This is a genomic window from Sphingomonas desiccabilis (genome assembly GCF_004135605.1).
Classification (GTDB): Bacteria; Pseudomonadota; Alphaproteobacteria; order Sphingomonadales; family Sphingomonadaceae; genus Sphingomonas; species Sphingomonas desiccabilis.
On sequence record NZ_SDPT01000001.1, the window covers coordinates 1,468,194 to 1,525,864 of the forward strand.

The following is a 57,671-nucleotide window of genomic DNA, read 5'->3' on the forward strand; positions in this document are numbered from 1 at the left end:
CACGAAATCATAGGCGTCGCCGCGATAGTAGGAACGGGTGAACTCCGCCGCGCGGCCGTCGCGCAGGAAGCCGTGGCGCTCGATCAGCAGCCCGGGCGCTCCGGCATCCACCCCGAGCATCCGCGCCTGCTCCGCGCCGAAGGGAACGGCGCGCAGCCGCTGGAGGGCGCGCACGGGCCGGTTGCCGGCGGCGTCCAGCGCGACATAGAGGGAGTCGCCCACCGCCTCGACCGCCGGCAGGCAATATCCCGCGATGGTGGAGTATTCCAACGCCATCGGCACCTCGTCGGCGAACCGCAGGCGGTTGAAGCGGAGCACCGGCGCGCCGGGCGAGAGGCCGAGCGCCATCGCCTCCTCTGGATTGACGATGCCGGCGGCGCGCGAGATCCAGCTGCTGCTGGCGGTGCGGCCGCGCGCGGCCATGTCTTCCGAAAAGGAGGAGAGCTTCGAAAAGCTCTTTTCCACGCGGCCGGCGACAAAGGTGCCGGCGCCGCGACGGCGGGTGAGCAGCCCTTCTTCGACCAGCCCCTCGATCGCCTTGCGGACGGTGATGCGGGACACGTTGTATTCGGTCGCGAGGTCGCGTTCCGGCGGGATGGCGTCGCCCTGGGCGAGCAGTTGCTTGCTGATGCCGTCGCGGATCAATTGCTGGAGCTGAAGGTACAACGGCGACGGATTGTCGTCCCGAAAACGTCCAACCTGATCCGAAAAGGCCATTCTCACGCTCCCCCCGGCGGCACCCGTTCGCGCCGCGACGGCAGAGAGCTATCGTAAGCGGAAGCCATGGGCAACCGGGCCCGGTCCTGCAATGGTATTGCCCTGGGAACAGTCCGCAGGGCCTCTGCCTCGAGCCGCCCGCCCGGCCGGCAGAACAGCACTGTTGCGCCTCAGGACTTATATTGGTTACACAGTTACAAGACCAGGGCGCGGAACGTTCGATCACCAGGGGGAGAATCCAATGGCAGCATGTATCGCCCGGGATGGGCGGCGGGTCCTTACGGCGCTTCTGCTTCTCGGCGCCGCAGCGCCGGCCCTGGCGGGTCCGCTGCCACTCGTGCCGGCGCCGGCATCGGTCGTTGCCGGCAGCGCCAGCTTCACCGTTCGCGACGGCACTGCCATCGCCACGGCCCACGGCGACGCCGCAGCCGAGGCCGCGGCCCGGATCCTGATCACCCATGTCCGCACCGAACGCGGCCTGGCGCTTTCGCAGACAAGCGGCGCCGCCCCGATCACGCTCGTACGCGACGCCGCGATCGCAGGAGACGAGGCGTATCGGCTGACGGTGACCGCCACCGGCATCCGCATCGCTGCGTCGGGCGACCGCGGCCTTCTCTATGGCGCGATGACGCTCGCGCAGCTGCTTAGCCCCGACCGCGCGTTCGGCAAGCCGGTGAAGGTCGACGCCGTCACCATCGAGGACGCGCCCCGCTTTGCCTGGCGCGGGTTGATGATCGACACCACGCGGCACTTCATCACGCTGGAGGCCATCCGCACCATCGTCGACCAGATGGCGTCGGTGAAGCTCAACACGCTGCACCTCCACCTGACGGACGACCAGGGATGGCGCTTCGAGGTGAAGCGCTATCCCAAGCTGACCGACGTCGGCGCGTGGCGCACCCCGCCCTCCTCCGGCGGCACGCCCGGGGCAAGGGTCGGAGGCTTCTATACCCAGGACGAACTCAAGCAGCTGGTCGCCTATGCGGCAGAGCGCGGCATCACCATCGTGCCGGAAGTCGACCTTCCGGGCCATGCGCAGGCGCTGGTTGCGGCCTACCCCGAGCTCGGCGTGCTCGGCGACCGGCCCGAAGTGTCGCCGGACTGGGGCATCAATCCCTATCTGCTGAACCCCGGTCCCAAGGGCGTCGAGTTCGTGAAGAACGTGCTGGACGAGCTGACGGCGGTCTTCCCGGGCACCTACATCCACCTAGGCGGGGACGAGGCGGTCAAGGACCAGTGGGAACGCTCGCCCGAGGTGCAGGCGCAGATCAAGGCGTTGGGCCTGAAGAACGAGAACCAGTTGCAGAGCTGGCTGATCGAGCAGTTCGGGAATTATCTAGCGAGCAAGGGCCGGCGACTGATCGGCTGGGACGAGATCCTGGAAGGCGGCGTGCCAGCCTCGGCCTCGGTGATGTCGTGGCGCGGCGAGAAGGGCGCGATCGAGGCGGCGAACCTCGGCCATGACGTGGTGCTCTCGCCGGCGCCCACCCTCTATCTCGACAGCCTGCAGAGCGATCGGGGCGACGAGCCGCCGGGTCGCATCATCATCCAGTCGCTCGAGAGCGTGTACCGCTACGATCCGATGCCGGCCGGGATTGCCGGCGACAAGGCGAAGCATGTGCTGGGCGCGCAGGCCAATGCCTGGAGCGAGTATCTGGTGACCCCCTATCAGGTGCAGCACGCGATGTTTCCGCGCGCGGCGGCACTGGCCGAGATCAACTGGTCGCCCAAGGACAAGCGCGACTTCGGCGGCTTCCTGGAGCGCGTCGGGCCGCAGATCGAGCGCTGGAAGCGTTCGGGCCTGGAGGTAGCCGACAGCGCCTTTGCCGTCGACTTCAAGGTGCAGGGCAGCCGCGGCGACGCGCTGCGGGCGAACAAGGCGCTGATCGCGCTGAGCACGCAGGCGCCCCATGGAACGATCCGCTACACGCTCGACGGCAAGGAGCCGACCGCTCGATCGAAGGCGTACAAGGGGCCGCTGAGCCTGGTGCCCGGCGTCACCGTCCGGGCCGCAGCATTCGACCGCGCCGGCAATGCGCTGGCGGCGGTTCGCAGCTTCGACACCGGCCGGGCGGCACTGCTCACCCGCACCGCCTCGGAGCTCACCGGGTGCCCGAGCGGGGCGCTGTGGCTGCGACTGCCGCTCACCGCCGATGCGACGGCCAACGGCCCGGCCTACAACGTCAACGTCTTCGACACGTGCAGCGTCTATCCGGCGGCGCCGGTCGACGTCGCGAGCGGCTTCACGATCGAAGTCGCGCGGCTGCCGCGCAACTTCGGCCTGGCGCATGACACGGGCAAGGTCCGCCGCCACTACAACGTCACCCCGCACGGCGAGCTGATCGTGACGGCGGGCTGCCCGGTGAGCGGCGACGACAAGGCGGCCAAGCCGACGCCGCTCGGCACCTTCCCGCTGCCCGACCCCGCCACCGCGCCTGCGCGCTTCCGCGTCACGGGCACGCTTCCCAAGCTGGAGGGCGATCGCGACCTCTGCTTCCAGTTCACCTCCCCGATTTCCGATCCCCTTTATGCCGTCGAACGGGCGACGCTTACGGAGACCGCACGATGAAGCGTTGGTTCGCCCTGCCCCTGTTGTTCGCGGCATTGCCGGCCTGGGGCGCGCCGCGCACCAGCGTCTCGCTGGATGGTGCGTGGCAGGTCCGCATCGACCCGACCGACGCGACTTCCGCCGGACAGCACCCGCGCGAGGCGAAGTGGTTCCGCGCGCAGGTGCCCGGCAGCGTCCAGCAGGACCTGATCGCGGCCAAGCGCGTACCGGACCCGTTCCAGGGGCTGAACGAGGACAAGATCCAGTGGGCGGGGCTCACCAACTGGCAGTTCCGCCGCATCATCGACGTGACGCCGGAAATGCTTCGGCGCGATCACCTGGACCTGGTGTTCGACGGGCTGGATACCTTTGCGACGGTCTCGGTGAACGGGCAGCAGCTGCTCACCACCGCCAACGCGCACCGTCAGTGGCGCGTCGACGCCAAGCCGGCGCTGAAGGTCGGGCGCAACGAACTGCTGGTGTCGATCGCCTCGCCGGTGCGCACGCTGCAGCCGATGGTGCTCAAGGAGGCGAACCCGCTTCCGGGCGAATATGACTCCGCCTATGGCGACGAGCCCAAGGGCAAGCAGACCTCGCCCTACATCCGAAAGCCCAAGTACCACTATAGCTGGGACTGGGGCCCCCGCATCATCAACATCGGCCTATGGCGTCCGGTGCGGCTGGAAGCGTGGGACGATGTGCGGATCGAGACGCTCCAGGTCGACCAGGAAGCGATCAACGATGCCGAGGCGCAGCTGACGGCGCGCTATACGCTGGTGGCGGATACCGCCGGCAGCGTGACGCTGCGCACCAGCGTCGTGGGTCCGAACGGGCAGACGCAGCCGGTCGAGCGGACGGTGCAGGTCGCGGCCGGCGAAAACCGGATTACGGTGCCGCTCACCATCGCCAATCCGCAGCGCTGGCAGCCGGTCGGCTATGGCGCCCAGCCCATGTACCGCGTGCAGGCGGCGCTGGTCGAAGGAGGCGCCGAGACGGATCGAACCGAGCGGCGCATCGGCCTGCGCACGGTCGAGCTGCTGACCAAGGACGGCGGCTTCGGCTTCCAGGTCAACGGCATTCCGATCTTCGCCAAGGGCGCGAACGTGATCCCGTTCGACAACTTCCCAAGCCGGGTGCCGGCCGCACAGATGCGCCACATCCTGCAGGGCGCGGTCGACGCCAACATGAACATGCTGCGCATCTGGGGCGGCGGCTATTATCTCGACCACGCCTTCTACGCGATGGCGGACGAGATGGGCATCATGGTCTGGCAGGACTTCATGTTCGGCGGGTCGGTGACGCCCCCGGATGCCGAGTTCCGCGAGAACGTCCGTGTCGAGGCCGAGCAGCAGGTCGCGCGGCTCCAGGCGCACCCCTCCGTCATCGCCTGGTCGGGCGGCAACGAGGTGCTGTCGGGTTGGGAAAACTGGTCCGACCGCAAGGCGTTCAAGAAGCGCATCGGCGCCGACGAGCAGGAGCGGATCGGCGCGGGCATGGCCGTGCTGTTCAACCAGGTGCTGCGCGACGCAGTGCTCACCCGCTCGCCGGGCACGCCCTATTGGCCGGGTTCGCCCTCGACTAACTATGAGGGTCCGGTCGATACCGACGCGGCGGGCGACCGCCACTTCTGGGATGTGTGGTCCGGCTCCAAGCCGGTCGAGAACTACCTCGACAGCTGCACGCGCTTCATGTCCGAATATGGCTTCCAGGCGATGCCGGACGTGGCGACGATCCGCGAATTCGCCGGCAACGGCCCGCTCGCGCTCGACAGCCCGGTGCTGAAGGGCCACCAGAAGTTCCTGGCCGGCAAAGGTAACGAGCGGCTGAAGATGTACCTCGACCAGCGGCTGCGCCCGGCCAAGGACTTCGCCGACACGGTGTACCTGACCCAGGTCAACCAGGCGCAGGCGATCGACATGGCCGCGCGCCACCATCGTGCCTGCCGCCCGACCAACATGGGCTCGCTCTACTGGCAGATGAACGACACCTGGCCCGCGATCTCCTGGGCGAGCATCGACTATCATGGCCGGTGGAAGCTGCTGAACTACGCCGCACGCCGCTTCTTCGCACCGCAGGCGATCGTTGCGGAGAACCGCGGCGGCAAGACGCGGATCGCACTGGTCTCCGACGCAGTGCAGCCGATGGCGGCAGAGTGGCGCGTGCGCAGCTTCGACATGGCCGGGCAGCCGCTGGGCGACAAGGGCGGCACCACCACCCTCGCGCCGCTGTCCTCCGCCGACGTCGCGAGCTTCACCGACGCGGAACTGTTCGGCAGTGCCGCGCCCAACGCCAGCTTTGCGGTCGCCGAGCTGGTGATCGACGGCAAGACCGCGTCGCGGCAGGTGTTCGAGCGCATGCTGCCCAAGGACATGGCCTATCCGGCGCCGGGCCTGACCGCCCGCTGGGAGGGCAAGCGCGTGACGATCACCGCCAAGAACCTTGCCCGCGCGGTGATGCTCGACTTCGGCGCGGTGGCCGCGCAGCCGAGCGATGACGGATTCGACCTGCTGCCGGGCGAGAGCGTGACGATCGACGTCGCTTCGGACGCCTCCGCAAGCGCGCTCGCGCGCGCCCTTACCCTTCGTACCCTGAGCACCCAGCCATGATCTTCCTCCCCCTGCTTCTCGCCGGCGTCGAGGCGCCGGCCGATCCGGTCGTGGCGACGGTGTCGCAGATGTCGATCGAGGAGAAGGCGGCGCAGCTCCAGAGCAGCGCGCCCGCCGATCCCAAGGCCGATCTGCCCGCCTATGACTGGTGGAACGAGGGGTTGCACGGGCTGGCGCGCAACGGCGTCGCCACCGTGTTCCCACAGGCGATCGGCATGGCCGCGACCTGGGACGTGCAACTGCTGCACGACATCGGCGACGTGGTCTCGACCGAGGCGCGCGCGATGTACAATCGCAAGCCCGTCGACGCCGATCGGCTGATCTACGAGGGGCTGACGATCTGGTCGCCCAACATCAACATCTTCCGCGATCCGCGCTGGGGCCGCGGGCAGGAAACGTACGGCGAGGACCCCCATCTGACGGGCGAGCTCGGCGTCGCCTTCATCCAGGGTCTTCAGGGACCCGACCCTGCGCACCCCAAGGTGATCGGCACGCCCAAGCACTTCGCCGTGCACAGCGGCCCGGAGGGCGGGCGCGACAGCTTCAACGTGAACGTGAGCCCGCAGGACCTGGAGTCCACCTATCTGCCGGCGTTCCGCAGTGCGATTGTCGATGGCAACGCGCAGTCGCTGATGTGCGCGTACAACTCAATCCATGGGACGCCTGCCTGTGCGCTGCCGTCGCTGATGAACGAGCGCCTGCGCAACGACTGGGGCTTCAAGGGCTTCACCGTCACCGATTGCGACGCGGCGGCGAACATCCACCTGTTCCACCACTATCGCCTGGACGCGGCATCCGCTTCGGCGGCGGCGATCAAGGGCGGCACCGACCTGAATTGCGGAACGACCTTCGGCGCATTGCCGGAAGCGGTGGCGAAGGGCCTGGTGACCGAGGCGGAAGTCGACACTGCGCTGATCCGCTCGCTGGAGGCCCGGCGCGCACTCGGCATCGCGTTCGGCGCGAGCAGCCCTTGGTCGAAGATCAAGCCCGACCAGCTTGGCGCGCCTGCGCACCACAAGCTGGCGCTGGAGGCTGCGCGCAAGTCGATCGTGCTGTTGAAGAACGATGCCGATCGCCTGCCGCTCAAGGCCGGCAGCCGCATCGCGGTCATCGGCACCAACGCCGACGACCTGGGCGTGCTGCAGGCGAACTACCACGGCACGGCCGGTGCGCCGGTGACGCCGCTCGATGGCATCCGCAAGCAGTTCGGCGCGGCTAACGTCCGCTATGCGCAAGGCTCGGTGCTCGCCGACGGTGCGCCGGTGGTGATCCCCGAGACGGCACTGCGCGCCGATGGCAAGCCGGGCCTGCGCGGCGAGTATTTCGCGAGCCGGACGGTGACGGGCACGCCGGTGGCAGTCCGGCAGGACCGGCGCGTCGACTTCGACTACAACCGCGCGGCGCCCCTGCCCCAGCTGTCGCCCGAAGGCTTTGCGGTGCGCTGGACCGGGCAGCTGGTGCCGCCCGGACCGGGCAAGTACCGGCTGGCGATCGATACGCCGGTCTGCTGGAAATACTGCAAGTCGCATGACTCGGTGCGGCTGTGGGTCGACGGCAAGCCGTTGATGACCGGCGAGATCACCAAGGGCCGCGTCGAGGTGCCGTTCGCGAGCGACGGCCGTCCCGTCGACATCCGCCTGGAACTCGATCACCAGGGTGAGGACGAGGGCATTCGCCTGCTGTGGCTGCCCCCGGCCGAGCCGTTGCTCGCCGAAGCGGTGGAGACGACGAAGGACGCGGACGTGATCGTCGCCGTGCTCGGTCTTTCGGCAGACCTGGAGGGCGAAGCGCTGCAGGTGAGCGTCCCCGGCTTCGTCGGCGGCGACCGCACCGACATCGCGCTTCCGCTCGCCCAGCAAAAGCTGCTGGAGGCGCTGCGCGAGACCGGCAAGCCGGTCGTGCTGGTGCTGACGAGCGGCAGCGCGGTGTCGGTCGACCCCGACATGGCCGACGCGATCCTCACCGCCTGGTATCCGGGCGAGTCCGGCGGCACCGCGATCGCGGAGACGCTGGCGGGGCTCAACAATCCGTCGGGTCGCCTGCCGGTCACCTTCTACCGCCAGACCAGCGACCTGCCGGCGTTCACCGACTATGGCATGAAGGAGCGCACCTACCGCTTCTTCACGGGCAAGCCGCTGTGGGGCTTCGGCCACGGGTTGAGCTACACGCGCTTCGGCTATGGCGCGCCGGTGGCGAAGGCGGGCGACACCAACGCCAACGTCTCCGTCAGCGTGCAGGTGCGCAACGACGGCAAGCGGGCCGGTGACGAGGTGGTGCAGGCCTATCTGGTGCCGCCGGCAGCCGGCAAAGGCAGCGGGCTCACCACCCCGGTGCTCCAGCGCCAGCTGGTCGCCTTCCAGCGCGTCTCGCTGAAGGCGGGCAAGACGGAGACGGTGCGGTTCGAGCTCGATCCGCGCAGCCTCAGCACGGTTGCCCGCGACGGCACGCGTACCGTCCAGCCGGGCGCCTATCGCCTCTATGTCGGCGGGGGCCAGCCGGGCGACGGCGTCGGCGCCTGGACCGACTTCACCGTGACGGGCGACGCCCGGGAGCTTGCGAAATGATCGATCGTCGTACCGTTCTGGGCGCAGGCGTCGCGCTCGCCGCCACGCCCGCCCTTGCGCGCGCCGCGCCGACGCTCGCCAGCAAGCGGCCGGCGCTTGCCGAGCGCCGCTTCACCAGCAAGGCGGTGGAGCGCGAGATCGCGCGGGTGTCGGCGAAAATCAGCGATCCCAAGCTGCGCTGGATGTTCGGCAACTGCTATCCCAACACGCTCGACACGACCGTGAAGATGGGCACCGTCGACGGCAAGCCGGACAGCTTCGTCATCACCGGCGACATCGACGCGCTGTGGCTGCGGGACTCCGCCGCACAGGTGAAGCCGTACCTGCATCTGGTGAAGCAGGATCCCAAGCTGCGCACGCTGTTCCAGGGGCTGATCCACCGCCAGGCGCGCTGCATCCTGATCGATCCCTACGCCAACGCCTTCCTGGAGGACCCGAACGGCAAGACCGAGCTCAGCTGGGCGCTGACCGACCAGACCGAGATGAAGCCGGGCGTCGCCGAGCGGAAATGGGAGATCGACTCGCTGTGCTACGCCATGCGGCTGGCACACGGCTATTGGCAGGCGACCCGCGACACGACGCCCTTCGACGCGCAGTGGGCGGAAGCCGCACGGCTGAGCATCCGCACCTTCCGCGAGCAGCAGCGCAAGGACGATCGCGGCCCCTATCGCTTCCAGCGGGTCAGCAACCGCACCACCGAGACGATGATGCTCGACGGCTGGGGTCCGCCGTCCAGGTCGGTGGGCCTGATCCACTGCGGTTTCCGCCCCTCGGACGACGCCTGCGTCTATCCCTTCCTGATCCCGGCCAACTGGTTCGCGGTGACGGCGCTGCGCGAACTGGCAGTGGTCGCGAACGAGGCGCGGCGCGACACGGCGCTCGCGCAGGACGCGACGTCGCTTGCGGCCGAGGTCGAGGCGGCGCTCCACGAAAATGGCAAGATGCGGCTGCGCGACGGACGTGAGGTCTGGGCGTTCGAGGTCGACGGCTATGGCAACGCGATCTTCATGGACGACGCCAACGTGCCGTCGCTCTCCAGCCTCGCCTATCTCGGCTGCATGCCGGCGAGCGATCCGCTGTTCCGCCGCACCGCCGAGGCCGCATGGAGCGACGTGAACCCCTATTGGTCGCGCGGGCGCGCTGCCGAGGGGATCGGTGGACCGCATGTGGGCCTCGGCCAGATCTGGCCGATGTCGCTGATCCAGCGCGCGTTCGTCGCCCAGGACGATGCGACCATCCGCAGTTGCCTCAAGATGTTGCGCGACACCGACGGTGGCACCGGCTTCATCCACGAGGCCTTCGACCAAGACGATCCGACGAAGTTCACGCGCGACTGGTTCGCCTGGGCAAACGGGCTGTTTGGCGAGTTGCTCGTTACCCTGGCCGACCGTCGCCCGAACCTGCTTGCCGAGGCGTTCTGACATGACCGCGATCACCCGCCGTACCCTGCTCGCCACTTCCGGCATCGCCGCCGCCGCTGCCGGCCTGCCCGGCTCCGCCTTCGCGCGCCGGGTCGAGCAGACGCCGCCGAACCTGTTCATCGGAACGGGTGGCGATGGCCACACCTATCCGGGACCCACGATGCCGTTCGGGATGGTTCAGGTCGGACCTGATACCGACAACACGCGGTGGGAGGGATGCTCGGGCTATCATCGCACCGACACCTCGATCATGGGCTTCTCGCACACCCATCTCTCCGGCACTGGCATCGGCGACCTGATGGACGTGCTGGTGGTGCCGACCCGCGGCCCCGTGGAACTCGTCCCCGGCCCGCGCGAGGACCCGGACAAGGGCTATCGCCAGCGCTTCTCCGAAGAACATGCCCAGCCCGGCTACTACCGCGTTCGGCTGGAAAGCGGCGTGGTGTCCGAGCTGACCGCCACCGAGCGGACCGGCTGGCAGCGCCATCGCTTCCCACAGGGCCCGGGGCATGTGCTGCTCGACTTCTGGCACATGCCGCCCGTGCAACCGCCGACCTATCGGCTGGTGCGAGACGCCACGCTGACCATTGGCGACGACGACACCATCACCGGCAGCCGATCGGTGTACCGCTGGGCGAAGGGTCGCAAGATCCACTTCGCGCTGAAGCTGTCGCGGACGCCGGACCGGGTGACCTTCTATGTCGATGACAAGGCGCAGCCGGAGGGCACGCGCACCGTGTCGGGCGACAAGCTCAAGCTGGTGCTCCACTATGACGATGCCGGTGCCGCGCCGATCCTGACCAAGTGCGGCCTGTCGGGCGTGGACGTGGCGGGCGCACGCGCGAACCTGGAGGCCGAGGGCCGCGGCTGGAACTTCGACGCGCATCGCCGCGCGGCTACCAAGGCGTGGGACAAGGCGCTCGGCACGGTGCGCGTGTCCGGCGGCACCCCGGAACAGCGCACGATCCTCTCGAGCGCCATCTATCATGCGCAGCTCGCGCCGACGCTCTTCTCGGACGTCGACGGCCGCTACATGGGGCTGGACCAGAAGGTCCACCAGCTTGCCGCCAGGGAGCGCGCCTACAGCACCTATTCGCTGTGGGACACCTATCGCACGCTGCACCCGCTGCTCACCCTGATCGCGCCCGAACAGGCGGTCGCGTTCACCCACGACCTGCTGCGCCAGAGCATCGAGAGCCCCTTCGGGCCGCCGGTGTGGCCGCTCCAGGGCGTCGAGACCGGCACGATGATCGGCTGGCACGCGGTCGCGGTGCTGGCGGAGGCGCGCGCCAAGGGCATCCCGGCCGACTATGCCGCCGCCTGGCCGGCGATCCGCAAGCGCGCGTTCGACCCGACCACACCGGACGTCGCGAGCACCCGCGCACGCGGGGACTATGCGAAGCTCGGCTATCTGCCTGCCGACCGCGTGGACGAGTCCGTCAGCCGCACCCAGGAATATGCCTATGACGACTGGGCGATGGCGCATCTGGCCGAGGCGGCGGGCGCGCACGAGGACGCCGCGGCCCTGCGCAAGCGCAGCCTGAACTATCGCAACGTGCTCGATCCGAAGATCCGCTTCGCGCGGGCACGGCTGGCGAACGGCAGCTGGATCACGCCCTACGATCCGATCCAGATCGGCCACAAGGTCGAGGAGTATCGCGACTATACCGAGGCGAACGGCTGGCAGGCGACCTTCCTGAACCAGCACGACATCTACGGGCAGATCGCGCACTTCGGCGGCGATGCGGCGTTCGAGGCGAAGCTCGACGCGCTGTTCTCGGCGCCCTCGACGCTGCCGGACAATGCGCCGCCCGACATCTCGGGGCTGGTCGGCCAGTATGCGCACGGCAACGAGCCGAGCCATCACGTCGCGTACCTCTATGCCTATACGGGCGCGCCCTGGAAGACCCAGGCGATGGTCCGGCGGCTGCTGACCGAGATGTACAAGGCGGATCCGGACGGCGTGATCGGCAACGACGACTGCGGGCAGATGAGCGCCTGGTTCGTGATGAGCGCGCTCGGCTTCTATCCGGTCGATCCGGTCGAGGCGGCCTATGTGCTGGGGTCGCCGCTGTTCGAACGCGCCGAGGTGAAGCTGGGCGGTGCCGCCAAGCTCGTGGTCGAAGCGCCGGGCAACCGCGCGGACACGCCCTATGTGGCGGCGGTACACTGGGACGGCCGGCCGTGGACACGCAGCTGGATCGGGCACCGCGAGCTGGCGAAGGGCGGCACCCTGCGCTTCACCATGAGCGCCACGCCCAACCGCGAGTTCGGACGCGCGCTTGCCGATCGCCCGCCTTCGTACGGCAGCACGCCGGCCTGATCCCGTTCCTTCGGAGTATCCCATGACCGAGTTGTCCCGGCGCACGCTGATCGCCACCAGCCTGGTGGCGAGCGCCCTTCCCGCCGGTAACGCGCACGCGGCAACCCGCGCGCGGGCACCCAAGCCCTGGGGCGCCGTCCCCTCGCCGCGCCAGTGGCGCTGGCACGGGCGGGAGGCCTATGCCTTTGTCCATTTCTCGATCAACACCTACACGGACAAGGAATGGGGGTTCGGCGACGAGAGCCCGAAGCTGTTCAACCCGACCGACTTCGATGCGGACCAGATCGTCGCCGCGGCCAAGGCCGGCGGGCTGCGCGGGCTGATCCTGACGGCCAAGCACCACGACGGCTTCTGCCTGTGGCCGACGACCCTCACCGAGCACTGCATCCGCAACAGCCCCTACAAGGACGGCAAGGGCGACATCGTGCGCGAGATGGCCGACGCCTGCCGCCGTGCCAAGCTGCCGTTCGGCCTCTACCTGTCGCCGTGGGACCGGAATCATGCGGAATACGGCCGGCCGGAGTACATCACCTATTACCGCGCACAGCTGACCGAGCTGTGCACCCGCTATGGCGAGCTGTTCGAGGTGTGGTTCGACGGCGCCAACGGCGGCGACGGCTATTATGGCGGCGCGCGGGAGGCGCGGAAGATTGATGCGCCGCGTTACTACAACTGGCCCTCGATCATCGCGCTGGTCCATAAGCTGCAGCCCAACGCCTGCACCTTCGATCCATTGGGCGCCGACATCCGTTGGGTGGGCAATGAGGATGGCGTCGCGGGCGATCCCTGCTGGCCGACCATGCCGAACGAACCGTACGACCAGAAGGACGGCAACAGCGGCGTGCGCGGCGCCGAGCTGTGGTGGCCGGCGGAGACCGACGTTTCGATCCGGCCCGGCTGGTTCTATCACGCGGACGAAGACGCCAAGGTGAAGAGTCCGGAGCGGCTGGTGCGGCTGTACGACGAATCCGTAGGGCGTGGGACCAATCTGAACCTCAACATCCCGCCCGATCGACGTGGGCGCATCGCCGACCAGGACATGAAGATCCTGACGTCGTTCGGCGACGCGATCCGCGCGACCTTCGCCCGGGATCTCGCCACGGGGGCGGTGGCGAGCGCCAGTCACAGCCGCGGACGCGGGTTCGAGCCGGCGCGGGTGCTCGATGGGGATCGCGAAAGCTATTGGTCCACGCCCGACGGCGTCACCACGCCCAGCCTGACGCTGGACCTGCCGCCGGGCCACAGCTTCGACGTGATCCGGCTGCGCGAATATCTGCCCTTGGGAGTGCGGGTGACGCGCTTCGCGATCGACGCGGAAGTGGATGGTCGCTGGCAGGCCTTGGGCGAGCACGCGTGCATCTCCGCCCAGCGGATCGTCCGCCTGGAAAAGCCGATCACCGCACGGCGCGTTCGGCTGCGCATCCTGGAGGCGCCGGTGAGCCCGGCGATCAGCGAGTTCGCGCTGTTCCGCTCGGTCGCACCCGTGGACGTGCCGGCGATCATCTCTTCCGACCCCACCGTGCTCGACACGGCAGGCTGGAAGATCGTCGAGGCAAGCGCGCCCGGGGCGGAGAAGCTGCTCGACAATGACGCCGGCACCATCTGGGCACAGCCGGCACCGGCTGCCGGAAAGCCCGCCGGGGTGACGGTGGCGTTGCCCGAGGCGGTACTGCTCGCGGGCTTCAGCCTGACCCCGTCGCGCCAGGTGATGACCAATGCAGCGCCGCCGAAGGGCTATGTCGCGGAGACCAGCGTCGACGGGAGGAACTGGCAGGCCGCGGCCACCGGCGAGTTCAGCAACATCGCCTATGCACTCTCCACCCAGCGCATCACCTTCGACGCGCCGCGCAACGCTCGCTTCTTGCGGTTGCGCTTCGCGGAGACGGCACTGCCCACACCGCGCCTGGCCGTGGCCGGGATCGGCGGGTTCACCGCGCAGCGGTAGCGCTTCCATCGATGGGTCGCCGAAGGCCGCGGACATCGCGTTCGCGGCCTTTTGCGCGTGCCCGGCTCGCCTGCGAGCGCGGCAGCTCCACCGCCGTTCAAGGAGAAAACCTTTAACGTTTTTGGTATTGTATTGATCTGGCTCCTGTGACAGGTTTGTTTCAGATCAGCGGTACCAAAGATGGTAGCGCTCATATGGGCCGGTCCACGCCACACGGCGGGCCGGGGCATCGGGGAGGCCATATCGTGATCGTTTCGCGCCGAGATACGCTTGCTATCGGCCTCGCCGGCATCGCGTCCGCATCGGTCGCGCGGGCAGCCCCCGCCAGCCGCGCGCTGATCGTCTCCACCTGGGATTTCGGCGCCGCGGCAAACGCCGCCGCCTTCGCCCGCTTCAAGGCGGGCGGCACGCTGATCGACGCGGTCGAAGCCGGGGCACAGGTGCCCGAGGCCGATGTGACCAACCATTCCGTAGGCTTTGGCGGCTATCCGGATCGCGATGGCCATGTGACGCTCGACGCGATCATCATGGACGACCAGGGCCATGTCGGCGCGGTTGCGGCGCTGGAGGACGTGCTCCACCCGATCTCCGTCGCGCGCCGCGTCATGGAAAAGACTCCGCACACGATGCTGGTGGGCGAAGGTGCCCGCCAGTTCGCGGTTGCCGAAGGTTTCGAACGCACCAAGCTGCTGACGCCGGAGGCCGAGGCGGCGTGGCGGGACTGGCTGAAGACCGCCAAGTACCAGCCGGTCGCCAATATCGAGAACCAGCGCGGCTCCGCACTCGACCACGACACGATCGGCATCCTCGCCTGCGGCCCGGACGGTCGGCTGGCGGGCGCGTGCACGACCTCGGGCATGGCGTTCAAGCTGCGGGGGCGCGTCGGCGACTCCCCGCAGGCGGGCTGCGGGCTGATGGTCGAGCCGGGGGTCGGCGCGGCGACCGCGACCGGCGTCGGCGAAGAAGTCACCCGCATCGCCGGCGCCGCCCGGATCACCAGTTCGATGCGTATGGGCATGGACCCTCAGGCCGCCTGCCGAGAGGCCGTGCAGCATATCGCCAAGCTTCGCGGCGAGGCCGTCCGGGACGCGCAGGTCGCGTTCCTGGCGATCGACGCCAAGGGCCGGGTTGGTGCCTTCGCGCACCTGCCCGGCTTCACCTACGCGGTCACCGACACGACCGGCAGGACCAGCATCCACGCCGCACAAAGCCTCAAAGGGCCGGCGGGCGCAAAGAACTAAAGGGACGATTGATGAAGACGATGACGCGTTTGTTGCTGGCGTCCACCTGCATCGCCGGCGTTGCCGCGATGCCGGCGATGGCCCAGGAGGCCAATGTCACCGGCGGTCCGATTGCGACGGACTCCGCCCTGGAAGCTCCCCAGGCGAATGAAGATGCCCCGGCCGACGCCGGCGGCGCCATCGTCGTCACCGGATCGCGCATCAGCCGCCCGAACGCCACCGCAGCAGCACCGATCACTTCGGTCACTTCCGAGTCCATCCGCGCGCAGGCGGCGGTGAACATCGAAGAAGTGCTCAACCGCATCCCGCAGGTCGCCCCCGACAGCCAGCAGAACTACGCGGACTCCGACGGCCGCCAGCGCATCAAGCTGCGCAACCTGGGCTTCGAGCGCACGCTCGTCCTGGTCGACGGCAAGCGCCTGGGCACGGTGAACGGCCTGGACGCCAACATGATCCCGACCTCGCTGATCAAGCGCGTCGACGTGCTGACCGGGGGCGCTTCGGCGGTCTATGGTTCGGACGCGATCGCGGGCGTCGTGAACTTCGTCCTCGACGACGATTTCGAGGGCGTGCAGATCAACGGCAACTACAACTTCTACGCGCACCACAACAAGTCGGGCCTCGCGACCGATGTCGCCAACGGCTACAATTTCGCGCAGCCGGCACGCGGCAATGCGTTCGACGGCGGCCGCACCGACCTTTCGATCACGGCCGGCAAGAAGCTGTTCGACGACCGCTTCCACATCTCGGGCTACGTGAACTATCGGCAGGCCGACCTGGTCGCGATGAACGACCGCGAGTTTGCGGCTTGCGAACTCACGCAGCCGGTCAAGGACGGCGCGCTGGGCTGCGCCACCTCCGCCTATACGCCCCTGGGCTATATCTCGCCGGGCAGCGGCCCGAACGCGGGCAACACCTACGTCAACGCTCCGAACGGTTCGGGTGCGCTGCTGCCCTATTCGGAAGAATATGCCGCCAACCTGTACGACGGCACGGCGCTCCAGCGTTCCAACGAACGGTGGAATGCCGGCGGCTTCGCCTCGTTCGAGATCTCGCCCGCAGCCGAAGTCTATGCGAGCGCGATGTGGTTCCGCGACAAGTCGAGCAACCCCTTCCCTGCGCGCATCCTGGCGCCGTCGAACTACGGGTCCGACGCGACGGGCGCCTCCCTCAAATACACGGTCCGCTGCGACAACCCGTACATGTCGGCGGAACAGGCGCAGGTGATCTGCGGCACCGCCGCGGGCACCTCGGCCACGACCCCGGTCGATCTGCGCTACCGCGCCAATGGCGTGGCCCCGATCAACGACAGCTATGTGAACAAGGGTCTTCGCATCACCGGCGGCGTCCGCGGCGAGATCGCCCAGGGCTGGAGCTATGACGTCGGTGGCGTCTACGCCCGCAACCAGATGGACATGACCTGGGGCATGCCCAACTTCGATCGCGTCAACAACGCGCTCGACGTCGTCAGCAGCAATGGCACCGTCACCTGCCGCGACGCAAGCGACGGCTGCCTGCCGTTCAACCCGTTCCAGGCGAACTCGCCGACCAACAACCAGGCGCTGTTCGACTATCTGATGGTCGGCGGCTACGGCACCCAGAAGACCGTCAACACGCTCTACAATGCCATCGTCACGGTCCAGGGCGACCTGGGCGAGCACGGCATCACCAGCCCCTGGGCCGAACAGGGCGTCGCGGTCGCGTTCGGCGCCGAGTTCCGCGAAGATCAGCTGGAATCGACCGCGGACTCGGTCTGGCGCACGCAGTTCGGCGGCTCGGACCAGGACCTTTCGCAGCACGTCTGGGAAGGCAACGTCGAGCTTCAGGTGCCGATCGTGGAGAACAAGCCGTTCGCGGACCTGCTGCAGGTGAACGGCGCCTATCGCCTGTCCAAGTACAGCAGCAACCCGAAGACCTTCTCGACCTGGAAGGCCGAGGCAATCTGGGCACCGATCCCGGACATCACCTTCCGCGCGTCGATGAACCGCGCCCAGCGCGCACCCACGGTCGTCGAGGCGTTCCAGGCGAGCAACAGCAGCTACGATCGCATCGACCCGAATTCGTTCAACGACTTCTGCGCACCGACGATCCTGCGCTACGAGACCAACGGCGCGGGCCAGCAGGTACCCGTATTCGGTGCCCCGCAGGCGTCGCGTGAGGTCTGCGCCGCCACCGGTCTGGCCGACAGCCTGTACGGCAGCGAGACCCTGCTCTGCCCGACCGATGTCGGCTGCACCACGCGCAGCGGCGGCTTCACGGTCGACCCGGAAACGGCCTACACCAAGACCTTCGGCATCGTGCTGAAGCCGCGGTTCCTGCCGGGCCTGACCGTGTCGGTCGATCGCTACCTGATCGATCTGAACGACTCGATCGGCTACAACAACTACGACTTCTTCCGCGATGGCTGCCTGTCGAGCGGCGACGAGTTCTTCTGCTCGATGTTCGTGCGCAATGCGGACGGCACGCTGTACAGCCCGACCAACACCAATGCGGAAAGCGGCTACGTCCGCAGCGGCACGACCAACTACTACAAGAGCAAGTCTTACGGCTGGGATTTCCAGGCACAATATGCGCTGCGCATGGGTTCGGCCGGCAAGCTCGACTTCGACTTCTCGGGTTCGCTGACCACGCTGCTGGGTGCGCAGGACGCGCCGACGCTCAACAAGCGCAACTGCGTCGGCTATTACGGCGGGGCCGGCTGCGGCCAGTTCATCCCGAAGTGGACGCACAACCTGCGCGGCACCTACACCACCGACGATGGCGTGTTCACCGCGTCGCTCAACTGGCGCTACCTGGGCCCGCTGACCAACGTGTCCAACTCGGGCGACACCAACCTCGGCTGGACGCCGGACGCGACGCGCGAGACCTTCTACAAGGTCAAGGCCGTCAGCTACTTCGACCTGGCGCTCGCCTTCCGCGTGAACGAGCAGTTTTCGTGGCGACTGGCCGCGAACAACCTCCTCGACAAGTCGCCGCCGGTGTTCCCGAACTCGCGCGACGTGACGGGCCTCTTCCGCAACAACACGATCTCCTCGCGGTACGACATCCTCGGCCGTCAGATCGCCGTCGGCGCGACGATCAACTTCTGATCCCGTCCCTTCGGACATCCAAGTTCCCATGAACTGGGCCCATGCTCTCGCGAGCATGGGCCCTTTTTTTTGCGCATGCGCCAGACGGGTCGCGGGTTGCGGAGCGGGAGGCGGTGCCTACCTAGCGGGTCCCCTCCCCGACGCGGACGTCCCCATGCCCCCATCCTCCCCCGTCTGGTTCATCACCGGCTGTTCCACCGGCTTCGGGCGCGAACTCGCGACCCGCGTGCTCGATCGCGGCTGGCGCGGGGTGGTGACGGCTCGCAACCGCGACAGCGTGGCCGACCTGGTCGAAGGGCGCGAGGATCGCGCACTGGCCGTCGCCCTGGACGTCACGGATCATGCCCAGATCGCCAGTGCGGTGGCAGCCGCGCGGGACAAGTTCGGGCGCATCGACGTGCTCGTGAACAACGCGGGCTATGGCTATCAGAGCAGCATCGAGGAGGGCGAGGAGCCGGAAATCCGCGCCCAATTCGACGCGAACGTCTTTGGCCTGTTCGCCCTGACGCGCGCCGTTCTGCCGATCCTGCGCGGGCAGCGCAGCGGGCGCATCCTCAACATCACCTCGGTAGCAGGCCTCGCAGGCTTTCCCGCCTCGGGCTACTATGCCGCATCGAAGCATGCGGTGGAGGGTTGGTCGGATACGCTGCGGGCCGAAGCCGCACCGCTCGGCATCCACGTCACCTGCATCGAGCCGGGACCGTTCCGCACCGACTGGGCGGGCCGGTCGCTCCGCCAGACGCCGAACCGCATCGCCGACTATGCGGAGACCGCGGGCAAGCGGATGGACGACACCCGCGGCGTGAGCGGCACCCAGGCCGGCGATCCGGCACGCGCCGCCGACGCGATGATCGCGCTTTCCGAACAACCCGATCCGCCGCGTCACCTGGTGCTCGGCCGCTTCGGCCATGACGCCGTGGTTGCGCGGCTCAAGGAACGCCTCGCCGAGATCGAGCGCTATCGCGACATCAGCCTCGCCACCGACTTTCCCGACGCCTGACGGAGTACCCATGGCCACCCCAGCGCTTTTCGCCCCCGCGAGCATCGGCTCGCTGAAGATGGACAACCGCATCGTCATCGCGCCGATGTGCCAATATTCCGCGGTCGACGGCTGCATGACCGACTGGCACCAGATCCACCTGGGGCAGCTGGCACTGTCCGGCGCCGGGCTGCTGACGATCGAGGCGACCGCCGTCGTCCCGGAAGGGCGCATCACCTATGGCGACGTCGGCCTGTGGGACGACGCGACCGAGGCGGCGATGGCGCGTACGCTGGAGAGTATCCGCCGCCACTCGCCGATGCCGATCGCGATCCAGCTGGCGCACGCGGGTCGTAAGGCATCCACCGAGGTGCCGTGGAAGGGCGGCGCCCAGCTGCCACCGGACGATGCCAATGGCTGGCAGACGGTTTCCGCCTCCGCGCTGCCGTTCGAGGCGCAGGAGAATGCGCCGACCGCGCTCGACCGGGCCGGCATGGACCGGGTGCGCGACGCCTTTGCCGATGCGGCGCGGCGCGCCGACCGGCTCGGCATCGACGCGATCCAGATCCACGCGGCGCACGGCTATCTGCTCCACCAGTTCCTCTCGCCGCTCTCGAACCAGCGCGACGACGACTATGGCGGCAGCCTGGAGAACCGCATGCGTTTCCCGCTGGAGGTGTATGACGCGGTGCGCGCCGCCTTCCCGGCGGACAAGCCGGTGACCGTGCGCGTGTCGGGCACCGACTGGGTCGAGGCCGGCTGGGACGTCGACCAGACCATCGCCTTTGCCAAGGCGCTGCAAGCACGCGGCTGCGGGCTGATCCATGTGTCGAGCGGTGGCCTCGATCCGCGCCAGCAGATCCCCGTGGGACCGAACTACCAGGTGCCGCTTGCCCGAGCGGTGAAGCAGGCAACGGGCCTCCAGGTCGTGGCGGTCGGGCTGATCACCGATTTCGAACAGGCCGAGGCGATCGTCGGTACGGGCGACGCGGACTATGTCGGCCTTGCGCGCACCATCCTCTATGATCCGCGCTGGCCGTGGCATGCCGCCGCCCATCTGGGAGCAAAGGTGCGCGCCGCGAACCAGTATCTCCGGTCGCAGCCACGCCAGTACCGAGCGCTGTTCGACTTCAAGGAGAGCGCAGAGTCATGATCGGGGAAGCCGGCCAGACAGGCACGCTGGAGCCATTGAAGGAAGGCCGCCAGCGCGCGGCCGTCTTCCTGAAGCTCGGGCGCCGCCGCGGCCTGAGCGCCACGCTGGAGGTGACCCCGGCGGGATTGCTCGCGATCGGCGGGCTGGTCTCCTCCATCCTGCTCTCGACGGCGGTGCTGGTACGGAGCGCCGTCGCCGCGAAGCTGCGGGCACAGGACCGCCGGCAAGAAGATCCTCCACGACCGGACGAGCAGAAAGCATCCGCCCTCTAGACAGGCGGCGCGCGATTTGAGACCTTTTGGGTACCATTCGGAGACCAAAGTGCCTCAGACCAGCTTCACGCGATCGCTCTTCCTTGCCACCGCAGCCGCGTCGCTGCTCCCCGCCGCCGCATCGGCCGCGGCCGCAGACACGCTTCCCGCGGTTTTTCCGCAGCCGGTGTCGATGCGCCTCACGGGCGCAGCGCTGGCGCTCGGCGACGAAGCGACGATCGTCAATGCGGAAGCGGCGGACGCCGAAACGCTGGCGCTGGTCCGCGGCGCGCTGGCAGCGGCCGGGGTGGAGACGATCACGACGGCTCGCGCGCTCCCTGCCAAGTCCCGCGGCACCGTGGTGGTGATCGGAACGAGCCGTTCGGCACCGGTTCGCAGCGCGGTCGCACGGCTCGGCGGCGCCTTGCCGGATCAGCGTGAGGGCTATGCGCTCCTGAGCGGCGCCAATGGCGACGGCGCGCTGGTCGTGCTCGCGGGCAAGGACGCAGACGGACTGTACTATGCGGCGCAGACGCTGCGGCAGCTGACCGCGCGCGGGACCATGCCCGCGGTCTCGATCGCCGACCGTCCGGCGATGGCGATCCGCGGCACCATCGAGGGCTTCTATGGTGCCCCATGGTCAATGGAGGACCGCGCCCGCCACCTCGACTTCCTCGGCAGCGTCAAGGCGAACACCTACATCTACAGCCCCAAGGACGATCCATTCGCGCGCGACAAGTGGCGCGAGGACTATCCGCAGGCGACGCTCGACGCCCTGAAGGGGCTCGTCGACCAGGCGCGACGCCACCACGTCCGCTTCACCTATGCCATCTCGCCGGGTCCCTCGATCTGCTACTCGCGGCCGTCCGACGTGCAGGCGCTCCAGCGCAAGTTCGACGTCTTCCGCGCGATGGGCGTGCGGTCCTTCTACATCGCGTTCGACGACATTGAATATACCAAGTGGAACTGCGACGAGGATCGCGCGGCACTGGGCGAGCCGGGCGAGCGCGCGGCGGGCCTCGCGCAGGCGACGCTGTCGAACACCATCTACCGCTGGCTGAAGACGAAGGACGGCGCCGACGCCGAACTGATGATCGTGCCGACGGAGTATTTCAACACGACCGAATCCCCCTACAAGGCGGCGCTCCGGCAGGTCGATCCTGCAGTGTTCGTGCAGTGGACGGGCACCGACGTGGTGCCACCGGCGATCTCGATCGGCGACGCCAAGGCGGCGACCAAGGCATTCGGCCGCAAGACGCTGCTGTGGGACAATTATCCGGTCAACGACTACGGCGAGTCCACCGGCCGCCTGTTGATGGCGCCCTATGCGCGGCGCGAGGCGGGGCTTTCGGGCGAATTGAGCGGGATCCTCGCGAACCCGATGAACCAGGAGGCGCCGAGCCGCGTCGCGGTGTTCGGAAGCGCCGCATTCGCCTGGAACGACCGCGGCTATGATGCGGACCGGGCGTGGAAGGCGGCGGCACGGATGCTGGCGTCGGGCGATGCCGCGACCACCGAGGCGCTGATGGTGTTCTTCGACGCGCAGCACCTGGCGCCGACTTTCGGCAGCCAGCCCTGGCAACCCTCCGCGCCCCGGTTGAAGGCGACGCTGGACGGGGTGGTCGATGCGCTCACCAGCGGCGATGCAGCGGCGCGTGAGGCGGCCCTGGAGCGGCTGAAGACGACCGCGGACGCACTTGCCACCGCCTCCGACACGATCCGCGCCGGAGTGGCGGACAAGGGCCTTCTCGCGCAGAGCCAGCCCTGGCTCGATGCGCTCCAGCTGTGGGGGCGTTCGCTCCAGGCGACCGCGAGAGGGCTTTCGGCCGCGAACCAGGGCAGCCCGCGCGCGTCCGGCTTCTTCGCCCAGGCACAGGCGCTCGCCGCCCAGGCGGAGAAATTGCAGACCATCCCCGGCACCACCCGGCCGCAAGGCAGTATCAAGGTCGCCGACGGCGTGCTCGATCGGTTCGTGGCCGAGGCGCCGTCGCTGATCTACGTGCCGGCGGCGACCGGCGGCTAAAGCGCCGTCACCACTTCCCTGGTGACCGAGACCGGCGTCTTCCACAAGGCGCCGGGCTTGGGCAGCAGGAAGTGGCTGAACGGCAGCACCGCCGCCCCGACCGCGGGCGCGTCTTCGGAAAGGGCGGCGCGCGCGACCGGCGCGATCGCCGGGAGCACGTCGGCCTGGTCCTGCATCAGGACGTTCACCCGCTCTGCAAGCTGCTCCACGAAGACGGTGGGGAGCCGACCCCCGACCAGCACCGTCGCCGGATTGATCAGGCACGAGATCGCCGCCATCGGCGTGCACAGCCGCCGCGCCGCCGCCTCGATCCACGCGCCGACGCACGCGGCCACTTCCGGCGCAAGCTCGGCCCCGTGCATGACGTCCGTGAGGCTGAAACCGGCGGCCTCCAGATGCCGCGAAAGACCCGAGAGGGAGACCAGGGTCTGCACCGTCTCGCGCCCGCCATTGCCATCGGGCGCCAGCATGAAGCCCAGCTCGCCGCTCCGCCCGTTGGCCCCGCGGACATAGGCTCCGTCCACCACGAAGCCACCGCCAAGGCCTGACGAGAGCAGCACGTAGAAGAAGCTGTTGTACTTCTGGCCGAGGCCCAGCTGCATCTCTCCGCTCGCCGCGGCCGCCGCATCGTTCTCGACGAAAACGGGCAGATCGAAGGGCTCCGCGAACAGCGACGCCATGTCGATCCCGTTCCAGGCGGCATATTCCGGAGGCCGCCCCGGAAGGTCGACCAGCTCCAGATCGTCCGGCACTGCCACGCCGATGCCGACGAGCTTGGACGGCGGGACCTCGGCGGACCGCAGCATGCGCTCGACCGAACGGACGTAGAGGGAACGGACGTGGTCGGGGAGCGCAAAGGCCACTTCTTCCGACACCCTGGCCAGGATCCGGCCGGAGAAGTCGACGAGCACGATGGTGATGTGGTCGCGGTCGATGTTGACGCCGATCGCGTAGCAGGCGTTGCGCCGCACCACGAGCTTCGTCGGGGGCTGCCCGCGCCCGCCACGGCGCTGCCCCGCCTCCTCGATCAGCCCGTCCTGGAGCAGGCGCCGCGTGATGTTGGCGATCGCCGGCGGCGTGAGCCCCGTGATCCCCGCAAGCTCGACGCGCGTGAGGGAGCCGCCCACCCGGATCGCGTGCAGCGTCACCCGCTGGTTGTGATCGGCAGCCCGCTCGAGATTGGTTCCGGAAAGTCGCGCACCAGAAGAGCCGTTCATCATGCGAAACGGCACCCGTCGAAATCACGAGGTGGCCACGCATGCCGGCACCGGATCGTCGCTGGGCGCATCTGCCTCTCCTGTTCGCCGGTTCACCGGCTGTGATCGGTAACACCGCATTAATGCAGCAGCCGGCGCGGGATACAAGCTTTGACGCGACAAAGGCAGGGGACGGCTGCATTGTCCGCTTCGCGCTTGACCGTTGAGTTACGAAAATTGATGTATTAATTCAGCCGTGCGCGGTGCGAACGGCGTGACGTCCGAGGGAACGGCGTCAGCAAAGGGAGAGATCATTCATGTTTCGGCTGACCTTGGTGGCGGCGGTGAGCCAGCCATCTTCTCCCGCGGCGGCGTTGCCATGGAAAGCCCGCGCGTGACGGCCGAAACCTCCGGCACCTCCGCGCTTCCGCTGGTCGGGATCGAGCTTGGCGGCACCAAGTGCATCTGCACGATCGCGCACGGACCCGACGCGATCCTCGACCAGCGCACGGTCCCGACGACCGTGCCTACGGAGACGCTGCCCGCGATCCTCGACATCCTCACCGAGTGGCATGGAACGCACGGATTCCGCGCGATCGGCATCGCCTCGTTCGGGCCGATCGACATCAACCCGCAGTCGCCGACCTATGGGCAGGTGCTGGCGACCAACAAGGCCGCCTGGCCGGGTGCGGATGTGCTCGGCACGCTGTCCGCCCCGTTCGACGTGCCGGTCGCGTTCGACACGGACGTGAATGGCGCCGCGCTTGCAGAGATCCGCTGGGGGTGCGCCCAGGGTCTCGACGACTTCGCCTATGTGACGGTCGGGACCGGCGTCGGCGTCGGCCTGGTGGTGCATGGCCGGTCGACGCGCGGCATCAGCCACAGCGAGATCGGCCACCTGCGCGTGCCGCGGTTGCCGTCGGACACGCTGAAGAGCGTCTGCCGGTATCATCCGGACTGCATCGAGGGGCTGGCTTCGGGCACCGCACTGGTCGCGCGACTGGGCGGCCGGTCGGTGGCCGAGGTGGCGAACGACGACCCGGTCTGGGAACCGATCGTCTCCGCGCTTGCGATCATGTGCCACGACCTCGTCTGCACGACGGGCCCGTTGCGCATCGCGATCGGCGGCGGCGTGCTGTCCGGCCAGCCCCACCTCCATGCCCGCATCGAGGCCGCGCTGCTGGAGAGCTTGGGCGGCTACATGCCGCTCCCGTCCGACGGGCCGTACATCGTGGCGCCGGCGCTGGGTGCGCTGGCGGGTCCGCTGGGCGCGATCGCGGTGGCGGCGACTGCCGGCTGACGGCAGGCGCCCGCCCTCTCCCAAAGTTCGTCGGCCGGGCTATAGGGCAGCCTTCTCACCCGGCCGGAGACCCCCATCGTGAACGACCGCTTCGACATCCTGATCGTGGGGGCCGGACACGGAGGGGCACAGGCGGCGATCGCGCTGCGCCAGCGCAAGTTCGCAGGCACCATCGCTATCCTGGGCGAGGAGCCGGAGCTGCCCTATGAGCGGCCGCCGCTTTCGAAGGAGTATCTCGCCGGCGAAAAGCCGTTCGAGCGGCTGCTGATCCGTCCGCCTGCCTTCTGGGAAGAGCGGGCGGTGACGATGCGGATCGGACGGCGCGTCGTAGCGGTCGATCCGGACGCCCGCAGCGTCGCGTGCGAGGATGGCACCACCATCGGCTATGGCACGCTCATCTGGGCGGCGGGCGGCCATGCCCGGCGACTGAGTTGCACCGGTCACGACCTCGCCGGCGTGCACTCGGTACGCAGCCGTGCGGACGTGGACCGGCTGATCGACGAACTGCCGAGAACCGCGAAGGTGGTGGTGGTCGGTGGCGGCTACATCGGGCTGGAAGCGGCGGCGGTGCTGTCGAAGCTCGGCAAGCGGGTAACGGTGCTGGAGGCGCAGGATCGGGTTCTCGCACGCGTCGCCGGTGAGCCGCTGTCGCGCTTCTACGAGGCGGAGCATCGCGCCCATGGCGTGGACGTCCGGCTGGGCGTGCGGGTCGCCTGCATCGAGGAACGGGACGGCCGGGCAGCCGGCGTGCGGCTCGCGGACGGAGAGATACTGCCGGCCGACATGGTCATCGTCGGCATCGGCATCGTGCCGGCGGTCGAGCCGCTGATGGCGGCGGGCGCCCGCGGCGGCAACGGCGTGGCGGTGGACGCGCACTGCCGCACCTCGTTGCCGCATGTCCATGCGATCGGCGACTGCGCGCTCCACGCCAACCCCTTTGCCGACGGGCTGCCGATCCGGCTGGAGTCCGTGCAGAATGCGCACGACATGGCCACGACCGCCGTGCGCGCCATCCTCGACGATCCCGCGCCCTATCATGCCGTTCCCTGGTTCTGGTCGAACCAGTTCGATCTCAAGCTGCAGACGGTGGGACTGTCGGCCGGTCACGACGCGGCGGTCCTGCGCGGCGATCCGGCGTCGCGCAGCTTTTCGCTGGTCTACTTGCGCGAATGCCGGGTGGTGGCGCTCGACTGCGTCAACGCGACGCGCGACTATGTGCAGGGCCGTGCGCTGGTGATGGCGGCAGCAGTGGTGGCCCCCGCGAGCCTCGCCGATACGGGTACGCCGCTCAAGACCCTGGCGTAGCGCTGACGCTTCCGGCCAGAGACACAAAAGCCCTGCCGGGCTGATGCCTGGCAGGGCTTTCGATGGCGCGCCCGGAACGATTCGAACGTCCGACCCTCAGATTCGTAGTCTGATGCTCTATCCAGCTGAGCTACGGGCGCCCGGTGGAGGTGGCCTAATAGGCGCGGCTTTTGGGGGACGCAAGCCCGTTGCGCAGTTTTTCTGCACGACCTAGACCCGCCGCATGCGCAGCCCCGTTCTACCGCTCGTCGTCCTTCTTCTCGCATCCGGCTGTGCCGAGCAGCGTGGGGATTTCCCCTCGTTGCTGCCTCGGGCGATCGAGCAGCGGAGCGACGCCGAGCCGGAGCGCCCCGTGCCGGTCGCGACCGCCGATCCCGCGCTGGACGCACAGATCGCGAAGCTGAGTTCCGCAGTCGATGCGGCGGACGCCGGCTTCCGCAAGGCGGCCGATCGCGCCGAGCAGCTGGCACGCGCCGCCCGCGGCGCGGCACAGGGCAGCGAGCGCTGGCTCGACGCGCAGACGGCGCTGGCGGAAGTGGACGTCGCTCGCAGTGAGATCCAGCAGCCGATCGCGGAACTGGAGCGGCTGGCGATCGACCGGGCAACCGCGGGCGAGCCCACCTACCCTGCCCTCGACGCGGCGTTGAAGAGCGGGCGCGAGCGCGGCGACGCGCAGGTGCAGCGGGTCCGGACGATCGAGGCGCTGCTCGCCTGACCGGGGCTAGTCGGCGTCGATCGTGACGCCGCGCAGAACCGGTACGATCGACGCATAGTCGTCGGTCCAGGGCGCAAGACCCGGCTCGCGACGGAGGGACCGCCACCCGGCGTCCGAGCCGACGAGGCGGCCGAAGCTCTCGCCGCGACCCAGCACGATCCACTCCGACGCGGTCGCCTCCTGCCCCGCCTCTTCCTCGGTCGGGAAGTAGTTGAAGGCGGCGGCCTTCCAGCCGGTACCGACGATGGTCGCGGCAACCACCTGTTCCATCGCCAGATAGCGGTTGGAGGTGTGCAGCAGCAGCAGCCCTTCGGGGGCGAGCACGCGCGCATAGGTCTCGAACGCCTCGCGCGTCATGAGGTGCAGCGGCACCGCGTCGGACGTGAAGGCGTCGAGCACCAGCAGGTCCAGATCGCCGCTCCGCTCGTCGCCGAGCGAAAGCCGCGCGTCGCCGAGCTTGATGTCGGCGCCAGGCAGGCAGCGATCGAGGAAGCTGAAGCGGCGGGGGTCGCTCGCGATGCGCACCACGGCCGGGTCAATCTCGTAGAAGCGCCAACGCTGGCCCGGACGGGCGTAGCAGGCGAGCGTACCGGTCCCGAGGCCGACCACGCCCACGCGGGCGTGGCTTCCGAACAGCGCGGGAAGCGCGCGCATCGCCTGGCCGACGCCCGAGCCCGGGACGTAATAGGTGGTCGGCTGTCGCAGCCGCGCCTCGCTGCCGAGCATCTGGACGCCGTGGAGCGTCGTGCCATGGGCGAGGTCGCGCGCACCCGGTCGGTCGGTGATGGTGTAGACCCCGAAGTAGCTGCGCGTACGCGCCCCCGGAATCGCCGACAGGCGCAGCGCATCGTACACGCCGAACAGGAAAAGAGCGCCTGCCAGGACGCCGGCAAACACCGGCCGCACTCCGATCGCGAACAGCCCGAGCAGCGCGAGCGCCACAAACACGATGCCCTGGCGGGTCCCGCCGGTCACCACCGTGGCGTGATGGTCCAGCCCCAGCCAGACGGCGGCGGCGGCCGCAGCCAGCATCGCCACCGCGATGATCCGGCGCCGCATACGCCCGCCCTGCCAAAGCCGGGCGGTGATCGGGAGCAGGAAATGCTGGGGCGCCAGCACCCCGGCGGCGAGGATCAGCAGCGGGAACTCATAGGTCCAATCGAACAGCACCGGCGCCAGAAGGCCGGCGAACGCGCCGCCCAGCGCGCCACCCACCGACATCGCCAGATAGAAGCCGGTGAGCCGCTCCGGCGCAGGACGGTTCTCGTACATGCAGCTGTGGAGGGCAACCGACACCACGAACAGCAGCAGCAGCGCCATTGCGGCATTGAGCACCGGGTTTCCATGGTGGCCGGCAATCACCACGCTACCGAACACCAGCACTGCCACCGGGGCATAGCGGGTAAGAAAATTGGCGAGCCCCCGCCGCGCGGCGAAGGCTACGGTGAAGCTCAGGAGATAGAGGCCGAGCGGGAGCACCCAGAGCAGCGGCACGGCGACGATATCGGTGGTCAGATAGCTCGACGTCTCGATCATCAGTCCCGAAGGCACGAACGCGAGCGCGATCCACCACCACAGGCGGCCTCGCGTCGGGGCCGGACTGGTCAGCGGCGCACGGCGAGCAGCGGGGCCGCTGCGCGGCAGCAGCAGCGCGCAGGCGAGCACCAGCAGGACCAGGAAAAGGTAGCCAGCCGTCCAGAGCCGGCTTTGACCCGCCAGCGCGAGCTTGGGCTCGACCAGCAGCGGATAGGCGAGCAGCCCGGCGAAGCTGCCGACGTTGGAAGCGGCGTAGAGCGCATAGGGATCCCGCCCGCCGGTCGCCGCCGAGTACCAGCGCTGCATCAACGGCGCCTGGGCCGAGACGGCGAAGAACAGCGGCCCGATCGACGCGCCGAGCAGCCAGGGAACCCACAGCCCCGGCTCCGCGCCGGCCGGCAGGCGCATCGCCGACAGGCCGATCGGGAGCCAGAGGGCGGCGACCGCCAGCACCCCGAGGTGCGTCAGCGCCTGCGTACGGGGTCGGCGATGGGCGAGCCAATGCGCGTAGGCGTAGCCGCCGAGCAGCAGCGCCTGGTAGACCAGCATCGCCGAGTTCCAGACGGCGGGGGCGCCACCCAGCCGCGGCAACGCCATGCGCGCGACCATCGGCTGCACCAGGAACAGCAAGAACGATCCCGTCAGGATCGTCAGCGCGAAGAGCGCGCGCGCAGGACCGGGCCGCGGAAACGCCGGCTGAGTCACCGCCGTGCCCCGGGCAACAGGTCGATTCCGGTGCCCCGGCCGGCGCTTCGGGTACGCAGACGCACGCGGTTCAGATCACGCGCCGAGCAATCGGGCGGCGTGCGCCGCGTGATAGGTGAGAACACCAGTGCAGCCGGCGCGCTTGAACGCCATCAGCGTTTCCAGCACCAGTGCGTCGCGGTCGCCCGCGCCGACTGCGGCCGCTGCCTCGATCATCGCGTATTCACCCGAGACTTGGTACGCGAAAACAGGCACTTCGAAGGTGCTCTTCACGCGAACGATGATATCGAGATACGGCAGCCCCGGCTTCACCATCACGCTGTCGGCGCCTTCGGAAAGATCCAGCGACACCTCCCGCAGCGCCTCTTCGGCATTGGCGGGGTCCATCTGGTAGGTCTTCTTGTCCCCCTTCAGCAGCCCGCGCGAGCCGACCGCATCGCGGAACGGCCCGTAGAAGCCGCTCGCATATTTGGCGGCATAGGCCATGATCTGGACGTTGTGGTGGCCGTCGCCCTCGAGCGCGTTCCGGATCAGACCGACCCGGCCGTCCATCATGTCCGAAGGTGCGATGATGTCGGCCCCGGCGCGTGCCTGCGCCAGTGCCTGGCGGACCAGCTGCTCCGCCGTCGCATCGTTCATCACATAGCCGCGATCGTCCACCAGCCCGTCATGGCCGTGGGTCGTGTAGGGGTCGAGCGCGACGTCGGTCAGCAGCCCGACTTCGGGGACCGCATCCTTGATGGTCGCGATCGCGCGGCACATCAGATTGTCGGGGTTGTACGATTCCTCCCCAAGATCCGTCCGCAGCTGCGAGGGCGTGTTCGGAAACAGCGCGAGGCACGGGATGCCGAGATCTCGCGCCTCGCGGGCGCGTTCGACCAGGCCGGACATCGACCATCGCGACACGCCGGGCAGCGCGGCGACGGGTTCCTCCCCTTCCCCTTCCGTGATGAACAGCGGCCAGATGAGGTCCGCAGGGGTCAGCACCGTTTCGGCATGCAGCCGGCGGCTCCAGTCGGCGGCACGGGCACGGCGAAGGCGAAGGGCGGGATACGCAGCGATAGACATGCCCCGCTGTGTGGGCCAAGCTCCGGCGGTGCGCAAGCGCAGGCCACGCAACCCCGCGTGCATCCGGCGGCCCCTTTTGCGCGTTGAGGGTGCATGGACAAGATCCGCTCGGCCGCGCTGGTCGTCAACACGCAGTCCCGCACCGGGCAGGATCAATTCGACCAGGCGTGTGCCGCGCTGTCCAGCCTGCCCTTTGACGTGGCGCCGCATCCCGTCGAGGATCCGAAGCGGTTGCAGGAGACGGTGGAGCGGGCGATGGCCGCGAGGCCGGACCTGCTGATCGTGGGCGGCGGCGACGGCACGATCAGCAGCCTGGTGGACCATCTGGTCGGCAGGGACACGATCCTGGGCGTGCTGCCGCTCGGCACGGCCAACAGCTTCGCCCGCACCCTGGGCATCCCGCTGGAGATCGAAGGCGCGGTCGAGGTGCTGCGAAGCGGCACGCCGCGGCAAATCGACTTGGGAATGATCGATGGCGACTATTTCGCCAATTGCGCGGCGATAGGGATCTCGCCCCAGATCGCGAGCACCATCCCGCACAAGCTCAAGCGCTGGCTGGGGCGGGCCGGCTATCTCGCCTGGGCGACGCTGCAATTCGTCCGCTTTCGCCCGTTCGAGCTGGTGATCGGCGAAGGTGCGGACGCCAAGCGGCTGTCGGCGACGGAGGTCCGCATCTCCAACGGCCGGTTTCACGGCGGGGTCGAACTGATCGAGGAGGCGCGGCTCGACAGCGGGGAGATCATCGTCCAGGCGGTGGCGCGTAACGGTCGCCGCGGGCTGCTCCGCAACTGGGGCGCGACCGTGCTGGGGCTCGACTCCCGCCGCGACGACACCGTCACCTTCCATGCCCGCGAACTGCGGATCGCAACCCATCCACCCTTGCCGATCTCGATCGACGGCGAGGTGCTGGCCAAAACGCCGGTCACGGCCCGCATCGCCGCAGGCGTGATCCGGGTGATGGCGCCCGCGTCAGCCTAGGCGCGCCTCCCAGAAGTCGCAGCCGTAGCGTTCGGCGAAGTCGGTCTCGGCACGGTCGCCTTCGGGGGCGAACACGCGCACGATCGGCGACGTCCGGGTGAACTGCGGCCAGTCCTCCATCGCCTCGCCTCGCGCAAAGGCGCCCCAGGCATCGCGAATCCGTCGCGCGAGCGCAGCCTGCGCAGGGGTAAATCGCGCCGGGTTGGCGAGCACCCAGCGGGTGCCGAACACATAGGCGAGTTCCCCCGCATGATAGGCGCGCAGCGGCATCGGCGCCCAGGGATGCGGGATGGTGAAAGGCGCGCCGGCGTCGTCGAAGCGATAGCCATATACCGGGGAGCGGCCGGCAAGCAGGCGCCGCATGCGATCCGCAGGATGCGCGAACCGTGCGTCGGTGAGGATCGCGGCGAAGGCAAGCTGCGCCTCGAGACGCGTTTCTGCCGGATAGCGGGCGAGCACTGCATCGGCATCGCTGCCCCAGTCCGCCCGCACGCGCGCCGCGAAATCGGCGCGGCTGCGGATGGCGAGCCCGAACAACCGCCCTTCGTCGCTGTTGGTGCCCACGATCGCAGGGACCTGCTGATACCGCCCGTCCGCAAAGGCACGCGCCGGCTCATGCGGGATCACCGACCCGCCCCACACGGGGCCCCAGCTTTCCGGGCCTAGGATCCCGCGCCGCATAGGCGCGGCGCGCGCGATTTCGGCCGCGGAGAGCGCGCGCAGGCGTTCGAGCGCGTAGGGTCCGCGCGCGTCCGTCGGCCTCCGCCTCTGCGGCTGCCACGACGGAGAGCGGGTCCACCGCCGCGCCGCTCTGGAGGATCGCACGGTGGAACAGCCCCGCGGCGCCGGGGGAGAGCATCTGGTAGGAGGTGCTCCACGCCCCCGCGGACTCGCCGAACAACGTCACCTCTCCTGGGTTGCCACCGAAGGCCGCGACATTGTCGCGCACCCAGCGGAGTGCCGCCTGCTGATCGAGAAGACCGAAATTGCCCGAGCCGCCATCGGGTTGCTCGGCAGCAAGTTCGGGATGGGCGAGGAAGCCGAACGCCCCCATCCGGTAATTGGGTGCGACCACCACCACCTCCTGCTCGGTCGCCAGCAGGCTGGGATCGTAGTTGTCCGCGGCACCGATCGAAAAGGCGCCGCCGTGGAGAAAGACCATCACCGGCCAGCCGCCGATCGGCGCACCGCCCGGCGGGGTGTAGACGTTGAGATACAGGCAGTCCTCGCTCCCGGCGACCGGGGCCAAGCGCCCGTAGCCGACGCTCTGGACCGCAGGCGAGCCGGTGCGCGTGGCGTCGCGCTCGCCCTGCCATGGCTGTGCGGGTCGGGGTGCCCGCCAGCGGAGCGACCCGACGGGGGGCGCGGCATAGGGAATGCCCAGGAACGCCCTGCCGTGCGCCGCCGCGACGCCGGACAAGGCACCGGAGCCGATCCGAACCGTTTCCCGTCTTGCATCCGGCGCCTCGACCAGATGAGAGACACGCCCGGGATAGACCAACTCGCCCTGGAGCAACGACAACAGACGCTTCACTCTCATGGCGGCAAGCTGGGCCGTTCGCGCACGCACCGCAAGAGCCTCGGCTGCCGGCGTGCGGCCGCGCCGGAACCGGGGGATCGTCTCCGATCGCCGACGGTCACTTGACGGCGCGCAGGCCGTTGGACGATACCGCTAACAAGGGACGGAGAGGAAATGACCGAAACGCAATCATCCATTTTGGGCGCGCTGCCGGCTGACTGGCGCAGTGCCACCTTGCTCGGCCGCATCGATCGCGGCGACGGCCCCTCCCCCGTCCTGGTCAAGGACGGCATCGTCCATGACATGGCGCGCGTAGCACCGACCGTGTCGGCACTCGTCGCACAGGGCGTGACGGACCAGGCTGGCGGCGAAGCGATCGGCGAGCTCGAGACGATCGGCCTTTCCCCCGCTGCCGATGCGGCCGTGCGACTGCTGAGCCCCATCGACTTGCAGTGCGTGAAGGCAGCGGGCGTGACCTTCGCCGTCTCTGCGCTGGAGCGGGTGATCGAGGAAGGCGCGCGGGGCGACCATGCGCGCGCCGCCGAAGTTCGCACGCGCCTGGAAAGTGCACTGGGGGGCAACATCCGCTCGGTGGTGCCGGGGTCTGACGAGGCTGCGGCGCTCAAGGAGGCGTTGATCGCCGACGGCCTCTGGTCTCAGTATCTGGAGGTCGCGATCGGGCCGGACGCCGAGATCTTCACCAAGGCACCGGTGCTATCCACCGTGGGCTGGGGCGCCGAGGTCGGTGTCCGATCCGATTCGACCTGGAACAATCCCGAGCCCGAGGTCGTGCTGCTGGCCGACGCGAACGGCCGTGCGGTCGGCGCGACGCTGGGCAACGACGTCAACCTGCGCGATTTCGAGGGTCGCTCGGCGCTGCTGCTCGGCAAGGCCAAGGACAACAACGCGTCCTGCTCGCTCGGGCCGTTCGTCCGGCTGTTCGACGACGGCTTCGGCATCGACGACGTGCGTGCGGCCGAAGTGACGCTGCGAATCGAGGGCGCCGACGGCTACACGCTCGACGGCTACAGCACGATGCGCGAGATCAGCCGCGACCCCGAGACACTGCTCGCCCAGGCGATGAGCGAGCACCAGTATCCGGACGGGCTGGTCCTGTTCCTGGGCACGCTGTTCGCGCCGACCCAGGACCGCGACGCGCCGGGCCGTGGCTTCACGCACAAGGTGGGCGATCGGGTGACGATCGCGAGCGCCCGGCTGGGCACGCTGGTGAACACGGTCACCACCTCCAAGGCGGCAGCGCCCTGGAGCCAGGGCATCGGTGCCCTGATGCAGAATTTGGCGCAGCGCGGCCTGCTCGCCCGCTGAGCGCCGGCAGAACATCAGTCGAAAAGGATTCGCGTGTTGCAGCAAACGAGTACGGCCGAACGGCGGGCGATCTACCCGAGCCTGAAGGACAAGCGGGTGATCGTCACCGGAGGCGGCTCGGGGATCGGCGAAGGGCTGACCGAGGCCTTCGTGGCCCAGGGTGCGCGCGTCGCCTTCGTCGACATCGCCCAGGAAGCGAGCCAGCAGCTGGTCGCGCGCCTTTCCCAGGACGCGGCGCATGCCCCGCGCTTCTTCGGCTGCGACCTGACCGACATCGCGGCGCTGCGCGCCTGCTTTGCGGAGATGGAAGCGGAACTCGGCGGCGTCGACATCCTGATCAACAATGCCGGCAATGACGATCGTCATACGGTGGAACAGGTCACCCCGGAATATTGGGACGAGCGGCTGGCGGTGAACCTGCGCCACCAGTTCTTCGCCGCGCAGGCGGTGGCTCCGGCGATGAAGCAGAACGGCGGCGGCGTGATCCTGAACTTCGGTTCGATCAGCTGGCACCTCGCGCTGCCCGAACTGGTACTCTACCAGACCTCCAAGGCGGCGATCGAGGGGCTGACGCGCAGCCTGGCCCGCGACCTGGGTCGCGAGAACATCCGCGTGAACACCATCGTCCCCGGCAACGTCCAGACGCCCCGGCAGGAGCGCTGGTACACGCCCGAGGGCGAGGCAGAGATCATCGCCGGCCAGTGCCTGAACGGCCGCATCCAGCCGACGGACGTCGCAGCCCTGGTGCTGTTCCTGGCGTCCGACGATGCCCGGATGTGCACGGGCCACGACTATTTCATCGACGCCGGCTGGCGCTGAAGCGCGATCGAGCGGATGGTACGGGAGGGGCCTGGATGCGAAGCGCCCGGGCCCCTTTTTTTATCGCTCGGCGCCAACCACCACGCGGGGACGCTTCCGCGGCGAGGCGTCGGACTGGCGCCGGATCAGAGTGTAGTCGAGGACGAGCCGGCGAGCCGGCTCCTCGTTTCCGGCGCGGCGAGCCCGGATCCGTTCGGCAAGCAGGTCCACTGCGGCACGCGACATGTCGGCGATCGGCTGATGGATCGTGGTGAGTTCCGGCCAGATGGTGGTCGCAAGCGCGCTGTCGTCGAACCCGCAGACCGTCAGGTCGCCCGGCACGTCCAGCCCGCGGCGGTGCGCCACCGCAACCGTGGCTGCGGCCATGTCGTCGTTGCTCGCGAAGATCGCCGTCGGCTTCATCGGCAGGTCGAGCAGGGTCTCGGCCGCGTCGAGGCCAGACCGGTAGGTGAAGAGCGCCGCCACCTCGAGCGCCGGATCGTGCGGGATGCCCGCTTCGGCCAGGGCGGCGCGATACCCCTCCAGCCGCAGCGCGCTGGCGGTCTGATTCGGATTGCCGATGATGAAGCCTATGCGGGCATGGCCGAGCGACAGCAGGTGCCGCGTCATCGCCTGGGCGGCGGCGCGGTCGTCGATCGAGACCGCCGTGGCGTCCCCCGGCGGTTTCCCGGTCGCCACCACCACGGTCGGAACGCCCTCTTCCGCCAGATAGTCCAGCACCGCGCGCGAATCGCACAGCGGAGGAGGCAGAATGATGCCGTCGATTCCGGCGACGAGCCGCTGAACGACCCGGCGCTCGTCGCCGTCGCCTTCGCATTTCTCGACCACCAGCTGGATGTCGCTGCGCCCGGCCTGGTCGAGGCTCCCGACCAGGAACTCGCTGAGATAGGCCGAGCTGGGGTTGCTGTAGAGCAGCGCCATCCGAAGCTGCGCGGCCCCCGCCAGGCTACGCGCCGCCCGGTTGGGCGCGTAGTTGAGGTCCGAGATCACCTGAAGCACCGTTTCCCGAGTGGCGTCCCGGACACTTCCTTCGCCGTTGATGACGCGCGAAACCGTCATGGTGGAAACCCCGGCACGCGCCGCGACGTCCGAGATCGTCGGCGCGCCGCTCTGGCGAGCGCTCCGCGCCCTGGGTTTCCTGTTGCTCTCTCGCATATTGCGGCTGATGAAGCATTTGCGGCAGCCGCCGCCAAGCCCGCAAAGGGCCGCGAGCGAAATAATTTCAAATGGCGCACGCGAAGTCCAAATAACGGGACTCGCTGCGCCGATCAGCCGATCACGACAACAGGGAGGGAGAGGTAGATGAACAGGGTCTCGACGCTGCGTGGACTGCTCGCCGGTGTGGCGATCTTCGCGACTCCAGTGGCGGCACAGCAGGCGACCCAGCCTGCTCCCGGGCCGGAGGCGAGCATTGCGCATCCCGATCGCTGGCCCGCCGCCAAGAGTCCCGACCTCGTCGATCCCGCCACCGAAGCGTTCGTCACCCGCCTGATGGCGGCAATGTCGCTGGAGGAGAAGGTCGGCCAGATGATCCAGGCCGACACCAGCGCGATCACGCCAGAGGACCTGCGCCGATACCCGCTGGGAAGCATCCTGGCCGGCGGCAGTTCACCGCCGCTGGGCGCCCCGGATCGCTCCCCGGCAGCGCCCTGGGTCGCGACCAGCCAGGCGTTCAACAAGGTCGCGCTGGAGAAGCGCCCCGGCCACGTGCCGATCCCGCTGATGTTCGGCATCGATGCGGTGCACGGCAACAACAACGTCGTGGGTGCGACCATCTTCCCCCACAACAGCGCGCTGGGCGCGATGCGCGATCCCGAGCTGATCCGGAGGATCGGTGCGGCGACGGCGGCCGAGACGGCGGCGTCCGGATTCGACTGGGCGTTCGGACCGACGCTGGCGGTGCCGCAGGACGATCGCTGGGGCCGTGCGTTCGAAGGCTATTCGGAGGATCCCGCGCTGGTTCGCTCCTATGCCGGCGCGATGGTGGAGGGACTGCAAGGGCGCAGCAAGGCCATGGGCGGTGGCAAGGGGCCGATCCAGCAGGGCCATGTTTCGGCGAGCGTGAAGCACTTCCTGGGGGACGGCGGCACGGCCAACGGCATCGACCAAGGCGACACGCAGGTCGACGAGGAGACGCTGATCCGGATCCACAACGCCGGCTATCCGGCCGCGGTGAACGCCGGCACGATGACGGTGATGGCCTCGTTCAGCAGCTGGAACGGCGCCAAGATGCACGGCAACAAGTCGCTGCTGACGGAGGTACTGAAGGGTCGGATGGGCTTCGACGGCTTCGTGGTCGGTGACTGGAACGGCCACGGCCAGATCCCGGGCTGCACCAACGCCGACTGTCCCGCGACCTTCAACGCCGGGCTCGACATGGCGATGGCGCCGGACAGCTGGAAGGGCTTGTTTGAGACCACCGTCGCGGCGGCGAAGGACGGTCGCATCCCGATGGCGCGCATCGACGACGCGGTCCGCCGCATCCTGCGCGTGAAGGCGAAGCTGGGTCTGTTCGACCCTGCACGTCCCTATGAAAAACGGGCGGACGTGTTCGGATCGGCCGAGCACCGCGCGGTTGCACGCGAAGCCGTGGCCAAGAGCCTGGTGCTGCTGAAGAACACCGGCGTGCTGCCGATCAAGGCGAGCGCGAACATCCTGGTCGCAGGCGACGCCGCCGACGACATCGGCCGCCAGTCCGGCGGTTGGACGCTGAGCTGGCAGGGCGACGGCAACACCAACGCCGACTTTCCGAACGGCCAGTCGATCTATGCCGGCATCGCCCAGGCGGTGAAGGCGGGCGGCGGCGTCGCGACGCTGAGCGCGGACGGCAGCTTCACGAAGAAGCCGGACGTCGCGATCGTGGTGTTTGGCGAAATGCCGTACGCAGAGATGCGGGGCGACGTTCGCACGCTGGAGTTCCAGCCGGGCGACAAGCAGGCGCTGGACCTGCTGAAGAAGCTCAAAGGCGCCGGCGTGCCCACCGTGTCGGTGTTCCTCTCCGGCCGGCCGATGTGGGTCAATCCGGAGATCAACCAGTCGGATGCGTTCGTCGCCGCCTGGTTCCCGGGTTCCGAGGGCGCGGGCGTGGCCGACGTGCTGATCGGCGACCGCAACGGGCGGCCGCGCCGCGATTTTGCGGGCAAGCTCGCCTTCAGCTGGCCGAAGACCGCAGGGCAGTTCACCCTCAACAAGGGTGCCCCCGGCTATGACCCGCTGTTCCCGTTCGGCTACGGCCTCTCCTACGCGCGCGGCGGAACGGTACCCCGGCTGGCCGAGGTCGCGGGCGTGGACGCGAGCCTGGGCAACACCAGCCTGTATTTCGCGCGCGGCCAGGTGCCGGCGCCGTTCAAGCTGGCAGCCGACGCAGGCGTCACCGTCGCAGCCGTCGACGGCCCGCAGACCCAGGAAGGCGCGCGCCAGTTCAGCTGGGCCAACGCAGGAACCGTGCGGATCACCGGGCCGGAACTCGACCTGACGCGGGAGACCAACGCCGACCTGCTGCTGCAGGTGACCTACCGCGTCGGCGCCCCGGCGACGGGGCCGGTGACGCTGGGCTTCGGCGCCGGCCGCATCGACGCACGGAGCCTGTTCAGCGCGGCAGGCGCCGAGTGGCGGACGGTGCGGGTGCCGCTCAAATGCTTCCGCGACAAGGGAGCCGACGTGGCCAAGGTGGGCGAAGTATTCTCCGTCACCGGCAGCGCGCCGCTGCGCTTTGCGGTCGCCGACCTACGGCTGGTGACCGATCCCGCCGGCGCCGTCTGCCCGAACTGATCTTTGCGGAGACCCGTGATGCTATCTGCTGTCCGTCTGTTCCTGGTGCCGCTCCTCCTGGCGGCACCTGCCTCTGCCCAGGTAAAACTCCCGGGCGACCCCCATGCGAGCGATCCGGTGGGCATCGTCGCGGACCCCTGCCCCAGCCGTGCCGAAGAGACCGATCCTGCGGGGCGCGACATGCGCAAGCTGCACCAGGTGACACGGGACTGGGCGCAGCTGTGCCGCTACCACCGCGACAATGCTGCGGTTCGGGGGCAGCCGGTCAGCGTCGTCTTCATGGGCGACAGCATTACCGACGGCTGGATCAAGGGCGATCCCGACTTCTTCAAGGAGGGGCGCATCGATCGCGGCATCGGGGGGCAGACCACGCCGCAGATGCTGCTACGCTTTCGCGAGGATGTGATCGCGCTTAAGCCCAAGGCCGTGCACATCATGGCGGGCACCAACGACATCGCCGGCAACACCGGGGCTGCGACCATGGCGATGGTCCAGGGCAACATCCAGAGCATGGCCGAACTGGCGCGGGCCAATGGGATCAAGGTGATCCTGGCCTCGATCCCGCCGGCTGCCGCCTTTCCATGGAGCCCCGACAAGCGTCCGGCACCGCAGATCGCGGAAATGAATGCCTGGCTAAAGCGCTATGCGGCAGCGGAAGGCTTCACCTACGTCGATTATCACCCGGTACTCGCAACCGCCGAGGGCGCTATGAAGCCGGGATTCGCGAACGACGGGGTGCACCCGACGCCGGCCGGCTATGCGGCAATGCGACCGGTGGCGCTGGAGGCGATCCAGCGAACGCTGGGGAAGTGAGTTCGCCGACCGGGTGAAGGGGCCGCCGCCTTCAGCGAAAGCTGGAAGCCGGCGGCGGCATCCGGTGAACCGTGCAGGCAAGAATCCGGGGCCAAGCAGAACAACGAACCGGCGTTCCGTGCCGCGGCTCCTGCCTTCGCAGGAGCGTGGAAGAGCCGGACCTAAAGCGTTGATTTCGCTTCGCTCTGTGACCTCAGGCGCCGGCCTGTCGTTCCCCCTGCCCGACCATGCGCTCGATCCGTGCCGCCTGCTCGGGACAGACGAGGCCGCGACTCGCCATCCAGGCGTCCGAGAAGCAGGTGGAGGCGTAGCGCTCGCCGGGATCGCACAGCAGCGTGACGATGGAACCCTGCTCACGCCGCGCGGCCATTTCCTCGATCAGCGTCAGGCAGGCGACGAGATTGGTGCCGGTGGATGGACCGCAGCGGCGGCCGAGCACGGCCGAGAGCTGCCGGGCGGCGCCGAAGCTCGCGGCGTCGGGCACGGCGATCATCCGGTCGATGACGTTCGGCACGAAAGACGGCTCTACACGCGGGCGGCCGATCCCCTCGACCAGCGTCATCGGCCCGTCCCAGGCGGTGACGCTGCGATCGGCAAAGTAGCGGTGGAAGACGGATCCCTCCGGATCGGCGACGCACAGCCGGGTGGCGTGGCCGCGGTAGCGCAGGTAGCGGCCGATGGTGGCGGAGGTGCCGCCGGTGCCGGCTCCGCACACGATCCAGGTCGGGATCGGATGCGCCTCCAGCGCCATCTGCGCGAAGATCGACTCCGCGATGTTGTTGTTCCCGCGCCAGTCGGTCGCACGCTCGGCATAGGTGAACTGGTCGAGGTAGTGGCCACCGGTTCCGGCCGCGATCCGCTCTGCCTCGGCATAGACGGTGCGCGGGTCGGCAACTTTGTGGCAGCGGCCGCCGAGATGCTCGATCGCGGCGATCTTCTCGGGCGAGGTCGACCGCGGCAGCACGGCCACGAACGGCAGCCCGAGCAGTCGGGCGAAATAGGCCTCCGACACCGCCGTCGAGCCGGAGGATGCCTCCACCACGGTGGTGGCGGCTTCGATCCAGCCGTTGCACAAGGCGTGCAGGAACAGCGAGCGGGCGAGGCGGTGCTTGAGGCTGCCGGTCGGATGGCTCGATTCGTCTTTCAGGTACAGGCGCACGCCGCCCGCCGCGGCCGAGAGCGGCACCTCGATCAGGTGCGTGTCGGCGGAACGCCGCTGCTCCGCCATGAGGCGCGCGATGGCGTCCGCCACCCAGCCGCGGTCACCGGCCCGCGCTCCGGGCGAATGAACTTCCCCGCCGGCTGTGTCGTTACCGAGCACGCATGATCCTTCTGTGGCACGAATTTGCAGGCGCTCGTCGCGCAACGCTTGGGACAGGTCAATGCCGCGACGTCGATCCCGGTCCAGAGCGCCGCGCGTGACTTGCCTGCGCCCTGCCAGTACAGCGGGTCCGTGACCGCGCTCCGCCGCCATTTCCTGGCCCATCGCCGATCGGCCGCCTGGCTGATCGCGGCGGCGCTGTTGATGCGGATGCTGATCCCGACCGGCTACATGCTGGTGGCGTCACCCGCAGGCATCCCGACCTTTGCCATGTGCTCGGGCTATGGCCCCATCCTCCCTGCGGCAGCCACGCATGGCGCCGGCCACGGTGCCCATGAGAGCCACGCGACCAAGGGCGGCGGGGAACACCAAGGCCAGCAGCACGAGGCCAAGGAGCAGCCCCCTTGCGCGTTCGCGGGGCTCGCTACGGCAGCCCTCGCCGCGACCGATCCGCTGCTGCTGGCGATCGCGCTGTTCTTCATCCTGGCGGCCGGGTTCCGGCTGCCCGTGCGGGCGCCGGTTGCGGCGAGCCCGTTCCTGCGTCCGCCGCTTCGAGGGCCGCCCGCAACCGCCTGATCCGCTCATCACTTCAAGGGCGCCCCAAAGCGGGCGCCGGATCAGGATTTTCTGCATGACCTTGTTTCGAACCGCCGCATGCGCGGCGTTCGTCGTTGCGGCCTGTCCCGCGGCGGCGCAACCGAGCGACCGTGACGTCGGGCGGGAGCGCTCCGTCACCCCCGCCACCGACACCAGCCTGACCGTGGGTTCGGTCGTCGTCACCGGCACGCGCGTGCCCCGATCCGGGGACGATGTGCTCACCTCCGTCGACGTGCTGGGCGGCGACCTCGCCCAGCGCCAGAGCGTGGACAATACATGGGAGCTGTTCGCGCGCCTGCCCGGCGTGACGCTTACCGACTTCAGCCAGGGCAATACCTCCGGCCGTTTCTCGATCCGCGGCTTCAATGGCGAGGGGGAGATCAACGCGGTCAAGCTGCTGATCGACGGCGTCCCGAGCAACGCCAACGACGGCGGGATGGTGTTCATCGACATGGTGATGCCGCTCGACATCGCGGCGGTGGAACTGGTCCGCGGCACCGCGGATCCACGCTATGGGCTCCACAACATCGCCGGCAACGCCAACATCCTGACGCGGATCGGCGGCACCTACCTGGACGCGCGGGCGCTGGCGGGAGCGTTCGGAACCTATGAGGGGCAGGTCTCCGCCGGCCTCGAGCGCGGCGGCTTCAGCCAGAACTATTTCGTCGGATACCGCGACACAGACGGCTTTCGCGAGCATGCCGACCTGCGCCGCGCTAACCTCGCAGGCAAGTGGTTCTATGACCTGGGCAACGCGCGGATCGGCGCGATAGCACGCTATTCGACCGCCAAGGCGCAGGAACCCGGCTATTTGACAAGCCGGGACAATGCGGAAGACCGCTCCACCTCCTACGCGATTTCGGAGACGGACGGCGGCAAGCGGCGGCTGGGGGAGTACAGCCTGCACCTCGACGCCGACGTCGCGTCCGAGCTGAGCCTAACCGCCAAGGCCTATGTCACCACCCAGTTCGACGACCGCTATGTGCGTTTCTCCGCCAGCGTGCCGCAGCAGCGGCGGCTGACGGAGGAGACGCAATATGGCGGGCTGCTCACGCTGCACTATCGTCCCGAGGTGGCGTTCCTGCACCGGCTCGGGATCGAAGCGGGGGCGGACGTACAGGTGCAGGACAACGAAAGCCGTCGCTGGCTGACCGAGCGGCGCGTCGCGACGCGGCAGACCCGCGACCAGGCTTTCGACCTCACCGTCTACGGCGGCTATGTCCAGGCGGTGATCGAGCCGACCGAGTGGCTGAAGATCACCCCCGGCTGGCGGGTGGATCGGGTGTCGGGCGAGCTTGAGGACGGCCTTGCTGGCACGCGCTACGCGGTCAACGACTATGGCACGATCAGTCAGCCCAAGCTCAGCCTGGCCGTGACGCCGCTGGCGGGACTGACCGCCTATGCCAACTATGGCCGCACCTTCCAGATGGGCGCGGGTTCGGGCGCGTACAAGGTGCCGCCGCGGACGACCGATCTGGCCCCTTCGATCAACACCGGCTGGGAGGCGGGAGTGAAATATACCCACGGCGACTGGCTGGAAGGGCGCATCGCACTGTGGCGGCAGACCGCGACCGGCGAGATCAAGCGCCGGCTGAACGATCCCAACGGCGACTTCGACAATCTGGGCGAAACCCGCCGCCAGGGAATCGACGTGCAGCTGAACCTGACCCCGCTGGCCGGGGTGAGCCTGTGGGGTGCCTATTCCTACCAGCACGCCCGCATCCGGACGCCCGATCCGGCAACCCCTGCCCAGGCCGGGAACTGGATCGACCACGTTCCGCAAAACCTCTTTTCCGGCGGACTGGACCTGGTTCCGGCGGCACGCTGGCGCCTTTCGCTGTGGGGCAATGGCCAGTCTTCGTACGAGCTTACCGCCAGCAACGATCGCGGCCGCTTCGGCGCCTATGTGGTCCTGACGGGCGAGGTTGCGTTCGAAGTGACGCCGCAGGTGGAGCTTTCGGCGCAGGTGAAGAACCTGGGCAACGAGCGATACGAATATGTGTGGTGGGACGGCACCCAGCTGCTCCACGCCCCGGCGGACCCGCGCGCGCTGTACGGCGCGGTGCGGCTGCGGTTCTGAGGGAGGCACGCGTGGCGATGTCCGCAGCCGCGACCGGCGGCCTCTATCGCGCAGTGTGGCGCTGGCATTTCTATGCCGGGCTGCTGGTGCTGCCCTTCCTCAGCTGGCTCGCGATCACCGGGGCCTTGTACCTCTACAAGCCCGAGCTGGAGCGGCTGATCTACCCCGATCTGGTGACGGTGCAGCCCATGGCCGCACCGCTCCCGCTCGGTGCCATCGTGGAGCGGGTACGCCGCGAAACCGGGAGCGTGATCGTCGAGGTGGATCGGCCCGCCCATGCGGACGAAAGCTGGCGGATGCTGGTCACCACGCCCGAGGGGACGCAGCGGACCGCGTGGGTGGATCCCTATCGCGGAACCGTGCTGGGGCTGACGCGCAAGGGCGGCGCGTTGCAGACGGTGCGCGATCTTCACAGCCTGATCCTCACCGGCCCCGTCGGCAACGCGCTGATCGAAGCGGTGGGTGGCTGGGCGATCCTGCTGGTGGTGACGGGCGTGTACCTGTGGTGGCCCCGCGGCGCCAGCCCCGCCTTGCGCGTGCGCGGGACACCGGCAGGACGCCTGTTCTGGCGCGATCTCCACGCCGCGATCGGGATCGTCGCCGGCGCGGTAGTGCTGTTCCTGGCCGTGACCGGCATGCCGTGGACCGGCACTTGGGGCAATGCGCTGCGCGGCACGATCGCCAGCCAGGGGCTCGGCCGTCCCGATCCGCCTCAGGCAAGCGCGATGCCGGGCCACGGCGCCCATGCCGGCCATGATGTGGCCGAGGCCCTGCCGTGGTCGCTGCAGGACGCGCCGATGCCGCATGGCACGCATGGCGACATCGGCATCGACCGGGCGGCGGCGCTAGCGGCCCGCCATGGCATGACGGCGCCCTGGGTGCTGAGCCTGCCTGCGGGGCCGGGCGCCCCCTATCTCTTCTCCAGGACGATCCGCCGGGCAGAGGACGGGCGCGCGCTTTACCTGGATGCAGGCAGCGGCCGCGTGCTGCAGGACGCGCGCTTCCCCGGCTTCGGCGCAGGCGCAAAGATCGTCGAATGGGGCATCGCCACGCACAAGGGAGAGGAATATGGCGAGCCGAACCGGCTGCTGATGCTGTTCGGATGCATCGCCGTGGTGCTGCTATCGATCACCGGCGCCGTCATGTGGTGGAAGCGGCGAGCCCCGGGAACGGTTGCCGCCCCGCCCCGCCACCCTGACCGCCGCGCTGCCCGGGCGCTCCTCGCGATGATGACGGTCGCCGGCGTCCTGTTTCCGTTGACGGGGATCACCATGCTGGTGGCACTCGCGATCGAAGGATTCTTGCGAATGGCTCGCACGAAGCCTTTACAGTTGTGACAGGCGCTTTATTGAGAACCACACGCAATAGCGGAGTGGGGAATAACCGTGATCGTGTCCTTCGGCTGCCTTTGGGCTGGGCGCCCTGTCCCGTTCGCGGCAGCATTCCCTAGCGTGCTTTGCGAGGGCCGCGGCCGGTGAGCGCGGCTGCTGCCCGGCACAACAGCGGTCGCCGCACCTCGCTGGCGCTCAGCGCCCGCATCGTGGCGGCGACGTTGAGCAATTATGTCGTGACCTCGCTGGCCACGGGGCTGCTCGCCCGCACCTGGCCGATCGCGCCGGCGCAGGCGACGATGGCCTCCACGCTGCTGGCGTTCGTGATCTTCCCGGTGATCGCGCTCACCGCCTTTGCCGTACGGTCACCATGGAAGCTTTGGGTGGGGCTGATCGCCGCCGCCGTCCTGCTGGGAGGCGGACTCTGGCTCTCGCTCGCGTCGGGAGGCCGGCTGTGAAGGACGGGTTCCGCCAGTGCATGGCGTGGCTGCACACCTGGACCGGGCTTCTGTTCGGATGGCTGCTGTTCGCCGTGTTCGCCACGGGGACGGCGGCGTATTTCCAGGACGAGATCACGCGCTGGATGCGGCCGGAGGTGAGCGGCCATCCCTCCACCGTCCAGTCCGCCGAGGGCGCGGTGCGCTGGCTGGGCGAACATGCCGGGGATGCGCGCAGCTGGTACATCACGCTGCCGAGCGCGCGCGGTGCGGAGACCATGGTGTTCTGGGTGCCGGGCGAAAAGGCGGGCGCCCCCGCCAAGCGCCGCGGACGCGGCCGCGGAGACACGCAGGCGGTGCTCGACGGAGAGGGAAACAAGGTCGCGGCGCGCGAGACGCGGGGCGGGTTCTTCCTCTACCGGTTCCACTTCGACCTTCACTACATGCCGGTGTTGTGGGCTCGCTATCTCGTGGGCATCGCCGCGATGTTCATGCTGGTCGCCATTCTTTCGGGCATCATCACCCACAAGAAGATTTTCGTCGATTTCTTCCTGCTGCGGTTCGGCAAGGGGCAGCGCAGCTGGCTCGATGCGCACAACGTGACCGCGGTGACGGCGCTGCCGTTCCACCTGATGATCACCTACACCGGGCTGGTGACGCTGGCGGCGCTGTACATGCCCTGGGGCATCGCCGCGAACTATGCGGAGCCGACCGGCTACTACCAGCAGCTGCGGGGTGAGGCGCCGCCGGTCGAACGATCCGGCGTCGCCGCCCCCATGGCGCCGATCGCGCCGATGATGGCAGAGGCGCAGCGGCGCTGGAATGGTGCCGACGTGGGCGTGGTCACCGTCGCCAACCCGGGGGACAGCACCGCGACCGTGACGCTCGTCCGCGCGATGGGGAGCGGCATCGGCACCCGCGGGCCCTCCGTCACCTTTTCGGGCGCCACCGGCACGCTCACGTCGGCGAGCCCGGCGCAGGGCGGCGCGGCCGCGACCGAGAGCGTGATGGTCGGCCTTCATGCCGGGCGGTTCGCCGACATCGGCCTTCGCTGGTTCTACTTCCTCTCCGGCGTGGGCGGCACGATCATGGTCGGCAGCGGCCTGGTGCTGTGGACGGTGAAGCGGCGGGCAAAGCTGCCCGACCCGGCCCGGCCGCACTTCGGCTTTCGCCTGGTGGAACGCCTCAACATCGCGGCGATCGGCGGGCTGATGGCAGGCATGGCCTCCTATTTCCTCGCGAACCGCCTGCTGCCGGTGCAGATGGATGGCCGCGCGGATTGGGAAATCCACTGCATGTTCATCGTCTGGGGCGCCTCGCTCGTGTGGGCGATCGCCCGTCCGGCCCGCCGCGCCTGGGTAGAGGTGCTGACGGTCGGCGCGATGCTCTACGCCGCCATCCCGGTGGTCAACGCCGTCACCACGTCGCGCAATCCGATCGCGAGCATCGCCGCTGGCGACTGGCTGTTCCCGAGCTTCGACCTGGTGATGCTGGCCATCGCGGCGGCGCTCGGCTGGAGCGCGCGCAAGGTTCACCGCAGCGCAGTCAAGGCAAGCGGCCTTCGCACGCCGCGTGCAAAGGAGCTCGCACTCGCATGATCCACCTGCTGCTCTTCCTGGTAGCGGCGCTGAGCTTCAGCGCCCTGATGCACGGCCTGCCACGGCATCAGGGGCCCCTGCTGCATCGCATGCTGCCGCGGCAGGCGAGTCGGCGGCTGCGGATCGCCGGGTGGACGGGGATCGCGCTCGGCACCGCACTGGCGATGCAGGCGTTCGGCTGGAGCTATGGCCTGGTCGTCTGGCTGGGTGCCTGCACCCTCGGCGCAGTCGCTTCGGTGCTGCACCTCGGCTTTCGCATCCAGTCGCGGCGGCACGTGCGCTGATCGCCTCCCGTGACACGGGGGTGACCGCGCGATGACGGCGGCGTCACCCGATTGCAACGCTCCCGTAGCCTGTCGTTCCTAAAGCTCCCGTCGGCTCGACGATGGGAGTTCGCACATGCCGCGCACCGCACTCGCCCCCGCCTTCAAGACCCTTCCCGACTGGATCGCCGAACCGGAATCCTACACGCCCGGCGCGCCGCGGCGGGCGTATCGGACGGTGTTCGTGTCCGACGTCCACCTGGGCACGCCCGGCAGCAGCGCCCGCGCGCTGGTGGAGTTCCTGCGCTGCGTCGAATGCGAGACGCTCTACTTGGTCGGCGACATCATCGACGGCTGGCAGATCCGCAAAGGCTGGTACTGGCCGGCCAGCCACAACGACGTGGTTCGCACCATCCTGAAGTTCGCGCGGCGCGGCACGCGCGTCGTCTACCTGCCCGGCAACCACGACGAAGCCTTTCGCGACTATGTCGGGCTGGAGTTCGGCGGCGTCGAGCTGCTGGACGAGGACATCCACACCACCGCGGATGGTCGCCGCCTGCTGGTGCTGCACGGCGACCAGTTCGACGGCGTGGTGCTCTACGCGCGCTGGCTCGCCTTCCTGGGCGACCATGCCTACACGCTGCTGCTGAAGGCGAACCGGCTGTGGAACGCGGGCCGGCGGCGCATGGGCCTGCCCTATTGGTCGCTCTCCGCCTACGCCAAGAACCGGGTCAAGAACGCGGTCAGCTTCATCTCCCGCTTCGAGGAGACGGTCGCCCATGCCGCCGCCGAACGCGGCGTCGACGGGGTCGTCTGCGGCCACATCCATACCGCCGAGATCCGCCGGATCGGCGACGTGACCTATTACAACGACGGCGATTGGGTGGAGAGCTGCACCGCCCTCGTGGAGCACGCCGACGGCCGCATGGCTTTGATCGACTGGCATGCCGAAACCGCCATCGCTGCGGCAGGGCGCGCTGATAGGGCGATCCCGGCATGAGGATCGCGATCGTCAGCGACGCCTGGGCGCCGCAGGTGAACGGCGTCGTCCGCACGCTCGCCGCCACAATCAACGAGTTGCGCCGACGGGGGCATGCGGTGGAGACCGTGACCCCGGACGGGTTCGTCACCTGGGCATGCCCGGGCTATCGCGAGATCCGCTTGGCGTTCGGCCAATCCTGGGCAGTGGCGCACCGGCTGGAGCGGTTCCGTCCGCAGGCGGTGCATATCGCCACCGAGGGGCCGCTCGGCTGGGCGGCGCGGCGCTGGTGCCTCGATCGCGGCCAGCGCTTCACCACCTCGTTCCACACCAACTTCCCCGACTATCTGGCGCTGCGGACGCATCTGCCGGCGCGTTGCTTCTGGCCCGCATTCCGGCGGTTCCACCAGCCCTCCAGCGCCGTGCTGGCCGCAACTGCCTCCGTATCCGCGCGGCTTGCGGCGCAGGGAATCCTTCAAACGCGCTTGTGGTCACGCGGGGTGGATCCGTCGATCTTCCATCCCCGCGCTGCGCGGTCGAGCGCACCAAATTCGTCGGGCCCCCTGCTGCTCCATGTCGGTCGCGTGGCGGTGGAGAAGAATCTGGAGGCGTTCCTCGCGCTGGACGTGCCCGGGACCAAGCTGGTGGTCGGCGATGGGCCGGCACGGCAGATGCTGGCGACGCGCTATCCGAAGGCGCGATTCCTGGGCACGCTGCACGGGTCGGCGCTTGCGGACGCCTATCGCGCAGCCGATGTGCTGGTCTTCCCCAGCCGTACCGACACCTTCGGCCTCGTGATGATCGAGGCGCTGGCCTGCGGTACGCCGGTCGCAGCCTTTCCGGTCGAAGGCCCGATCGACATCCTGGGCCCCGAAGGAAAAGGCCTTCGCAGTCGACGAATCGGCGCTGTGGACCAGGACCTGGCAAGCGCGATCCGCGTCGCGCTTACGGCAGACCGCGACGCCTGCGCAGCGGAAGGCCAGCGCTACGGATGGTCGGCGTGCACCGACCAGTTCCTCGCCCACCTGGCCGCCGATCGGGACGCACTGGCGGGTTAGATCGGCGCCCTCCTGACTCCAGCAGTCGATTTCCTGACCGAGCAGCGGCAACGCGCCGAGGATAGTCGACGCTGCGGGCTGGTACGTCGAAGCGATGGACACAGTCCGCAGCCTCACACTGGCGCAGACGGCTTCGCATTTCCGCGGAAGGTCCAACCAAGAAGTCGTCTCGAACACCCTTGCGCTGCGAGCGGCTGCACCGGCACATTGGCGGGATGACGTACAATTTTCTCTCTTACCGCCGCCGTAGCACGCTTGCAGGCGCGGCGGCCCCCCTGCTCCTCTCCGCCGCGGCCGGGGTGGCCCAGGAGGTGCCCTCGGTCTTCGCCGGTGCCGACCCTTCCGCGATGGTGGCGGAGGGCAAGATGTGGATCTATCCGACCGGCGGGGATGGCCTTCAGGCCTGGTCCACGGCCGACCGGCGACATTGGACGAAGCACGCGCTGCTGCGGCTGAAGGACATTCGCTGGACCAAGGCGGACGGGGCGCCGGTGCACTATCTCTGGGCGCCGGACATGGTCCTCGACCGGGGCCGCTACTATTTCTACTATTCGATCGGCCCGCAGAATCCGACGCCGAGCCGGCTGGGCGTGGCCATCTGCTCCAGCCCTGCCGGCCCGTGTACGGACAGCGGCAAGCCGCTGCTGACGGGCGGCGACGGCTTCGAGGCGATCGACCCCACCGTGTTCATCGATCCCAGATCCGGACGCCGACTGCTCTATGCGGGGGGCAGCGCCGGCGCGAAGCTGCGGGTGTTCGAGCTCGCCCCGAACATGGTGACGATCGCACGCGAGGTTCCGGTCGAGCAACCGCCGCACTTCACCGAGGGCGCGTTCGTCCATGAGCGCAACGGCATCTACTATCTTTCGTACAGCCATGGGCGCTGGAACCGCTCGGACTATTCCGTCCATTATGCGACCGCCTCCTCGCCGACCGGGCCCTGGCAGTATCGAGGCGCCATCCTGCAGGCCGATGCCAAGTACAAGGGGCCGGGGCATCACAGTTTCGTCCGCGATCCGAAAACCGGTGCGTGGCTGATCGTCTACCACCGGTGGGAAGGGCAGACCGGTGACGGTCCTTATGACGGGGAACGGCGGGTGGCGATCCAGCAGATCCGCTATGACGCTTCCGGGCTGATCCAGCCTGTGAAGATGAGCGACTGACGGGGGGAGCGCCCCTGCTCAGCCGAGCCGCCTGCTTGCGCGGAGATCTGGCCTCTGACGGACAGAGCATCGGTCGCCGCGGCCTTGGTTCGCTGCATGCATCGCTGAGTGGCGCCCACCATCGGGAGCATGAGGTGGAGGGCTACGCTGACCCTCCGCAACCAACCTATCCCGCAGGCTGCGTTGACGGCACGCTGTCAGGAAAGCGCCTCCAGCATCCGGCAGAAGGTCCTGCCTGCCGCGGGTGTCGCCATGAAAAAGGCCCGCCGGCGGTAGCCAGCGCGCCTTTTTTTAGCGCAACAGCGGGCGATCAGAGATCGTCGTCGCCGTCCTCCGCATCGGAGCCGGTCATCATTTCCTCGGCGACCTTTTCCGTACGCGCACGGATCGCGCGTTCCAGCCGCTCGCGGAGTTCGTCATTCTCCTTGAGGAAGGTCTTGGCGTTCTCGCGTCCCTGGCCGATTCGGACCGAGTCGTAGCTGAACCAGGCGCCTGCCTTCTCCACCAGTCCGGCCTTTACGCCGAGGTCGAGGATCTCGCCGATCTTGGAGATGCCCTCGCCGTACATGATGTCGAACTCGACCTGCTTGAACGGCGGAGCGACCTTGTTCTTGACGACCTTCACCCGCGTCGAGTTGCCGATGATGTCCTCGCGATCCTTGATCTGGCCGGTGCGGCGGATGTCGAGGCGGACGGAGGCGTAGAACTTGAGCGCGTTGCCGCCCGTCGTCGTCTCCGGATTGCCGTACATCACACCGATCTTCATGCGCAGCTGGTTGATGAAGATCACCATGCAGCGCGAGCGGCTGATCGAGCCGGTGAGCTTGCGCAAGGATTGCGACATCAGGCGGGCCTGGAGGCCGACGTGGCTGTCGCCCATCTCGCCCTCGATCTCCGCCCGCGGTACCAGTGCTGCCACCGAGTCCACCACCAGCACGTCGATGGCGTTGGAGCGCACCAGCGTGTCGGTGATTTCCAGCGCCTGCTCGCCGGTGTCGGGCTGCGAGACGATCAGTTCGTCGATGTTGACGCCCAGCTTCTTGGCATAGACGGGATCGAGCGCATGTTCGGCGTCGACGAAGGCGGCGGTGCCGCCGTTCTTCTGTGCCTCTGCGATGACGTGGAGCGCGAGCGTGGTCTTGCCCGAGCTTTCCGGGCCATAAACTTCGATCACGCGGCCGCGCGGCAGGCCGCCGACGCCGAGCGCGATGTCCAGGCCGAGCGAACCGGTCGAGATCGCTTCGACCTGCATCGCTTCCTTCTGGCCCAGCTTCATCGCCGAACCCTTGCCGAACGCCCGGTCGATCTGCGCGAGCGCCGCGTCGAGCGCCTTCTGCCGCTCGCCCGCAGCCTTGTCGTTGGTCGCTGCCATCTTGCTGTCGATCACCTTGAGGTTTGCCGCCATTCGTGGCCTCCATCGCTAGAGCAACCGCGCGAGCCGTTCAACGCGTTGTTGGCGATGTATTCCATTTGTTCTGCAAGAACAAGAGGCGAACTGAGGCCCGCGAAGGCGCGCGAGATCACGCCCGCAGGGGCGATCTCCTCCAGGGATGATCCGAAAAGAGGGGGGGCTCAGCCGAGCTCGGCGAGCGCCGTTTCCACGCCGTCCATCGTGAACGGCTTGGCCAACACCGGGCGGCTGCGATGCGCGGGCTCCACCGCGTCGCCCGAGCCGCCGGTGGCGAGCACGAAGGGAATGCCGGCAGCCGCAAGCGCGTCCCCGATCGGCCAGCTCTTCTCACCGCCACGCAGATTGACGTCGAGGATCGCGGCATCGATGCCGCCCTCCTCGATCCGGGACAGCGCATCGCTGACGCAATCGGCGGTGCCGGCGACGGACTTGCCGAGGATGTCGAGGAAATCCTCGAGCATCATCGCGATCAGGGGCTCGTCCTCCACGATGAGGATACGCTGGGGAGCTGTCATGCCCGTGCGTCTAAGCAGATGGCAGCGCGAACGCCAAGCCTCATTTCGTTGCCAGAACGTCACGGGCAGCCTCGCCAAGCTGCTGAACGGAGAAGGGTTTCGGCAGAAAGGCGACGTTGCCGAGATCGATCGAGCGGCGAAGCTGCTCCTCGGCATAGCCCGACATGAAGAGGATCGGCAGGTCGGGATAGATGCGCCGCACGTGCCGGGCCATGGTCGGCCCGTCCATCGCCGGCATCACCACGTCGGACACGAGCAGGTCGATCTGCGGGCGGTCGGCAAGGAGCTCGAGCGCGGCCTCGCCGTTCTCGGCCGTCATCACCTTGTAGCCCTGGCGCGTCAGCGCGCGCTCGGCGACCGAGCGGACCATGTCCTCGTCCTCCACCAGCAGGATCGTGCCGGTGCCCCAGATGTCGCTGGGCCGCTCGCGCCGTGGCTGCACGGGCGCGGGCGGAGCGGCGATCGCCGGCGCCGCATGAACCGGAAGATAGATGGTGAAGGAGGTCCCCTGCCCCACCTCCGACTCGGCAAAGATGTATCCGCCCGATTGCTTGATGATGCCGTAGACCGTCGAGAGGCCGAGGCCCGTGCCCTTGCCCACTTCCTTGGTGGTGAAGAACGGCTCGAAGATCTTGGGCAGCACCTCCGGCGAGATGCCGGTTCCGGTATCGGTGATGCGCACCGCGGTATAGTCGCCGACCGGAAGCACCTCGTTCTCCATCGCCCGCACCTCGGCCGCGCCGATCGACAGCGTCTCGATCACGAGGCGGCCGCGGCCGTTGGGGTTCTTGGCGACCATGGCGTCGCGCGCGTTGACCGCCAGGTTCACCACCACCTGCTCGAGCTGGCCCGGATCGGCGCGGACGGGCCCGAGGTTGCGGCCGTGCCGCACCACCAGTTCGACCGCCTCCCCGAGCAGGCGCTTCAACAGGTTCGAGACTTCGGAAATCACGTCGGGCAGCTGCAGTACCTGCGGCCGAAGCGTCTGCTGGCGCGAAAAGGCGAGCAGCTGGCGGGTGAGGCTCGCCGCGCGGTTGGAGTTGGCGCGGATCTGCTGGATGTCGTCATAGTCGCTGTCGCCGGGCGTATGGCGCATCAGCATCAGATCACAATGACCGATAATAGCGGTCAGTATGTTGTTGAAATCGTGAGCGACGCCGCCGGCCAGCTGGCCCACGGCCTGCATCTTGGTCGCCTGCGCGACCTGGCGTTTCAGGCGCGATTCTTCGCCGGTGTCCTTGAGGGTCAGCAGCACCGCGGCGTCGCCCAGGCCACGCCCACCGCCGATGGTGAGCGCGATCGGCTCGTCCGGATGGTGGATCAGCCGCACCGCCATGTCCGAGGCGTGCTGCGCCCCGCCCGCGAAACGACGGATCGCGTCTGCAAGCGCCCCCTTGTCCTCCCGCACCACGAGATCGCCCGGATAGAGCGGCGGCGCGTTGGTGTTGACGCCGGTCGCGCGTGCGAAGGCGTGGTTCATGTGCAGGAAGCGACCGTCGCGGTCGACCAGCGCCATGCCGACCGGGAGCAGCGAGACCAGCGCGCGGACGTGCCCCGCGGCCCCGCCGGAGATCGGCGCGGCCGCCTCGGCCGCGTCCTCGTCGAGCAGCACGACGAGTATCGGCGCCCCTTCATCGGGCAGAAACGGCACCTGGAGCAGCCGCAACGGATTACCGGCCACACCCTCGCGCTCGAAACGGATGCGGCCCTCGCCGTCGGTGGTGAGGAAGCGCGCGAAGTCGCGGCCGACGATTGAGCCCTCCTCATGGCCCAGGGCTCGGGCACGCAGCACGCGGTTGGCCGCGCGGATACGGCCATCGGAGCCGAGCAGCGCGGCCATGATGCCCGCGCCGCCCAGGCGATCACCAGGCGGGCCAGACAGCCATTGCTCCGCCTCCACCGAGGCCGTGGCGCGGCCGCCGCCGAAGAAGCGCCACACCAGCGTCCCGTCGCCTACGCGCTCGATCGCTGCTTCCAGCACGGTGCCGTCGGCCCGGATCCAGGCGGAGGCGCGGCCGTCGCGCCAGGCGACGCGGCCCGCGGCCGCAAGCTGCGCCGCGCCTTCCTCCTCGAGCGGCAGCCCCGGCGGGGTCGGATAGCCGCCGAACCGCTCGGCGAAGCGCCCGTTCGCGCAAACCAACTGTCCTGCGCGATCGGTGACGGCGAGCGCTTCCTCGCTCGCTTCGGCAAGGGCGTGGGCGAGCGCCCAGTCCGCAGGCGGTGCCTCGACCGGCGGTACGCTGGAAAACCGGTACCAGGCGAATAGCGCCGCAGGAGCGATCAGCGCCGCCGCCAGGAAGCCGGCCGCAAGCACGGGCTCCCCGACCATCTTGAGGACGAGAAGCGCCGCGACGAGGCCGATGCCGAGCGCGACGAGGAACGGGAGACGGTCGACCTTGGCCGGGCCGTCGGTGGCGGTGGAGACGCGTGCCATCGCCGCGTGTTGGGCGCCCTGCCGGGCACCGTCAAGCGGGCCGGCCGCAGGCCGGCGCGCGCCACGGGTGGCGTGGCGCGCGCCGGGGCGGGATCACCAGATGCGGACGCGCGCGTCCGGTGCCAGGTACAGCTTGCTGCCGGGCGCCGGCTTGAAGCCTTCGTACCAGGGGTCGAGGTTGCGCACCACCCAGGCGCGCTGCTGCGAGGGCGAGTGCGGATCGGTCAGCAGCCGCTGGCGAAGGTTCGCCTCGCGGTAGCTGCGCCGCCACACCTGCGCCCAGCCAAGGTAGAAGCGCTGCTCGCCGGTATAGCCGTCCACCACGCCGGCAGGCTTGCCGCCGAGCGCATGCTGATAGGCGTCCCAGGCGACGGTGAGGCCGGCGAGGTCGGCGATGTTCTCGCCCAGCGTCAGCGCGCCCTTTACGTGCAGGCCGGGCAGCGGCTCATAGGCGTCATACTGACGGACCAGCGCGGCGGTGCGCTCGTCGAACCGCTTCACGTCTTCCGGCGTCCACCAGTCGGTGAGGCTGCCGTTCGCGTCGTACTTGCGGCCCTGGTCGTCGAAGTGGTGGCTGATTTCGTGACCGATGACGGCGCCGATGCCGCCATAGTTCACCGCCGGATCGGCGTTGGGATCGAAGAACGGCGGCTGCAGGATCGCGGCCGGGAACACGATCTCGTTCATGACGGGGTTCGCATAGGCGTTCACCGTCATCGGGGTCATGTACCACTCCCACTTCTGGATCGGGCGACCCAGCTTGGAGAAGTTGTCGGCATGTGCCCAGTTGGCGGCACGGACCGCATTGCCCAGCGCATCGCCGGCGCGGATCTGGAGGTTGGAATAATCCTTCCACTTGTCCGGATAGCCGATCTTGGGCGTGAAGGCCGCGAGCTTGGCGCGCGCCTTCTGCTTCGTCTCGGGCGCCATCCATTCGAGCTGGTCGATCCGGCGGCCCATCGCCTCAGTGACGTTGCGCACCAGCGCATCGGCCGCGGCCTTGGTCTCGGGCGGGAAATACTTGGCGACGTAGACCTGGCTGACCTCGTCCCCGAGGGCGTCGCTGGTGAAGTCGACCGCGCGTTCCCAGCGCTGCTGCTGCTCCGGGGTCCCCGAGAGCGTCGTGCCGTAAAAGGCGAAGCTCTCCTGGTCGAAGGCCTTCGGCAGGACGCCAGCATACTGGTCGAGCGAGCGGACCAGCATCTGGTCCTTGAGGACTGACACCGGAGCTGCCGCAATCGCCTTGGCGATGCCTGCCACCGCGCTCGGCTGCGCCACGATCACCGTGTCAACAGTCGCGCCCATGCCCTTGAAATAGGTCGGGAAGTCGAATCCGGGCGCCTGCTTCTGAAGCTGCGCCAGCGTCAGCTTGTTGTAGGTCTTGTCGGCGTTGCGGCTTTCGACCCGGGTCCAGTGCGCCTTCGCGATGCTGGTCTCGTAGGCAAGGATCGCGGCCGCGCGCGCTTGCGCATTGGGCTCGCCGGCCAGGGTGAACATCTTGGCGACGTGCGCGACATAGGCGTTGCGCGTCTCGACCATCTTGGCGCCGGTGGAGAGGTAATAGTCGCGGTCCGGAAGGCCCAAGCCCGACTGGCTGAGGTTCAGCGCATAAACGTCCGGGTGCTTGTCGTCCGGGCCGACATAGCCGCCGAACGGACCCTCGATGCCGTTGACCGAAGCCTCCGCCGCAAGCGCGGCATAGCCGGCCTTGCCGGACAGCGCCTTGATCTTGCCGAGCCAGGGCTGGATCGGGGCGAGACCCTTGGCATCGATCGAAGCCTGGTCGAGATAGGTCGCATAGGCGACGCCGATCTTGGAGTTTGCGTCGGCGCGCACGCCGTCCAGTATCTCGCGGGTGCGGCTGCGGGACAGATCCTCCAGCACCGTGAACATGCCGAAGTTGGACTTGTCGGCCGGGATCGGCGTGGTCTTCTCCCAGGTGCCGTTCGCAAAGCCATAGAAGTCGTCGCCAGGCGCGATCGCACGGTCCATGCCCGCTTCATCGAAGCCGAAGGTCCCGATCTGCGGCTTGGCAGTGCCCGCGGCGTTGACCGGGCCGGTAGCGGCCTGACCGACGGCCTGGGTCTGCTCGGCGACGGCAGCGGGGTCGGCGGCGCCGGTGGTGGCGCACGCACCGAGCAGCGCAGAGCCGGCGAGCAGAGAGGATAACAGAAGCGAACGCCGCATGGTGAGTCCTTCACACTGGGTGGAATGCGGCTGTCTTAGTGGGCGGGGATCACCCGTCAATTCAAAGACGTATCCTCATGCTGTGCGGAACGGCGATGCCGGCGACGCCATTTGCGCCCGATCCACAAACGCCACCCGAACGCGCTGCCGAAATAGCCGAGCAGCGCCCCCACCAGGGAGAAGAACAGCAGCCCGACGAGCGTCGCGGGGCCCGCATCGACCAGCAGCCAGTCGAGCCAGCCGACATCGACCTGCGCGTGGGTGGCAAGCGGACGGCCGGGCACCTGCGCGTCGAACCGCAGCAGCCAGGCGCCGACCCAATAGGCTGCGACCCATAGCGGCGGCGTGGTGATCGGATTGGTGAAGAAGGTGGTGAGCGCCGCGGC

42 protein-coding genes and 1 tRNA gene (2 of these 43 cut by a window edge) are annotated in these 57,671 nt (G+C 68.7%); 29 read left to right on the forward strand and 14 right to left on the reverse strand.

The window, feature by feature from the left end; genetic code table 11:
• Nucleotides 1-717, reverse strand: the 5' portion of a protein-coding gene (locus EO081_RS06955) for a GntR family transcriptional regulator (RefSeq protein ID WP_129341122.1). It extends 21 nt beyond the left edge of the window; only the first 717 of its 738 coding nucleotides appear in the window; it begins with the start codon at nucleotides 715-717; the stop codon falls past the left edge of the window.
• A 241-nt stretch (nucleotides 718-958) separates the two neighbouring features.
• On the opposite strand from EO081_RS06955, the gene EO081_RS06960 reads away from it, so the two are divergent.
• The 12 genes from EO081_RS06960 (at nucleotide 959) to EO081_RS07015 (ending at nucleotide 22,860) form a co-directional block, all read left to right on the forward strand.
• Nucleotides 959-3,286 (forward strand): beta-N-acetylhexosaminidase, encoded by a 2,328-nt coding sequence (locus EO081_RS06960; RefSeq protein ID WP_129341123.1) that lies wholly within the window; start codon nucleotides 959-961, stop codon nucleotides 3,284-3,286.
• Nucleotides 3,283-5,871, forward strand: coding sequence for a beta-mannosidase (locus tag EO081_RS06965; protein ID WP_129341124.1), 2,589 nt, complete (start codon nucleotides 3,283-3,285; stop codon nucleotides 5,869-5,871). The genes EO081_RS06960 and EO081_RS06965 overlap by 4 nt, the downstream gene beginning before the upstream one ends.
• The gene (locus tag EO081_RS06970; RefSeq protein ID WP_129341125.1) at nucleotides 5,868-8,435 is read left to right on the forward strand and encodes a glycoside hydrolase family 3 C-terminal domain-containing protein; all 2,568 of its coding nucleotides are present in this window, start codon (nucleotides 5,868-5,870) and stop codon (nucleotides 8,433-8,435) included. Before EO081_RS06965 ends, EO081_RS06970 begins: the two co-directional genes overlap by 4 nt.
• Nucleotides 8,432-9,856 (forward strand): glycoside hydrolase family 125 protein, encoded by a 1,425-nt coding sequence (locus EO081_RS06975; protein WP_129341126.1) that lies wholly within the window; start codon nucleotides 8,432-8,434, stop codon nucleotides 9,854-9,856. Before EO081_RS06970 ends, EO081_RS06975 begins: the two co-directional genes overlap by 4 nt.
• A gap of 1 nt (nucleotide 9,857) precedes the next feature.
• Nucleotides 9,858-12,179, forward strand: coding sequence for a GH92 family glycosyl hydrolase (locus EO081_RS06980; RefSeq protein WP_129341127.1), 2,322 nt, complete (start codon nucleotides 9,858-9,860; stop codon nucleotides 12,177-12,179).
• A gap of 22 nt (nucleotides 12,180-12,201) precedes the next feature.
• Nucleotides 12,202-14,124, forward strand: a complete 1,923-nt coding sequence (locus EO081_RS06985; protein WP_129341128.1) for an alpha-L-fucosidase — start codon at nucleotides 12,202-12,204, stop codon at nucleotides 14,122-14,124.
• Between the two features lie 245 nt (nucleotides 14,125-14,369).
• Nucleotides 14,370-15,365 carry a glycosylasparaginase gene (locus tag EO081_RS06990; protein WP_240697566.1) on the forward strand — a complete coding sequence of 332 codons (996 nt, stop codon included), beginning with the start codon at nucleotides 14,370-14,372 and terminating at the stop codon, nucleotides 15,363-15,365.
• 11 nt (nucleotides 15,366-15,376) lie between these two features.
• Nucleotides 15,377-18,454, forward strand: a complete 3,078-nt coding sequence (locus EO081_RS06995; RefSeq protein WP_240697567.1) for a TonB-dependent receptor domain-containing protein — start codon at nucleotides 15,377-15,379, stop codon at nucleotides 18,452-18,454.
• 154 nt (nucleotides 18,455-18,608) lie between these two features.
• Nucleotides 18,609-19,454 carry an oxidoreductase gene (locus EO081_RS07000; RefSeq protein WP_129341130.1) on the forward strand — a complete coding sequence of 282 codons (846 nt, stop codon included), beginning with the start codon at nucleotides 18,609-18,611 and terminating at the stop codon, nucleotides 19,452-19,454.
• A 10-nt stretch (nucleotides 19,455-19,464) separates the two neighbouring features.
• Nucleotides 19,465-20,586: an NADH:flavin oxidoreductase/NADH oxidase gene (locus EO081_RS07005; protein ID WP_129341131.1), complete on the forward strand. Its 1,122-nt coding sequence runs from the start codon at nucleotides 19,465-19,467 to the stop codon at nucleotides 20,584-20,586.
• Nucleotides 20,583-20,858, forward strand: a complete 276-nt coding sequence (locus EO081_RS07010) for a hypothetical protein (protein ID WP_129341132.1) — start codon at nucleotides 20,583-20,585, stop codon at nucleotides 20,856-20,858. The genes EO081_RS07005 and EO081_RS07010 overlap by 4 nt, the downstream gene beginning before the upstream one ends.
• Nucleotides 20,859-20,907: 49 nt before the next feature.
• The gene (locus EO081_RS07015) at nucleotides 20,908-22,860 is read left to right on the forward strand and encodes a glycoside hydrolase family 84 protein (protein ID WP_129341133.1); all 1,953 of its coding nucleotides are present in this window, start codon (nucleotides 20,908-20,910) and stop codon (nucleotides 22,858-22,860) included.
• Here the strand turns inward: EO081_RS07015 and EO081_RS07020 are convergent.
• Nucleotides 22,857-24,077, reverse strand: coding sequence for an ROK family transcriptional regulator (locus EO081_RS07020; RefSeq protein WP_240697568.1), 1,221 nt, complete (start codon nucleotides 24,075-24,077; stop codon nucleotides 22,857-22,859). The genes EO081_RS07015 and EO081_RS07020 overlap by 4 nt on opposite strands.
• 373 nt (nucleotides 24,078-24,450) lie before the next feature.
• Here EO081_RS07020 and EO081_RS07025 point away from each other — a divergent pair, with 373 nt between their 5' ends.
• Both EO081_RS07025 and EO081_RS07030 read left to right on the forward strand, forming a co-directional pair.
• Nucleotides 24,451-25,356, forward strand: a complete 906-nt coding sequence (locus tag EO081_RS07025; protein WP_240697569.1) for an ROK family protein — start codon at nucleotides 24,451-24,453, stop codon at nucleotides 25,354-25,356.
• Nucleotides 25,357-25,434: 78 nt separating this feature from the next.
• The gene (locus tag EO081_RS07030; RefSeq protein WP_129341135.1) at nucleotides 25,435-26,661 is read left to right on the forward strand and encodes an NAD(P)/FAD-dependent oxidoreductase; all 1,227 of its coding nucleotides are present in this window, start codon (nucleotides 25,435-25,437) and stop codon (nucleotides 26,659-26,661) included.
• 63 nt (nucleotides 26,662-26,724) lie between these two features.
• On the opposite strand, the gene EO081_RS07035 is transcribed toward EO081_RS07030, so the two are convergent.
• Nucleotides 26,725-26,801, reverse strand: a tRNA-Arg gene (locus tag EO081_RS07035).
• 83 nt (nucleotides 26,802-26,884) lie between these two features.
• Here EO081_RS07035 and EO081_RS07040 point away from each other — a divergent pair.
• The gene (locus EO081_RS07040; protein ID WP_129341136.1) at nucleotides 26,885-27,376 is read left to right on the forward strand and encodes a hypothetical protein; all 492 of its coding nucleotides are present in this window, start codon (nucleotides 26,885-26,887) and stop codon (nucleotides 27,374-27,376) included.
• Between the two features lie 6 nt (nucleotides 27,377-27,382).
• On the opposite strand, the gene EO081_RS07045 is transcribed toward EO081_RS07040, so the two are convergent.
• On the reverse strand, nucleotides 27,383-29,617 hold the full coding sequence (locus tag EO081_RS07045) for a spermidine synthase (protein ID WP_129341137.1): 2,235 nt from the start codon (nucleotides 29,615-29,617) through the stop codon (nucleotides 27,383-27,385).
• 75 nt (nucleotides 29,618-29,692) lie between these two features.
• Nucleotides 29,693-30,685, reverse strand: coding sequence for a porphobilinogen synthase (gene hemB, locus EO081_RS07050; protein ID WP_129341138.1), 993 nt, complete (start codon nucleotides 30,683-30,685; stop codon nucleotides 29,693-29,695).
• A gap of 93 nt (nucleotides 30,686-30,778) precedes the next feature.
• Here hemB and EO081_RS07055 point away from each other — a divergent pair, with 93 nt between their 5' ends.
• Nucleotides 30,779-31,663 carry a diacylglycerol/lipid kinase family protein gene (locus EO081_RS07055; RefSeq protein WP_129341139.1) on the forward strand — a complete coding sequence of 295 codons (885 nt, stop codon included), beginning with the start codon at nucleotides 30,779-30,781 and terminating at the stop codon, nucleotides 31,661-31,663.
• On the opposite strand, the gene EO081_RS17175 is transcribed toward EO081_RS07055, so the two are convergent.
• Both EO081_RS17175 and EO081_RS17180 read right to left on the reverse strand, forming a co-directional pair.
• Entirely contained in the window at nucleotides 31,655-32,344 is a 690-nt protein-coding gene (locus EO081_RS17175; RefSeq protein ID WP_260153721.1) for a carboxylesterase family protein, read from the reverse strand. The genes EO081_RS07055 and EO081_RS17175 overlap by 9 nt on opposite strands.
• Nucleotides 32,277-33,197 (reverse strand): carboxylesterase family protein, encoded by a 921-nt coding sequence (locus tag EO081_RS17180; protein ID WP_276319830.1) that lies wholly within the window; start codon nucleotides 33,195-33,197, stop codon nucleotides 32,277-32,279. The genes EO081_RS17175 and EO081_RS17180 overlap by 68 nt, the downstream gene beginning before the upstream one ends.
• A 159-nt stretch (nucleotides 33,198-33,356) precedes the next feature.
• Here EO081_RS17180 and EO081_RS07070 point away from each other — a divergent pair, with 159 nt between their 5' ends.
• Entirely contained in the window at nucleotides 33,357-34,508 is a 1,152-nt protein-coding gene (locus EO081_RS07070; protein WP_129341142.1) for a fumarylacetoacetate hydrolase family protein, read from the forward strand.
• 33 nt (nucleotides 34,509-34,541) lie between these two features.
• A complete protein-coding gene (xylB, locus tag EO081_RS07075) occupies nucleotides 34,542-35,327 on the forward strand; it encodes a D-xylose 1-dehydrogenase (protein WP_183947839.1) in 786 nt (261 codons plus the stop codon).
• A 60-nt stretch (nucleotides 35,328-35,387) separates the two neighbouring features.
• Here xylB and EO081_RS07080 read toward each other — a convergent pair whose 3' ends face one another.
• Nucleotides 35,388-36,482: a LacI family DNA-binding transcriptional regulator gene (locus EO081_RS07080; RefSeq protein WP_129341144.1), complete on the reverse strand. Its 1,095-nt coding sequence runs from the start codon at nucleotides 36,480-36,482 to the stop codon at nucleotides 35,388-35,390.
• Nucleotides 36,483-36,629: 147 nt separating this feature from the next.
• Between EO081_RS07080 and EO081_RS07085 the strand changes: the two genes are divergently transcribed.
• Nucleotides 36,630-39,098, forward strand: a complete 2,469-nt coding sequence (locus tag EO081_RS07085) for a glycoside hydrolase family 3 protein (RefSeq protein ID WP_129341145.1) — start codon at nucleotides 36,630-36,632, stop codon at nucleotides 39,096-39,098.
• A gap of 18 nt (nucleotides 39,099-39,116) precedes the next feature.
• A complete protein-coding gene (locus EO081_RS07090) occupies nucleotides 39,117-39,911 on the forward strand; it encodes an SGNH/GDSL hydrolase family protein (protein ID WP_129341146.1) in 795 nt (264 codons plus the stop codon).
• A 193-nt stretch (nucleotides 39,912-40,104) separates the two neighbouring features.
• Here the strand turns inward: EO081_RS07090 and EO081_RS07095 are convergent, their stop codons facing one another.
• Nucleotides 40,105-41,232 carry a PLP-dependent cysteine synthase family protein gene (locus EO081_RS07095; protein ID WP_311720570.1) on the reverse strand — a complete coding sequence of 376 codons (1,128 nt, stop codon included), beginning with the start codon at nucleotides 41,230-41,232 and terminating at the stop codon, nucleotides 40,105-40,107.
• A gap of 132 nt (nucleotides 41,233-41,364) precedes the next feature.
• On the opposite strand from EO081_RS07095, the gene EO081_RS07100 reads away from it, so the two are divergent.
• From EO081_RS07100 to EO081_RS07140, 9 genes are all read left to right on the forward strand, one after another.
• Nucleotides 41,365-41,808, forward strand: coding sequence for a DUF2946 family protein (locus EO081_RS07100; protein ID WP_129341147.1), 444 nt, complete (start codon nucleotides 41,365-41,367; stop codon nucleotides 41,806-41,808).
• 55 nt (nucleotides 41,809-41,863) lie between these two features.
• The gene (locus tag EO081_RS07105; RefSeq protein ID WP_129341148.1) at nucleotides 41,864-43,909 is read left to right on the forward strand and encodes a TonB-dependent receptor; all 2,046 of its coding nucleotides are present in this window, start codon (nucleotides 41,864-41,866) and stop codon (nucleotides 43,907-43,909) included.
• Nucleotides 43,910-43,926: 17 nt separating this feature from the next.
• Nucleotides 43,927-45,246 carry a PepSY-associated TM helix domain-containing protein gene (locus EO081_RS07110; protein ID WP_129341486.1) on the forward strand — a complete coding sequence of 440 codons (1,320 nt, stop codon included), beginning with the start codon at nucleotides 43,927-43,929 and terminating at the stop codon, nucleotides 45,244-45,246.
• A 137-nt stretch (nucleotides 45,247-45,383) separates the two neighbouring features.
• Nucleotides 45,384-45,698, forward strand: coding sequence for a DUF3649 domain-containing protein (locus EO081_RS07115; protein ID WP_129341149.1), 315 nt, complete (start codon nucleotides 45,384-45,386; stop codon nucleotides 45,696-45,698).
• Nucleotides 45,695-47,275, forward strand: coding sequence for a PepSY-associated TM helix domain-containing protein (locus tag EO081_RS07120; protein WP_129341150.1), 1,581 nt, complete (start codon nucleotides 45,695-45,697; stop codon nucleotides 47,273-47,275). The genes EO081_RS07115 and EO081_RS07120 overlap by 4 nt, the downstream gene beginning before the upstream one ends.
• On the forward strand, nucleotides 47,272-47,559 hold the full coding sequence (locus tag EO081_RS07125; protein ID WP_129341151.1) for a DUF3325 domain-containing protein: 288 nt from the start codon (nucleotides 47,272-47,274) through the stop codon (nucleotides 47,557-47,559). Before EO081_RS07120 ends, EO081_RS07125 begins: the two co-directional genes overlap by 4 nt.
• 115 nt (nucleotides 47,560-47,674) lie before the next feature.
• Nucleotides 47,675-48,538, forward strand: coding sequence for a UDP-2,3-diacylglucosamine diphosphatase (locus EO081_RS07130; RefSeq protein ID WP_129341152.1), 864 nt, complete (start codon nucleotides 47,675-47,677; stop codon nucleotides 48,536-48,538).
• Nucleotides 48,535-49,575: a glycosyltransferase family 4 protein gene (locus tag EO081_RS07135; RefSeq protein WP_129341153.1), complete on the forward strand. Its 1,041-nt coding sequence runs from the start codon at nucleotides 48,535-48,537 to the stop codon at nucleotides 49,573-49,575. Before EO081_RS07130 ends, EO081_RS07135 begins: the two co-directional genes overlap by 4 nt.
• Nucleotides 49,576-49,790: 215 nt before the next feature.
• Nucleotides 49,791-50,738: a family 43 glycosylhydrolase gene (locus tag EO081_RS07140; protein WP_129341154.1), complete on the forward strand. Its 948-nt coding sequence runs from the start codon at nucleotides 49,791-49,793 to the stop codon at nucleotides 50,736-50,738.
• Nucleotides 50,739-51,048: 310 nt separating this feature from the next.
• On the opposite strand, the gene recA is transcribed toward EO081_RS07140, so the two are convergent.
• The 5 genes from recA to EO081_RS07165 form a co-directional block, all read right to left on the reverse strand.
• Nucleotides 51,049-52,143, reverse strand: coding sequence for a recombinase RecA (recA, locus tag EO081_RS07145; protein ID WP_129341155.1), 1,095 nt, complete (start codon nucleotides 52,141-52,143; stop codon nucleotides 51,049-51,051).
• Nucleotides 52,144-52,310: 167 nt separating this feature from the next.
• Nucleotides 52,311-52,664 carry a response regulator gene (locus EO081_RS07150; protein WP_129341156.1) on the reverse strand — a complete coding sequence of 118 codons (354 nt, stop codon included), beginning with the start codon at nucleotides 52,662-52,664 and terminating at the stop codon, nucleotides 52,311-52,313.
• A 40-nt stretch (nucleotides 52,665-52,704) separates the two neighbouring features.
• Complete coding sequence (locus tag EO081_RS07155) at nucleotides 52,705-55,098, reverse strand: hybrid sensor histidine kinase/response regulator (RefSeq protein WP_129341157.1); 2,394 nt, start codon at nucleotides 55,096-55,098, stop codon at nucleotides 52,705-52,707.
• Nucleotides 55,099-55,191: 93 nt separating this feature from the next.
• Nucleotides 55,192-57,285, reverse strand: coding sequence for a M13 family metallopeptidase (locus tag EO081_RS07160; RefSeq protein ID WP_129341158.1), 2,094 nt, complete (start codon nucleotides 57,283-57,285; stop codon nucleotides 55,192-55,194).
• Nucleotides 57,286-57,341: 56 nt separating this feature from the next.
• Nucleotides 57,342-57,671, reverse strand: partial view of a DUF2062 domain-containing protein gene (locus tag EO081_RS07165; protein WP_129341487.1) — the 3' portion only. 201 nt of this gene lie beyond the right edge of the window; the window shows 330 of its 531 coding nt (coding positions 202-531); the start codon falls outside the window, past its right edge; the stop codon is at nucleotides 57,342-57,344.

Coding starts and splice junctions, on each gene's coding strand:
- EO081_RS06965 (WP_129341124.1), top strand. CDS start 3,283: ATGAAGCGTTGGTTCGCCCTGCCCCTGTTGTTCGCGGCATTGCCGGCC.
- EO081_RS07070 (WP_129341142.1), top strand. CDS start 33,357: ATGACCGAAACGCAATCATCCATTTTGGGCGCGCTGCCGGCTGACTGG.
- EO081_RS06980 (WP_129341127.1), top strand. CDS start 9,858: ATGACCGCGATCACCCGCCGTACCCTGCTCGCCACTTCCGGCATCGCC.
- EO081_RS07085 (WP_129341145.1), top strand. CDS start 36,630: ATGAACAGGGTCTCGACGCTGCGTGGACTGCTCGCCGGTGTGGCGATC.
- EO081_RS07155 (WP_129341157.1), bottom strand. CDS start 55,098: ATGGCACGCGTCTCCACCGCCACCGACGGCCCGGCCAAGGTCGACCGT.
- EO081_RS07110 (WP_129341486.1), top strand. CDS start 43,927: ATGTCCGCAGCCGCGACCGGCGGCCTCTATCGCGCAGTGTGGCGCTGG.
- EO081_RS07150 (WP_129341156.1), bottom strand. CDS start 52,664: ATGACAGCTCCCCAGCGTATCCTCATCGTGGAGGACGAGCCCCTGATC.
- EO081_RS07090 (WP_129341146.1), top strand. CDS start 39,117: ATGCTATCTGCTGTCCGTCTGTTCCTGGTGCCGCTCCTCCTGGCGGCA.
- EO081_RS07135 (WP_129341153.1), top strand. CDS start 48,535: ATGAGGATCGCGATCGTCAGCGACGCCTGGGCGCCGCAGGTGAACGGC.
- EO081_RS06975 (WP_129341126.1), top strand. CDS start 8,432: ATGATCGATCGTCGTACCGTTCTGGGCGCAGGCGTCGCGCTCGCCGCC.
- EO081_RS07005 (WP_129341131.1), top strand. CDS start 19,465: ATGGCCACCCCAGCGCTTTTCGCCCCCGCGAGCATCGGCTCGCTGAAG.
- EO081_RS06970 (WP_129341125.1), top strand. CDS start 5,868: ATGATCTTCCTCCCCCTGCTTCTCGCCGGCGTCGAGGCGCCGGCCGAT.
- EO081_RS06985 (WP_129341128.1), top strand. CDS start 12,202: ATGACCGAGTTGTCCCGGCGCACGCTGATCGCCACCAGCCTGGTGGCG.
- hemB (WP_129341138.1), bottom strand. CDS start 30,685: ATGTCTATCGCTGCGTATCCCGCCCTTCGCCTTCGCCGTGCCCGTGCC.
- EO081_RS06995 (WP_240697567.1), top strand. CDS start 15,377: ATGAAGACGATGACGCGTTTGTTGCTGGCGTCCACCTGCATCGCCGGC.
- EO081_RS06960 (WP_129341123.1), top strand. CDS start 959: ATGGCAGCATGTATCGCCCGGGATGGGCGGCGGGTCCTTACGGCGCTT.
- EO081_RS07080 (WP_129341144.1), bottom strand. CDS start 36,482: ATGCGAGAGAGCAACAGGAAACCCAGGGCGCGGAGCGCTCGCCAGAGC.
- EO081_RS07000 (WP_129341130.1), top strand. CDS start 18,609: ATGCCCCCATCCTCCCCCGTCTGGTTCATCACCGGCTGTTCCACCGGC.
- EO081_RS07040 (WP_129341136.1), top strand. CDS start 26,885: ATGCGCAGCCCCGTTCTACCGCTCGTCGTCCTTCTTCTCGCATCCGGC.
- EO081_RS17175 (WP_260153721.1), bottom strand. CDS start 32,344: ATGCGGCGCGGGATCCTAGGCCCGGAAAGCTGGGGCCCCGTGTGGGGC.
- EO081_RS07010 (WP_129341132.1), top strand. CDS start 20,583: ATGATCGGGGAAGCCGGCCAGACAGGCACGCTGGAGCCATTGAAGGAA.
- EO081_RS07160 (WP_129341158.1), bottom strand. CDS start 57,285: ATGCGGCGTTCGCTTCTGTTATCCTCTCTGCTCGCCGGCTCTGCGCTG.
- EO081_RS07105 (WP_129341148.1), top strand. CDS start 41,864: ATGACCTTGTTTCGAACCGCCGCATGCGCGGCGTTCGTCGTTGCGGCC.
- EO081_RS07130 (WP_129341152.1), top strand. CDS start 47,675: ATGCCGCGCACCGCACTCGCCCCCGCCTTCAAGACCCTTCCCGACTGG.
- EO081_RS07125 (WP_129341151.1), top strand. CDS start 47,272: ATGATCCACCTGCTGCTCTTCCTGGTAGCGGCGCTGAGCTTCAGCGCC.
- EO081_RS07020 (WP_240697568.1), bottom strand. CDS start 24,077: ATGAACGGCTCTTCTGGTGCGCGACTTTCCGGAACCAATCTCGAGCGG.
- recA (WP_129341155.1), bottom strand. CDS start 52,143: ATGGCGGCAAACCTCAAGGTGATCGACAGCAAGATGGCAGCGACCAAC.
- EO081_RS07055 (WP_129341139.1), top strand. CDS start 30,779: ATGGACAAGATCCGCTCGGCCGCGCTGGTCGTCAACACGCAGTCCCGC.
- EO081_RS07140 (WP_129341154.1), top strand. CDS start 49,791: ATGACGTACAATTTTCTCTCTTACCGCCGCCGTAGCACGCTTGCAGGC.